The following is a 56,006-nucleotide window of genomic DNA, read 5'->3' as shown; positions in this document are numbered from 1 at the left end:
GGTCGTTTATCGACAAGGCCGTCGCAATGCAAAAGGATGTCGAGCGAGCGGCTGGCGATGTGACTCATTTCGCGTCCACCGAAACCGAGTACGGCATTGTCGCAAAGATGAACGACGGACTGACGAGATATTTGGGCCAGTTGCGCGAGCTGGCGCAAGATGTTTCCGCCGCTTCCGCACCGCCACCGCCGAAGGTCGACGCGCAAGTCTTAGAGCCTATCCGAGAACCGCGGGGCAATGGGGACAGCCCCCGTTTTGCTCCGCGGACTTCGCAAAAGGGGGACAGTCCCCGGCGGTTCTCGGATAGGCTCTTAGTGGAAGACGTTCTGCCATACGTCAAGCAATACCTCGATTTCAACGAAGCGGAGCTGGCTGATCGCAGTCACGACAACGAAGCAATGGCCTCGTGGATCGTGTTCGCACTGGTCTCGTTGGGAATCGGCGGTGCGGCGGCGGGCGCGGCGGCAGGCTTCGGCCTGGCCCGGGGCATTCGCCGAACCGTCTATCAACTTACGATTCCGCTGCGCGACGTGGCCGGGCGCCTGAATCAAGTCGTTGGCCCCATCGAGATCGACGAGGATCCTGCCATCGAGGACCTCGCGGGAGTGCTTCAAAAGATCGCGGCGGAGGTCAACTCGGTGATCGAAAAGTTCCACGCCACGCACCGGCAAGTGATTCGAGCCGACCAGCTTGCCGCGCTCGGCCAACTCGCGGCAGGTCTTGCGCACGAGCTGCACAACCCGCTGATGAGCATCAAGATACTTGTTCAGTCGGCGCGATCCGACGGGGCCGCCGCCCTCGATAGCTATGACCTTCAAGTGCTGGATGAGGAGATCACTCGGCTGCAAGAACTACTGCAGAGCTTTCTCGATTTCGCCCGGCCGGCGAAGTTGGAGCGAAGGGAAATCGATTTGCGCCCCGTGGTATCGCAAACCGCGGCGATCCTCGCCGCGCGGGCTGCGCGCCGAAACGTCGTGATCCATAGGTGCTTTCCGGACCGGCCTGTTCTGATAGACGCGGATGAAACGCAGGTCCGTCAGGTCGCGCTGAATCTGTTGTTGAACGCGTTGGACGCCGTGGCCGACCACGGTACGATTTGGATTGAAGTCGGTTCGGGAAGGCGGGCGTCGTTCGATGAACTGGGAACGCTGATCCCGGTTCCCGCGGTTTTTCTCACGGTCGCCGATGACGGTCGCGGCCTGCCGGCCGCGAATGCGGAGCGGATCTTCGAGCCGTTTTTCAGCACGAAGGAGACGGGGCTGGGGCTCGGCCTGGCCATCTGCCGGCGAATTGCCGAATCGCATGGCGGATCAATCGTCGCTTCAATCCGGACGGGAGGTGGGACGGTTTTCACCGTCAGTCTGCCGGCGAGGCCCGCCCTGTCGGCAGATCAGCCGCCGCCGGCCGCGATTGAATCCAGTCCGTTGCTGCAAGCGGAAGGAGCGAGCAGTGCCTAAGCTCTTGATCGTCGATGACGAACCGAACCTTCTCTATTCGCTCAAGAAGGCGTTGCGGAGCGATTCACTGGAGGTCGTCACCGCTGAAACGGCGCGCGACGGCATCGATAAGGTCCGTGAGCTGAATCCGGACGTTGTCATTCTCGACGTGCGCCTGCCGGACATGTCGGGGTTGGACGCGTTCTCCGAGATAGCGACGATCGATTCTCGATTGCCCGTGATTATGATCACGGCCTATTCGACGATGGAAACCGCGATCGAGGCCACCAAGCGCGGCGCCTATGAATACTTGCTCAAGCCGGTTCCTTTCGATCAGCTTCGCGGCGCCGTCCAGAGGGCGCTGGAAATCCGCCGGGGCGAGTCGCCAACGGGCCGGAGCGAAGCGAACGACGGCGTTGCAAGCGAAGGACTCATGGTCGGCCAATCGCCCGCCATGCAAGAGGTCTACAAGGCGATCGGCCGCATCGCCCCGCAAGATGTGACCGTGCTCATCGAGGGAGAGAGCGGCGTCGGCAAGGAATTGCTCGCTCAGGTGATCTATCATTACAGTCGCCGCAGCCAGGGACCGTTTCTGGCCATCAACTGTGCCGCGATTCCCGAACCGCTGTTGGAAAGCGAACTCTTCGGCCACGAACGCGGGGCGTTCACCGGGGCCGCGGACCTGCGCGTCGGCAAGTTTCAGCAGGTTGATGGCGGCACGTTGTTGCTCGATGAAATCGGCGACATGCCGCTAGCCGCTCAGGCGAAAGTGCTCCGCGTGCTGCAGGATGGCAGCTTCGAGCGCGTGGGGAGCAACAAGACACTCCGGGCCAACGTCCGCGTGATCGCCGCCACCAATCAGAACCTGGAGGAACTCGTCGAAGAAGGTTTGTTCCGCCGCGATTTGTATTATCGGCTCAAGGTGTTTGCGATCCGGCTCCCGCCGCTCCGCGAGCGGCTGGATGATCTTGCCTTGCTTTTGGATTATTTCATTCGACAGTTTAACCAAGAGCTGGGGAAGAACGTCCGGTCGGTCTCGCCGGAAGCAATGGCCTTGCTCCGGCAGCATCCTTGGCCGGGCAACGTCCGCGAACTGCAGAGCGCCGTGAAATACGCGCTGGTGCATGCCGTGAGCGACACGATCGTCCCCGAGTGTCTGCCGCCAAGTTGCCAGGTATCTCCTGACGCCGGTGTGCCGACCGCGCTTCCCGATGGCAGCTTTCATGTGGCGGAGTACGCGCGAAATCTGCTCGACGCGGGCGAGGACGATATCTATCGCCGCGTGCATTGCGAAGTCGACCGCATCCTACTTCCCGAGATCATCGAGCGGGTCGGGGGAAATCAAGTGCTGGCCAGTCAATTGCTCGGTATCGCCCGCAGCACGCTCCGCGGGCGGATCAGCGATCTGGGGATGACGATCGCCAAGCGCGTTTTACCGGATTCCGGGCGAGGCGACTAAGTGGATTGGTCCCTTCTCCGTGAGCGGTTCTTTGGACCGGCCCTGAATCGAGTTGGCCTCGATTTATCCGCAGAGATTATCGCATCGCGATTCACTTGTCGTAATCGCGGCACGTTTCTTGCTCCCATTCGCGTTTGCTCGCGCGGTGCTCTTATAATCACAATGTTTGTCGGTCGCGCCCCAAGTGCGCCGAGTGAATTATGTGGAGGGCAAAATGCAATACTGGATTGATCGAGGCCGGCGCGGTTATCTGGCTTTCGTCTGGGGCCTGTCTTATCTTCAAGATTTATTTCTGTTGATCGTGCGGCTCTACTGGGGCTCGATGCTTGTCAGGAGCGGTTGGAACAAGTTTGCCGATCTCGATGGAACTACGAAGTTCTTCGAAAGTCTGGGGATCTTTTGGCCAAAGGCTAACGCCGTGCTTTCCGGCGCGACCGAGTTGGGATGCGGCGCGCTCCTGGTGGTTGGCTTGGCCGCGCGGCTGGCCGCCGTGCCGCTCGCGTTCAATATGCTGGTGGCATTTGCCACCAATAGCGGCGACCGGTTTCGCGCCCTATTCACCAACCCGAATGATTTCGTCACGGCACCGGAGTTTCTATATCTCCTCGCCTGCCTGCTCGTCTTGTTGTTCGGCTCCGGCACGATTTCGCTCGACGGCCTGTTGGGATTATTCCTCGGGCGATTGCCGGCCGAAGGAGGCGCGGCGCGCGCAGCGCTTTCCACAAACGCGGTCGAATCGATGAGTCCCGGCCGGCGCGAATTCGCGAAGTTGATGGTGGCGGCCCTCGCCGGTTTGACCGCCGGAGTCTTGATCCGCCGCGCGGCTACCCCGCCGGCGGAGATTGGCAACGCGAAGGAGAAAACCGATTCGGCAAAATCGCCGCAGGACGATAAGGCCGTGGAAAGCACCGCCTCAAGCACAATTAGCATGGAGGCGAAAGCGCCCTCGGGCACCGATCCCGATCTCATGCTGGCCGGCGATCTTCACGTTTGCCGCGGATTGAACACCTGCAAGGGGAAAGGCAAAGACCACAAGAATTCCTGCGCCGGCCAAGGCGACTGCGCCACGGTCGCCAGCCACGCTTGTAATGGCCTGAACGATTGCAAAGGGCATGGAGGCTGCGACGGCACGGCCGGCATCAATCGCTGCAACGGCAAAGGGGCCTGCGCCGTGCCGCTCAAAGACGAGACCTGGAAACTCGCCCGCGCTAGATTCGAGCGGCTCGCCAAAGCCAAGGACCTGAAGATCGGCGCCGCCCCGGCGAAAAGCTAGGCCGAGCTACTGGCCTGACGATAAACCGCCAAGACGGCAAGAGCGCCAAGTTAGGGCGGGATCGTTGATTGCCTCTTGGCGTCCTTGGCGTCTTGGCGGCGAAGATTTCTCTTGTGAGGCGCGGCCATCTGGCAAAAATTTCGCGGCCCTTTGCTTGACAAGATATCTATACAAATGTACACAATTACAGCGGAGGAGCGATGCTAGCATGACCCGAGAGTCTGAAACGACCCGCGACATTGTCCGTTCGCTTCAGGAGCGGCTCCGCAGTTGGGAGCGCGATCGTCGTGGGCCGGCTGAGATCGTCTCCAGCGGTTGCCCGGCCCTCGACCGGCTGTTGGCCGATCGGGGGTTTTGCCGGGGAACGCTGGTCGAATGGCTGGCCGCCGGTAGCGGCAGTGAGGCGAGGGCCGCAAGACGCGACAGCGATACGTCAGAAAAAGGGGACGCGGCTCGTTTTAGAAACGAGTCGCGTCCCCTTTTTCACCCAGGGCGCGGCAGCGATGGATTGGCCACGGGACGCGGCAGTGATGTGAAGGCCGCGGGGCGCGGGAGCGGCGCGGCGACTTTGGCTTTGGCGATCGCCGCTCGGGCCTGTCGCGAGGCGGGAGCGCTGGTGGTGGTGGATCGGCCGCGAATGTTTTATCCCCCTGCCGCGGCCGGCTTGGGGATCGATTGGAACTGGTTCGTCGTCGTGCGGCCACAGAGTGATCGGGACGAGGCCTGGACGCTCGATCAAGTGTTGCGGTCGGCCGGAGTGGGAAGCGTTCTCTGCTGGCCACGAAAGCTGGGGGAGCGGCGGTTCCGGCAGATGCAGTTGGCGGCCGAAGCGGGAGGCACGCTCGGCTTGATTGTGCGCCCCGAGCAAGCCCGCGACGAACCCTCGTGGGCTGAACTGCGGCTCTTGGTCACGCCGGCGAAGCAGGGAGCACAAGTACGAAGTACGAAGTGCGAAGTACGAAAGACGGCCGCTGCGCGGCGGCTTCGTGTCGAGGTGATCCGTTCGCGCGGCGGGGCGCAAGGGACGGTCGAGTTGGAATTGGACGAACAGACAGGCGCCTTGTATGAATCGAGTGCTGTGGATTTGGCTTCCCGATTGGCCGCTCCAGCGGCTGGCGGCCGCTCGACCGGAGCTTAGCGCGATCGAAGCACACGATCTGGCGGCGGATCGGGCGGCGCTGGTGGAACTGGCTCAGTGGTGTGAGCGATTCAGCCCGGCGGTGGCGATCGAATCGGCCGAGTGTCCCGACGGCTTGGCACTGGATGTGACTGGGCTGGGGCCGCTATTCGGCGGCGAAGCGGCCTTGGCCGAGCGCGTCGTGCGCGAGTTTCGCGAGCGAGGCTTGTCGGTTTGCGTGGCGATCGCCGACACGCTGGGCGCCGCCTGGGCGGCGGCGAAGTGGCGAGTGACGAGTGACAAGTGGCAGGTGGCAAGTGGCAAGCAGATGTCCGTATCGCCTTCCGCGTCGTCTCCGCTTGCGCCCAATTTGCCACCTGCCACTTGTCACTTGCCACTTCCTTGCATCATCCCGCCCGGCGGATCGCTTTCCGTCTTAGCGCCGCTGCCCGTCGCGGCCTTGCGATTGCCGGAGGAAACGGTCGATCTGCTGGCGGCGGTGGGTATCCGCACGATCGAGCAGGTTGCCGCGTTGCCCCGGGCCAGCCTCTCGACGCGCTTCGGCCCACAGCTTCTCAAACATCTCGATTGGGCGACCGGCGCGACGAGCGAATTGCTCGTGCCGCATCGCGCGGCCCCGCAACTGGCCGCCGAGTGGGCGTTCGAATCGCCCGTCGATTCTGCCGAGGCCATCGAGCAAGTGCTGGAGGAATTGATCCGCCGCGTCAGCAAGCCGCTCGCTGCGCGCGACGAGGGGGCGCTCAGCTTCGTTTGCCGGATCGATTGCGCGGATCGCGAGCGGATCGCTTTGCCGGTCGGCTTGTTTCGTCCCAGCGCCTCGCCCAAGCATCTTTGGGAGCTGCTTCGTCTGCGATTGGAAACGATCCGTCTGGCGGCGCCGGTGGCGGCGCTCGGCATCGAGGTGACGGTCGCCGATCGGATTGCGCACGAACAGCAAGACCTGTTTGCCCCGGACCGTAGCCGCGATGTGCCGCGGCATTTGGCGGCGCTCGTGGAACGGCTGAGCAGCCGGCTCGGTCGGGAAGCGGTGGTGCGCCCCTGTTTACTTCCCGATGCTCAGCCGGAATACGCCAGCGTCGATCTGCCGTGGACCGGAGTGCGAGGAAGTGGCAAGTGGCAAGTGGCAGACGCCAAGACTTCGTTGACCGCGAAGAAGAACCGCCTATGGAAAGGGGGACAGTCCCCTTTTTCTCCGCGACACCCTCACCCCGGCCCTCTCCCATCAAGGGAGAGGGAGAAGTCGAAGACAGCCTCCGGCGGTTCTTGCGTCCAACTAGGCGTTCGCCCGTTGTGGTTGGCCGATCGTCCCGTGCCGATTTCCGTGATCTCGGTGGTTCCGGCCGGCCCGCCTGCTCAATTCCACTTCGACGGCGTCGATTATCGGATCGCGCGAAGTTGGGGGCCGGAGCGGATCGAAACCGGCTGGTGGCGCGCGGGCAATCGGGGCTCGGCTAGCGGAACGCCGGCGCGTCCAAGTCCCGAGTCCCGAGTCCCGAATCCCGCTTTTGGCATCCGCCGCGATTACTATCGGATCGAAACTACTAGCGGCCATCGCTTCTGGCTCTTCCGCCGCCTCGCCGACACCCGCTGGTTTTTACACGGCGAATTCGGATGAGAAGTACGAAGTACAAAGTACGAAGTACATGCCTGACCAACCTCCCTCCAGCAAACGTCCGCCGATTGTTGCCGCGCCGACGCCGCGGGGGGGCGCGGTGCGCTATGCGGAGCTGCATTGCAAAACGAATTTCTCATTTCTTGAAGGGGCTTCGCATCCGGATGAATTGGTGTTGCGGGCCGCGGAACTCGGCTATACAGCGCTAGCCATCACCGATCGGCACAGCTTGGCCGGCGTGGTCCGCGCGCATGAGGCCGCTAAACAAGCGGGACTGAAACTGCTCATCGGCGCCGAGATCGCTCCCACCGATGCACCGGCTGTCGTGCTCTGGGCGACCGATCGGGCCAGTTATGGGCGACTAGCTCAATTGATCACCCGCGGTTGCCGGCGGTCGGAGAAGGGAAAATGTCAAGTCACGCTGGCCGACGTGGCCGACCATGCCGCGGGGCTGTTGGCAGGGGTATTATTAACTTCGATGGCGCAATCACTCCCTCTCCCTCTGGGAGAGGGCCGGGGTGAGGGGGAAGCAATATCCATCGCCGCTTCCCCTCACCCTAAACCTCTCCCTCTGGGAGAGGGAACGACGGATGCCGCCGGCCTCACCAATGCCGACGGCATAGCCGGCCTGGAGCGCTATCGCGAATTGTTCGGCGATCGGTGTTATGCACTGGCCGAATTGCATTGCGGGCCCCGCGACGAGCAGCTCTTAGACGAATGGCTCGCGCTCTGTCGGCGGGCGCGGGTGCCGTTGGTTGCCGCGGGAGACGTGTATTACTATCGCCGCAGCCGGTTGCCGCTGGCCGACGTGCTCACCGCCACGCGCCTCGGTTGCACGGTGGCCGAGGCGGGCGATGCGCTCTTTCCCAACGCCGAACGCTATCTCAAAGACCCGGAGGAGATGGCCCTGCGATTCGCCCCTGCGCGCGGGACCGTCGAGCGAAGCTGCGAGATCGCCGCTCGAGCGACATTTTCGCTCGATGAGCTGCGCTACGAGTATCCAGAAGAACTTGCCCCCGCCGGAGAAACGCCGCTCGACTATCTCGCTCGGCTCACGTGGTCTGGAGCAGCCGAGCGCTATCCCGGCGGAGTGCCCGAAAAAGTTCGCCGCCTGGTGGAGCACGAATTGGAGTTGATCGCCCAATTGCGCTACGAGGCCTATTTTCTCACGGTCTACGATCTGGTGCGGTTCGCGCGCAGCCGCGGCATTCTTTGCCAGGGGCGCGGCTCGGCCGCCAACTCGGCCGTCTGCTTTTGTCTCGGCGTGACGCCCGTCGATCCCGAGCGGCTGGACGTGCTCTTCGAGCGGTTTATCAGCCGCGAGCGTGCCGAAGCGCCGGACATCGACATCGACTTCGAGCACGAGCGGCGCGAGGAGGTGCTGCAATACATCTATGAGAAATACGGCCGCGATCGGGCCGGCATCACCGCCGAGGTGATCAGCTACCGCTCGCGATCGGCCGTGCGCGACGTGGGAAAAGCGCTCGGCCTGTCGCTCGACCGGATCGACAAGCTGACCAAGAGCCTCGACGGCCATCACGACAGTCGGCTCGAGGAGCGCTGCCAGGACGTGGGACTCGATCCCGATTCGGACGTCGGAAGGCAGCTCGTCACGCTCGTCGGCGAACTCGGCGGCTTTCCGCGGCATCTCGGCCAACACGTCGGCGGGATGGTGATCACGCGCGGGCCGCTGGCCGATTTGGTGCCGATCGAAAACGCCGCGATGCCCGGCCGCACAGTGATCCAGTGGAACAAAGACGATCTCGATGCGCTGGGGATCCTGAAAGTCGATTGCCTATCGCTCGGCATGCTCACGGCGATTCGCAAATGCCTGGAGTTGGTTAACCGGACTTCCGACGTCCGACTTCCGACCTCCGACCTCCGGCCGATCTCCTCGCCGGAGCTGACGCTGGCCACCATCCCGGCTGAGGATCCCGCGGTTTACGACATGATCTGCCGGGCCGACACGATGGGTGTGTTTCAGATCGAAAGCCGGGCGCAGATGAGCATGCTGCCGCGATTGAAGCCGCGCGAGTATTACGATCTGGTGATCGAGGTGGCGATCGTGCGACCGGGCCCGATTCAAGGAGACATGGTGCACCCGTATCTTCGCCGCCGCGCCGGCGAGGAGCCGGTCAACTATCCCAGCGAAGCGATTCGCGAGGTGCTGCACAAAACGCTCGGCGTGCCGCTATTTCAGGAGCAGGCGATGCGGTTGGCCGTCGTGGCGGCCGGGTTCACGCCGGGCGAGGCCGACCAGCTTCGCCGCGCGATGGGGGCCTGGCGGCGCACCGGCGTGATCGAGCAGTTCCGCAAAAAGTTGATCGACGGGATGCTTGCCCGCGGGCTGTCGGCTGAATTTGCCGAGCAAGTATTCCATCAGATTCGCGGCTTCGGCGAATATGGATTTCCCGAATCCCATGCGGCGAGCTTCGCGCTGTTGGTTTATGCCTCGGCCTGGCTCAAGTGTTATCATCCGGCCGCGTTCTGCTGCGCGCTCATCAATAGCCAGCCGATGGGTTTTTACGCCCCCGCCCAACTCGTGCGCAATCTCCGCGAGCACGGCGGCGAGGTCCGCGGCATCGACGTGAACTATAGCGATTGGGACTGCACGCTAGAGAAGTACGAAGGACAAAGTGCGAAGGACGAAACGAAGGCGGACGATGCCCGTTTTCGTACGTCGCACTTCGCACTTTGTACTTGCCTCCGGCTTGGCCTGCGGATGCTGCTGGGGTTGCGCGAGGCGGATGCGCGGCGGATCGAGGAGGTTCGACAGGCGGGGCCATTCCAATCGCTCGACGATTTTGTTCGCCGCACCAAGTTGAGCCGCTCCGTGGTCGCGCTGCTGTCCGAGGCGGATGCATTCGGCTCGCTCGCGATGAACCGGCGGGACGCGATGTGGCAAGCGCTCGCGCTCGATCATCGGCCGGATCGGACGCCGCTGCTGGATAGCCTCTCCAATTTCGAGGAGCCGCCGGCTCTGCCGCCGCTCTCGCCAAGAGAAGAAGTGGTGGTCGACTATCAGACGGCCGGCCTTTCGCTGCGGGCGCATCCGCTTCAGTTCCACCGCGAGCAACTCGCGGCGCTTGAGATCGTGCCCGCTTCCAAGCTGGCGGAGCTAGTGAACAGCTCGTTCGTGCGCGTGGCCGGATTGGTGCTGGTGCGGCAGCGTCCCGGCACGGCCAAGGGGATCACGTTCGTCACGCTCGAAGACGAAACGGGCGTGGCCAATCTCATCATCCGCCAAGACGTTTGGCAGCGGTTCCACCGCGCCGCCCGCACCGCCGCCGCTCTCATCGCCCATGGCCGCCTGCAAAGCCAAGACGGGATCATTCACGTACTCGTCACGCGGCTGGTCGATCTCTCCGAGCAACTCAAAGGACTAAACTCACAATCGCGAGATTTTCGTTGAGCGTAGTTTCAGCCTAGGTTCGGCCGCTTTTGCAACTCCCACCTTCGTTCGCGGCACATCGTTTGCATCTCCAAAACATGGTACAAACACGCCGCAAACTGCCCGTTCGAAGATGACGCCGATCATGCCATTACCGATTGAAGATTACGCACTCATTGGCGATTTGGAAACGGCCGCTCTAGTCGGCAAGGATGGCTCGATCGATTGGCTTTGCGTTCCCCGCTTCGATTCGGGGGCCTGTTTTGCGGCGCTCTTGGGAACGCCTGAGCAGGGGCGGTGGCTGATCGGGCCGGCTGGTGAAGTGCGCCGCGTTCGGAGACGGTATCGCCCGGGCACGCTTATCTTGGAGACTGAATTCGAGACCGACGAAGGGACCGCGACGCTCATCGATTTCATGCCCCCGCGACGCGAGGAGCCGGATTTAGTGCGCATCGTCGAGGGGAAACGTGGCCAGGTTAAGATGCGCGTCGATATCACCATCCGATTCGATTACGGCTCGGTGATCCCTTGGGTGCGAAAGGCGTCCAAAGGATTGCGAGCGATCGCCGGAGCGAACAGCTTGCGTCTGAGAACACCGGTGCCGCTGCACGGCGAGGGTTTTCACACGGTAGGCGAGTTCACCGTCGGCAAGGGAGAGCAAGTGCCGTTCACGCTCGCCTGGCGCCCTTCGCATCGCCATCTCGGGCGTCTACCACCCGCCGAAAAGGAACTTGAAGCGACCGAGAAATGGTGGAAAGAATGGTCGAATCACTGCACCTATCGCGGCCGCTGGCGCGAGGCGGTTGTCCGATCGCTGATCACGCTGAAGGCCCTGATCTACGAGCCGACGGGCGGGGTCGTCGCCGCGCCAACGACTTCGCTGCCGGAAAAACTCGGCGGATTTCGCAATTGGGATTATCGCTTCTGCTGGCTGCGCGACGCGACGTTCACGCTCTACGCCCTCATAACCGGCGGATACCACGAAGAGGCCTGCCGTTGGCGCGATTGGTTGCTTCGGGCCGTTGCCGGCGAACCTGCCAAACTGCAGATTCTGTACGGCCTCTCCGGCGAGCGCCTGATTCCCGAGTGGGAGGTCGATTGGCTCTCCGGCTATGAAGGATCGAAGCCCGTTCGGATTGGGAATGCCGCATCGTCGCAGCTTCAACTCGACGTTTACGGAGAAGTAATGGATTCGTTCGAATCCGCGCGGCGCCGCGCGGACAAGACGGACGAAATTGGCCGCAGATTTCAGGCGGCGTTGCTCGATTTCCTCGAAGGGGCCTGGCAGCGGCCCGATCGCGGAATCTGGGAATCGCGCGGCGAGCCGCAGCACTACGTGCATTCGAAGGTGATGGCCTGGGTCGCCTTCGACCGAGCCGTAAAGGCCGTGGATTGCAGCCACATCGAGGGTCCCGTCGAACGTTGGCGGCAACTGCGATCCGACATTCGCGAAGAAATCTGCACGAAAGGTTTCGACGCGAAGCGAAACTCGTTCGTGCACTATTACGGCGCCGATAAGCTCGACGCCGCGCTGCTCTTGATTCCGTTGGTCGGATTCTTGCCCGCGAAAGACCCGATGATGCTCGGCACGGTCCATGCGATCGAGCAAGAACTATTGCGCGACGGTTTGGTATGGCGATACGTACGAGTCGCGGAATCCGGCGGCCTAGCTGACGCGGAAGGGGCATTCTTGGCCTGCTGCTTTTGGTACGTTGACAACCTGGCTCTACAGGGAAAACGCGCTGAGGCAGTGCGGCATTTCGAGCGCCTCATCGGCTTGGCCAACGACGTCGGCCTGCTGTCGGAAGAATATGATCCCACCGCCGGGCGTCTTGTCGGCAATTTCCCGCAAGCATTTTCCCACGTCGCGCTTATCAACTCGGCACGAAATCTGTCGGGCGGTGGAGGCCCGGCAGAAGAGCGGCAAACTGAATAATCGACGCGGCTTGAACGACTAAACCCGAAACCGGAAGACAGTCACGAGGTCTTCCTAGGTTGCCGAGTATGCCCAAGATTGTTTTCTGACAAGGGACTCGATGCTATCAACGTCGGTTGGCGGCAGACTTGGCAAAGTTTGCGGGCAAATCTGCCGATTATTCCGACTGCTCCGGTTAGGGTGAGTTTGACGGGGCATATTGTATTGAAACGGCACGACCATCCCATTGCCTATCGGGCATATTCTCGACTGCGATCGACCCAATGGCTGCGGTAACGCCTCAAAAAGCTGTGCCTATGCAGAATCGCTCGCTGCGCATCCGCTTGATGCTGATAGCCTTTCTAGCCGGCGGGCTGGCGAACGGTTGCCGATTCATCGGTGATCGTCCAGCCGAGGCGCCTCTCCCGTCCGCTCCAGCAGGCCCTCCTTTGGCCCCGATCGCCTCGGAGCAAAATAAAGTTTCGTTGCCGCCGTATATCATCGAACCCCCGGATATTCTGGAGGTCGATGCGATCAAGGTCGTACCGAAGGCGCCGTATAAGATCGAAGCGCTCGACTATTTGGGAATCAACGTCAACGGCACCCTGCGCGACGAACCGATCACGGGGACGTATGCCGTCGAACCGGGAGGAACCGTCAATCTCGGGCCAGCGTATGGCCGGGCGAAAGTCGAGGGCCTGACGCTCGAGGAGGCGGCCGAGGCGATTTACAGGGTGTTGAGCCGCGTGCTCAAACAACCGGAAGTTTCAGTCACTTTGGCGGCTTCGTCGGGCCAGCAGCAAATTGCCGGCGAGCATCGCGTTGGTCCCGACGGGACTGTCAATCTGGGAACTTATGGAACGGTTTACGTGACTGGCATGACGGTCGAGGAGGCCAAGAAGGCGATCGAGACACATCTGGCCGAATTCCTCGACACACCCGAGGTGTCGGTCGACGTCTTCAATTATGCCAGCAAGGTCTATTACATCGTGGGCCAAGGGGCCGGCTTCGGCGACAGCCTGGTGCGGGTGCAGATCACCGGCAATGAAACGGTGCTGGATGCCATCTCGCAGACCGGCGGTCTAACTCGACTGGCGAGCAAGAAGATTTGGATTGCTCGGCCTGCCCCCGGCGGCGCCGGATGCGACCAGATTCTGCCGGTGCATTGGGACGAAATCACCCGCGGGGCCTCGACGGCGACGAACTACCAGATTCTGCCCGGCGATCGGATCTACATCTCAGAAGACAAGCTGATCGCCCTCGATTCAATGATGGGCAAGATCATTTCGCCCTTTGAGCGACTCTTCGGTTTCACGACGTTGGGAGTGCAGACGGTCGAGGAAGTCAAGCATCCGGGGCTCAGCAACAACGGCGGCGTGTTTTAACATGACGGCGTGCGACCGACCGGTTGCCGTTTTTCCAATGGGAGCGTACGATTGTTTGAAGGGTTTTTCGCCCTTACGATCGTCTGATTCGGCGGGTTTGAGCATTGGAGGACTTATGAAGGCTTTGACGTGGATGGCTGGGCCGGCGGTGTTATCGGTTGCCCTCGCGGTGCATGGTTCCGTGGCGCTCGCACAAGGTGGCCCGTCGAATATACAGTTTACCCCCAAGCCCACCGTCAGCCCCTATTTGAACTTGTTCAATGACCCCAACGGGGTCGGCGTCTATCAAACTTTGGTTCGCCCGTTTCTCAGTCAGAACGATATCAACTCCAGCCAGTCGGCGACGAATCTTCAACTGCAACAGCAATTGAATCAGATCCGATCGAATTCCGGATTGGGCGTCACTGGCACTGGGGGCCGGATTCGCCCGACTGGGCATGCCGCCACCTACATGGATTTATCGCACTACTATTCCGGCGGACGAGTGCGGTAGGCAACTTGGCTCTCAACGCGGGATGAACTCAGCGCCGGCCTCGAAGGCCGGCGTTTTTTGTTTTCCGGTCCGATTTTGGAACGCTATTCCGGGCCGATTTGACATCGGCCGGTTTTCGACCTAGATATTCAATGGCACTCGCCACACACAACGGACGCCACGTGTTGACTCATCTGCAATTCGCGTCATCCGGATGCTTATCGCGGCCGCTTGAGTAGGCATCGGAAACCTGATTGAAGCTATCCCCGCATGCAAATCGGCAGGCGTGCCGCGCCGCCGCATTGCGCCGCCGCCATTCTAATTTCGTCCAGCCAGTAAGAGAGAACTCAATGCAAGCGGCTTCCGGCTATCGCGGATTGGATCGCATCGCGCCCAAACCCGGCGTGGATCCTGAGATTCGCAGCGGCATCCAAAGCCTTCTGGCGTCGTATTATCCAGACGGTCTGGTGGTTGAGCGCCGCCGCGAGCGGCGATTTCCCTACCCGCATCTCGTCTACCTGACTCCTGTCGGGGAAGACGGCGCCACTCCCACCAGTGAGCCGATCGTCGTCATCGGCAAGCATCTTTCCGAAGGAGGTCTCGGCTTTTTTCATCAGCAACCGCTGGCCTGCCGGCAGGCCGTGGTCTCGTTGGAAATGGCGAATGGCCATTGGTTCGGCCTGCTAATTGATTTGACTTGGTGCCGATTCACGCGTCACGGCTGGTACGAGAGCGGCGGCCGATTTCTGAGAACCGTTCCGACCGGCGCTCCGCTCAACCGCTCTCGGCCACTGGCAACGACTCCGGCCTGATCGCGATCTGGCCGTCGCCCAATTCGCGCGAGAATTGATAGCGCAGTCGCTCGTTGCGATCGGCGGTCCAAAACTGGAAAAATGCCGTGAGACGATCGTCGCGCATTTGCGCCTCGGCTTCAGCCAGCCGCACTAAGAGTGCTTGCTCGTCGTCGCAATCGGATTTCGGCAGCCACTCTTGGAAATGGGCTAGCGCCGAGACGTGGTCGTTGATTTCGCCCAACTTCTCTTGCAGCTCCGCGACCTGCGGATAGAGCTGCTCGACGAAGCTCGACGGGAAGGCGCCGGCGAAGATCTCCATGGCGTAACGCAACTCCTTGCCGGAAATGCGAAACAGGTGCAGCTTCGCGGTATCGGCCAGGTTCGCGTGCGAGGCCGCGAAGAACGCGTCTACCGTCTGCCGCATCGCATCGCGCGCCACCTGGCTGAAGTCCGGTTCGGCGCGGGCATCGCCACGGCTCGCGCGGGTCTTGTCCAAGAGTTTTGCGACGCGGCGTTTGTAGTCCCGATCGCGCAGGCGCTGATGGATCTTGCGGATTGCTGGCTGCGCATCGCGGCGGCATTTAGCTATCCAATCCAGCAGATGCCGAGCCGCGCTGTCGGCGTCGTCCTTGAGAGTCTTTCCGAGGCGCACCGCCAGCACGTCAAAGTCGCGGGCTTCCCCCGCGGCTTGACGAACCTTCTTGAGTTGATTCTTGAACCACGCCGTCCGCCGCTGGGGCAAATACGGCTCGAACATTTCGACCGCCGCCACGGCGCGCCGGCTAGACACTCGCAATTGATGCACGTACTCCGGGTCTTCGTCGGCGCATTTTGCAGCGCGCGGCAGGTAATCCCAAACGGAAATGAGCCGGTTCTCGAGAGCCCGGCATGCGACCCGGGTGACCGGCTCGTGCGGCGAGTCGACGGCGATCCACTTGCGTTTGCGACTCATTGACCTGACGATTGAAGTGGGGAACCAAACCAGAAGGGCATCCAGCACGCCGATGAGCAATCGCCGCGGAGCTTGCCGCCGGGAGCGTCATTATCTTCAGAAACGAATGGCCGGAGCAAGAGGCGCGGCCCGATTTCCCACGAGACTTCGGGGAGCGGACCAGCCGGCACAATGGCTACGACACCGACGCCGGCTCGTGGGCGTGCAGAAACCAACGATCCAGCACGACCTTGCGCGCGAACCAACTCGACGCCATGAGTCGAGCGGCGAAAAAATGAAGCCATCCGGCGGGAAGCCAATCCGTCGGCCCCTGGCCGCGCGGTTCGCCATACCGAGCAAGAACCCGCTGCCGGTAGGGCTCGAGCTTGGACGCGGAAAAATCTCCAGCGGCCGCGGCGATGACCTCCGCTGCCATCGAGCCCGACTCCACGGCCGGGCGAATTCCCTCGCCGCTGTGCGGATAAGCAAGTCCGGCCGCGTCGCCGACGAGCATCGCTCCATCGTCGATCAGCTTCGGCGGGGTGCGCTCATAGAGCTGGTACGCGTGGCCACGAAAGCGCGACGGAATCTCGCAGCGGAACTTGCGGCGATCTTGCAATAAGCGACAGAATTCTCCCATTTGCCGCGACAGTTCCCGCGAATCGACTCGACCTAGGCCGATGTTCAGGAAATTGCCTTTGCGAAAACACCAACCGTAGCCCTTGAGATCGTCACAGAAGAAGAGTTCGGGAATCTCCGGATCGATGCGCCCCTGGGCGAGATCGCTGGCCGAGGCTTCGAATTCCACCTCTTGTGCGGCGACGACCGAGGCCGCTCGATCGTGCCGTGCGCCGAGGCGCTGCGCGATGGGGCAAAAGTGCCCGCCGGCGCCGACGACGAGCGCCGCGTCGAGATGACCGTTGACAATCCAGCGATCGCCGGCGCGCTCGAGTTTCGCGAGCGCTTCGCCGAGCCGGCACTCCGCCCCCGAGCGCTCGAGCAGATAGCGATCGAATTCATACCGGCGAATGCCGAAGCTCACGGCCTTTCCATAATGCGTCTCGACCTCGCGGCCACTCATCAGTCCGGTTCGGAAACCAGTCAGCGGCTGAAACACGTGATCCCGACGATAGGCCTCAACGTCCAACTTGAGCGTTTCGATCACGTGCGGCGTGATCCAACCGGCACACGGCTTCTCGCGAGGAAAGACTTTCTTGTCGATGACCACGACGTCGGCCCCGACCGCGCGGAGCTTCTCCGCGCAGGTCGATCCCGCCGGTCCACCGCCAACGATCAAGACGTCACATCGCTGCATGGGATGCTCTCTTGCCGGTTGGGCGGATCGAATCGTTCGGGCGCGAGTTCCCGTCGCGCGTAGATATGGGCTCGCGTCCGCGGACTCTGCCGGCTCGAACCGGTCGCAAATGTGAGTTGGAAAAGCTGCAAGCAACCCGCCTCGAAGGCGGCCATCGATCCGGCCAGATACAGCCGCCACATGCGGGCGAAGCGCTCGTCGAACATCCGCACGATTCGATGATATGCGGCCTCGAATCTCGCCAACCAGTGGCGTAGCGTCTCGGCATAGTGTGGTCGAAGGTTTTCGACGTCGAGGACGGAAAAGCCGTGCGGCTCGAATATGGACGTCATTTCGCTGAGCGCCGGCGGGTAAGCCCCTGGGAAAATCCGCCGCTCGATCCACGGATCGGTCGGGTGGGGCCGATTTCGGCCGATGGAATGGATCAGACCGCGACCTTCGCGTTTGAGACAACGATGCATCACGTCGCCCAATTCGCCGTAATTCGCCGGCCCGACGTGTTCCAACATCCCGACCGAAACGAACGCGTCGCACTCGCCGGCGATATTTCGCCAATCGTCCTCGATGAATTCGACGCGGTCTTGAAGGCCTTCGTCGCGAGCCCGCTCGCGGGCAAACAGGATTTGCTCGCGCGATGTGTTGAAGGCTCGGACTTTCGCGCCGTAGCAGCGCGCCATGTGCAGCGCCAGGGCCCCCCAGCCGCAACCGGCCTCGATCACCGATTCCCCGGCTTGCAGCCAAATCTTTCGGCAGACGTGATCGAGCTTGGCTACTTGGGCCTGTTCCAGCGACATTGTCGGCTCGGCAAAATAGGCGCAGGTGTAGAGCAATTGCTCATCGAGCCAGAGCTTGTAGAAATCGTTTCCGAGGTCGTAGTGATGATGGACATTTTCACGGGCCTGCACGAGCGTCGTGCGGCGCGGCTTGTGCAGCCAGCGTGAGATCCCCTTGACGCCGAAGTCGATTTTTCCCGATTGGACTAGCGCGCAGTCGACGGCGACGAGAAGGTCGACAAGCTTCCCCTCGACCTCAAGTCGTCCGTCGGAGTACGCCTCGCCGAATTGAAACCGCGGATCGCCCAGCAGCTTCCAGAGAGTTCGCCGGTCGCGAATGCGCATCGTGGCAACCGGCGGCGAGGAACAGGTGGCGACCGCCTCGCCGGTCCAAAGCGCGATCTCGATCGGGGGATTCCCGAGTCCCTGCAGTATTCGCCGCAGCAGCCAGCGCTCAAGATTCGTGACGCCGGAGGTCTGCTCGCTGCATTGCGTCGTTCGCGATTCGTGGCCTACCGTACACACGCGATCGGGCTCGACGGCCGTCGAGCCGCTACCGTCGACCGTCTCAGCCGACGGATTCCGCGCGACCTGAGTCATGGCACGCTCTCCTTGAGACCTAGGCCATTAACCGCACCACCGCTATTCTCGATCGTTCACGCCATATTCTCGGACATCTTGCCTTCGTCACCAAATTGAAGGTCGAAAATCGGCGATCCCATGATGAATAAACGATGCGCTATCGCGGCGTCAAGTACGCCAGCAAATTTCGCGCCCGAAGGGTGCTGTCGTAAGGGTTTGGCGAAGTTCATTCGCTGATGCCCGAGTTGTGCCACGCGGCAGGGACGGGAGCGGTGAATTCAATGCGATCTTTCGATATCGGATGGTCGAACGCCAGGCGCCGCGCATGCAAGGCAATCCCGGACGTGAAAGGCTCCTGGCTACCGTATTTCTGATCGCCAAGGATCGGGAATCCGCGCGAAGAGAATTGAACGCGGATCTGATGTTTTCGCCCGGTCTCAGGCCGAACTTCGATCAGCGAACCATTAGGCACTTCGCGCAAAAGTCGATAGGCGAGTCGCGCCTCTTGCGCCCCTGGCACGTTGGAGCCAACGCGAATCATCCGCCGCAGGCTTTCATTTTTGGCGATAAAATCGACCCACTCGTCGCTCGGCGGACTGATTTTTCCGTCGATAATCGCCCAATAGACCTTCTCGACCGCGCGGTTGTGAAACTGCCGGCTAAGCCGAGCGGCCGCCTTGGACGTCCGCGCGAATACCACGACCCCCGAAACTGGCTCGTCTATGCGGCTGACCACTCCGAGATAGACGTTCCCCGGCTTGCGGTAACGCGCTTTGATATATTGCTTCGCGAGGGTCAAGAGGCTCATCTTGCCGGCGCCGACGCCCATCGTCGCCAGACCGGCCGGCTTGACGACGGCCAGCAAATGATTGTCTTCAAACAGGATTTGCAGGCGGGAACGGTTCACGAGAAGAGTTGCAAGTGACAGGTGGCAAGGGAGCGGATTTGTCTTCCTTCCAGTGCATCGCTCTTCATAGGATAGAGTCGGCTCGAACAGATATCTACCTCGTCGGGGTACCGTCATGCCTCCTCATCAATTGCCACTTGCCACGTGTCACCTGTCACTCATCTTGGCCAGCCGTTCACCGCGGCGGCGCGAGCTGTTGGCCGAAGCCGGCTATCAATTCGAAGTGGTGCCGCCGAGTTGCGCTGAGGAAAACATGCCGGATCATGCAGAAAGCCCCGCCGACTATGTCGCCCGGCTGGCGAGAGCGAAGGCGGCCGACGTCGTTCGGCAAATGGGCCGGGGAGTGGTGCTGGGCTGCGACACGGTGGCCGTGTGCAAAGGGCAGATCCTCGGCAAGCCCGAGTCGGCCGAAGCGGCACGACGGATGCTTGAACTCTTGAGCGGCCGAGAACACCGCGTGCTGACGGGGATTTGTGTTTGGAGCGCGCCGGCTGGCGAGCCGCTGACTCGAGTTGCCTTGACCACGCTGCGAATGGATCGGCTCAGCACCGAACAACTCGCCGAATATGTTTCCAGCCGGCAGTGGGAAGGGAAGGCCGGCGGCTTCGGCTATCAAGACCGTCTCGGCTGGGTCCACATTGTAGAAGGCAGCCCGTCGAACGTAGTCGGACTGCCTCTCGAATTATTGGCCGAAATGCTCAAGCAGGTTTGTGCCGGCTAACGGAGACGGTGTTACTGCACTGCGCTTGACGCATCACCAGATTTCGATTTCGGTTTCGAGTTCGACGCCTAGCCGTTCGGCGACGCGGCTACGGACCACCTCGATGAGCCGCAGCACGTCGGCCGAGGTGGCATCGCTGTCGGTGACGATGAAATTGGCATGTCGATCGCTGACCTCGGCGCCGCCGATGCGCGTGCCCTTGAGTCCGGCCTGATCGACCAACATGCCGGCGCTGATGCCGCGCGGGTTCTTGAAGATGCAACCGGCGCTTTGGTGGCCGAGCGGCTGGCTCGCTTTCTTGACGATCCAGAGCTTCTGCATCCGTTTGGTCAATTCTTGAGGGTCTTCTTTCTCAAGCTGGAATTGGCAACCGAGAATCACCAGCTCATCCAAGCTGCTTTGGCGATACGAAAAAACGAGATCCTCGCGTTCGCGCTGAAGGATCTCAGAGCTGCGCGTCATGACCGTGGCCCGGCACGTCCATTGGCCGATGTCGCCGCCGCGACTGCCGGCATTGCCGTGCAGGGCGCCTCCGAGCGTGCCGGGGATTCCGACGAGCGGTTCGAGCCCGGCCAATCCTTCGCGAACCACGGTCGAGATGATGTGTCCGAGCCGCGCGCCGCCGCCGGCCGTCACGATCTGCCCTTGTAGGCTGATTCCGCTGAACGGCGCCGCGGAGAGCCGCACGACGACGCCGCTCACGCCGTCGTCGCGCACGAGCAGATTCGAGCCGCCGCCGAGAATGCGGATCGGAATTTCGTCGTCGTGGCAGCGCCGCACGAGCGCCGCCAACTCCTCGAACGTGTGCGGCTCGGCGAAGTATTCGGCCGGGCCGCCAAGTTGGAACCAAGTGTGCGGCGCGAGCGGCTCAGCTTCGCGCACGATCTTTTCGAAGCCGTTGATAAAAGGTTTGACGGATTTTCCCAATGTCGCCAGCTCCCATGGTAATCAAAACGTCGCCGGGGCGAATATCCGCTGCCACGCGCCCGACGATCCCGTCCCAATCGTATTCATTCAGCACATCATGGCTCGCCGCCGCCACGGCCGCGGCCAGGTCCGCGGCCGTCACGTCCCCCGGCCGAGCGCTCGGCTCGCGAGCCCGGAAGATCTCCGCCACGGCGATCTTGTCCGCATTGTGCAAACTTGCGGCCAGTTCGTCCAGCAGGGAGGCCGTGCGCGAGACTTGATGCGGTTGGAATACGCACCAAACACGCCGGCCCGGATACATCTGCCGGACGGTTGCCAGCGTTGCGCGAATCTCCGTTGGATGATGGGCGTAGTCGTCGATGAAGGTGATGCCGCCGCGCCGGCCGATCACCTCGAGCCGACGTCGCAGCCCTCGAAACGAGGACAGCGCCGCGGCAATCGTATCCGCACTGGTACCGGCCGCCGTCGCCAAAGCGGCCGCCGCCAACGCGTTCAAGACATTATGCTTCCCGGGCACTTGCAAGGCCACCTCGGCGACCGGACGCCCGCGCTCGACGAGCCAGAAGCGATAGCGCCCTCGATAGGTTTGAAGGCGTTTGGCAGTCCAATCGGCGCGGCGGTCGAACCCGAAGGTCCTCGTCCAGCATTTCACGTCGCGGGTCAGGCGCCGGCTCGTGCGGCAATCGTGATTGACGAGCAACAAGCCATCCGGCCGGACTTGGCCGGCGAATCGCCGAAAGGCGTCAAACAAATGCCGTCGCGAGCGGAAGCAATCGAAATGATCCGGCTCAATGCCTAGGATCACCGCCACATCGGGCCGCAGCCGCAAGAAGTTGGCCCGATATTCACATGCCTCGACCAACAACAGCGGAGCGGCGCCGGCCCGGCCGCCCGTTAGGCAACCGATTGGAGCCGCGCCGCAAATCACGGTCGGATCGAGCCCCGCACGGACGATCGCGGCGGCGGCCATCGCGGTTGTCGTCGATTTGCCATGAGTGCCGGCAACGGCGAACGTCGCCGAGTCGCACGCGAATTCCGCGAGCATCTCGGGATAGCTCCGGGCCGGAATCGCTAAATCGAAGGCCCGGCGGCGTTCGATGTTATCCGCAGGAATCGCGTCGCTGTGGATCACGAGCTGGGCGTCGGTCGGAACATTTCCCGCCGCGTGGCCCTCGTAGATCGTCGCGCCGATGTGAGTCAGCCCGTGCGACGCGTTCCGATCGACGTCGGAGCCGCTGACGCGCCATCCCCGACGGATTAGCACCGCCGCGAGCGATCGCATTCCTGAACCGGCGATGCCGATTAAATGGGCAATGCGCGGCGCCGGGCGATGGTCAATCGTCGCCAACTCGACGTCCGAATTGACACAGATTTGCGAACGAGCGCCGTCCATGCGCGAGAGCCGTTAAACTTCCGTGAAAGGTTAACTATGTCAACGCACCATGAGCCGGGGCATGATACGGCCGGACGGACGGAAGTGTCAACAGAGGCCAATGCAATTCGTACGACCTGCAACACGCCGGTCAACCAAGGATGGCAGTGGCGAGCGCTTGGTTGCCGTCAAGCGACCGCAGCTTGGCCGGGCACCGCGGCTCCAAGCATTTGACCAATCATGGTGGCCACATGCCATGCAGCATTCGGTCGAGCCAGTCGGAGCATCGCGTTGGCCATTTGTTGCCGGCCCGCAGAATCACTCAATAGAGATGCCAACGACTCGGCGATCGTATTGTCGAGCCGGCCGCTGACCTCCCGGGCGTCGATGATGCGGCCCGCCCCGGCGGCGGCGTAAACGTCGGCGTTTTTGCGCTGATGATTGTTGGCGGCGTTGGGATAGGGAAGTAGCAACGCGGGCACGCCGGTGGCCGAGAGTTCGGCAAGCGTCGTCCCGCCGGACCGACAAATGGCCAGATCGGCGGCAGGCAAGATAGACTGAATCCGCTCGATGAACGGAACGACCTGGGCCTCAAGGCCCAGTTTACGGTACAAGGTTTTCGTCGCCTCCCAATCGCGCGGACCGGTTTGGTGCAGAATCCGCCAGCCGATTAGTTCCCGCGGCACCTTGTAGAGCGCTCGCGGGACCTGCTCATTCAACGTCCGCGAGCCGCCGCTGCCGCCGAGAATCACGAGCTGCCGATTTGGAGAGAGGCGACGAGCATGTCCAGCCGCTTTAGACAGAAAACCGGCGCGAATCGGATTGCCGGTGACGCGAATCGGCCCTCCGGCCTTCAACAGAGGCCGCGCCTCGTCGAAGGCTGCGCAGACGAGCGACGCCCGCGGCGCCAGCCACCGCGTCACGCGGCCTGGAAACGCGTTCTGTTCCAGAAGCACAAGCGGGACTCGGGCCGACGCGGCCGCCCAGGCCATTGGAACGCTGGCATAACCTCCCAACCCGACGACGAGCGACACCTTCGTGCGCTGCAAGAACCGCCGTGCGCGCCGACAGCCGGAGATATTGTCCTTGACGAAGCGCCACGCGCCGGCGGCGGAAGTCAGCGGGTGCGAAGGCAGGCGGACGTAATTGAAGCCGGCGGCAGCAACTTGGGAATGCTCCAGCGGCTTGCCGCCAGTCGCCATCGTGATCCGCACGGATGGAGCAAGCACTTCCAACTGCCGGGCCACGGCCAGACCAGGAAACAAGTGGCCGCCCGTCCCGCCGCCAGCGAACACAACGTGAAGATTATCGGTAGTCATTTGAGATGAGCGCAGCTCGGCCCCGTTGTTCCATCCATCTGACGCATCGATGGGCCGAAAGGTTCGCTTAAAATTACCGGGCCGGAAGTGACGCTCGCGCCGTCAGGCGATTCGGACCGGCCGGATTGTGGTCGCTGGAATTCGCTTTGAGCGTGAATAGCCCCAACACGGCGCAAAGTATCGACGCGATCCAAAATCGCACGACGATCTTGCTCTCCGGCCAACCGCGCAGTTGGAAATGGTGGTGCAAGGGCGCGCATCGCAAGATCCGCCGCCGCGTCCAGCGATGAACTCCAACTTGTAGGATCACGCTCAGTGTCTCGATCACGAACACCCCGCCGACAATCACTAGCAGCAGCTCTTGCCGCACGATGACGGCCATCAGGCCCAGCACTCCGCCGAGCGCGAGCGATCCGGTGTTCCCCATGAACACTTGCGCCGGATGGCAATTGAACCACAGAAAGCCGAGGATCCCACCCACGAGCCCGCCCGCGACGACGACCAATTCTCCCGCGCCGGACAAATGCGGCAAATTGAGATACGCCGCCCATTCGGCATGACCGCTCGCATAAGCGATCGCTCCCATCGCGCAGGTCGCGGAAAGCAAGCAGCCGCCGGCCAAACCGTCGAGACCATCGGTGAGGTTCACGGCATTGGACGAGCCGATGACGACCAACATCGCCAGCGGCACGAACAGCCAACCCAACTCGCCCACGCGACCGACGAGCGGCACGACGAAGTCCAAGCCTCCCGGCTGTTGCCGCTGCACTCCGTAGAGTAAGAGCGCTGCGACGAGCGCCACCAGTGTTTGCCCGGCCAATTTCTGGCGCGCGCTTAGCCCGTCGCCGCGGTGGGAGAGCTTGATGAGATCATCGGCTGCTCCCAGCGCGGCCAATCCCATCAGAGTCACCAGTATGATCGGCAGATAATGATTGCTCAGATCTCCGAGAAGGACCGTCGCGCCGAGCAACCCGGCGACGAGAAACAGTCCCCCCATCGTGGGCGTCCATTGCTTGTGCTGGTGCAGCTCGCGTAACTCCGGCGAGTCCGTCACAATCGGTTCGCGAAATCGGCGGTTGAGCCAGGCGATTACGCGCGAACCCAACACGAGCGCCGCGGCAAAGCTGACGCCCGCCGCCAGCGCCGCACGGAACGTGATCTTGCCCAGCGGACCGAGATCGGCGCCGTAGGCCTCGTTCGGCGAATACCCTTGCAGCCAACTGAGCAGCCAAACGAGCATGAGAATGTTCTGTACTTCGTACTTTGTACTTCGTACTTACCCTTGTTTCCCTGAGACACCGGAGCGGCGCAAGCGCCGCCCCGGTGCTCAGTCATAGGCTCCATCGCGAAGCACTCGCCGCAGCGGTTGACCCAGAAACCGCGGCGCGGCGAGTTTTATGCTCCAACCCAGGAGGGAGGGCAGCGCCAGGTTCCCGCAAACCCGACGCCAACGATGGAGCCTCAAATGTATTGGTTATGTGTTCGTGAGAGTCCTCATGCGGCTGCGGCGACTGTGTGACGCGCCTTGATCGCTTCGACGAGCCGTTCCATCCCCATCACTCGCGCTCCCTTGACCAGCACCACGTCTCCACGGCGCATCGCTTCAGCCAGCACTGGCAGCGCTTGCTCCCAATCGCGGCAGGCCAGCGCGCAATCGCGCGGCATGCCGGCCGCCGCCGCCGCGGTCGCCATCTCGGCGGCATGGTCCCCGCAAGCGATCAGCAAATCTGCGCCGCACAAGCTGACGACTTCTTCTCCCAGCCGACGATGCCAGAGCGGCGCCGCGGCGCCCAAATCTCCCATATCGCCGGCCACGACGATCCGCCTGCCAGCCGAATCGATTTCGCGAATCAACCCTAGCGCCGCCCGCATCGCGGTCGGACTCGAATTGTAAGAATCGTCGACGATCGTTGCCCCGGCGGCTTCCGTCACCTCGCATCGCCTTGGCGATCCTTCAAAACCGGCGAGCGCCGCGGCGATCTCTTCCGGATCGAAGTCAAATAGCCGGCCGACGGCAATCGCAGCCAGCGCGGCGGTCAAGTGATGTCGTCCCCAGACGGGCACGTCAAACGAGTGACCGTCGACGCGGAATCGCAGCCGTCCGTTCCGGCTTTGAACCAGCTTAGCCTGCACGTCGTTATCGGCGCCGCGCCCGACCCACACGATTCGCGTGGGACAGTTTCCGGCCATTCGACGGAGAAGAGGGTCATCGCCATCGAGGACAGCGCAGCCGTCCGCCGGCAATTCAGGCAAAAGTTCAGCTTTCGCTTGAGCGATCGCCTGGTGGCTGCCAAAGCTTCCCAGGTGGGCATCGGCGATGTGGGTGATGACACCGATCCGCGGTCGAGCGAGCATCGCTAACTGGCGAATTTCGCCGCGAGCGGTCGCGGCAAGCTCTAGAACGGCATACTGATGCCAGCGTTCGAGTCGCATCAAGCTAAGCGGCACGCCCACGTGGTTATTGAAATTCTTGGGGCTGGTTGTGCCGGCCAAGCGCGAGCCGAGCACCGTGTCGATCATTCGCCGCGTGGTCGTCTTTCCAACGCTTCCAGTCACTGCGACAAGCGGAGCTGTGAACTGCCGGCGGCTCCAGTCGGCGAGTTCCCACAGGGCTCGATGGGAATCGTCGACCTCGAGCGACCAGCGACCGGCCCACGGCTCGACCCGGCGACCGGAAGTGACGACTCCCGACGCCCCGCGGACAAACGCCTCTTCACCGAAATGTGCTCCATTGAACCGCGGACCGACCAGCCCCCAGAAGACCTCCTCCGGCTCGACGGTGCGGCTGTCGGTGACGACGCGGCCGACGAGAGCGGCGTCACCGTCGCGCGGCGGCATGGCCCCGAAGCGGAGCGCGCCGCCAAGCAATTCGTGAAGATCGCCGATCGTAAGCTGCATGATGTCGGAGATAGGTGGTTTGGCGGTCAGACTGTTGGAGTTCAGCCTTTAGGCTGCGGTCGGCAGGCTAAAGCCTGAACTCCAACAAACTGTGCCACGATTACGCCGCGCGAGCGCGCTGCCAGGGTTTGACGAGCATTTCAGTGGAAAAGGAATTGTCGTAGAGCCATTGCCGAGCCACGTGGCGATCGTCGAACCAATGCCGCTGGTTGCGGACGATTTGATGTTCTTCGTGTCCCTTGCCGGCAATCAGCACGCAATCTCCCGAATCGGCTTGCGATAGCGCATAAGCGATCGCCTCGGCCCGATCGGGGATGATCCGTGCGCCGCTCGGCCACTTGAATCCGCGCACGATGTCGCGGCGAATGCGAGCTGGGTCTTCGTGCCGAGGGTTGTCGTCGGTGACGATCGGCAAGTCGGCGTCGGTTTCGACGACGCGCCCCATCTGCGGCCGCTTCTCGCGGTCTCGATCCCCGCCGGCGCCGAAGACGCAAATCAGCCGTCCCTCGGTCACCTCGCGCAGCGTTTTCAGGCAAATCTCGAGCGCATCTGGCGTATGAGCATAATCGACAAACGCGCCGAACGGCTGGCCGCATTCCAGCCGTTCCATCCGGCCAGGGACTTGCTCGACCTGCTCCAAGCCGCGCGCCACGTCAGCCAGTTCGATTCCATAAACCAGCCCAACTGCGGCGGCGACCAGGCAATTGGCTACATGATGATCGCCGATCATCCGCGTGCGAACCGGCACCGTGTCGCTGCCGGCGGAAAGCAGAAACGTCTGCTCGCTGCGGCAGCGATCGATTACTTGAGCGGTCACCTCGGCGGGAGATTGCAATCCGACGGTCAGCGTTGGCCCGGAAACCAGTTCAGCGAAGCCCGCGGCGATCGGATCGTCGGCATTCAGCACGGCGAATCCGTCGGCGGCCAAATGCTTGAAAATCCGCGCCTTCGCTCGACGGTAATTGGCCAACGTATTGTGAAAGTCGAGATGATCGCGGCGAACGTTGGTGACGCAAGCGGCGTTGAATTCGATTCCCTCGACGCGGGCTTGGGCTAGCGCATGGCTGGAAACTTCCATCACCGCGTGCGAGCAGCCGGCCACCTCCATCCGGCGGAGCCAATGAGCCAGCACGGGGGCCGGCGGGGTCGTCAAGTCCGCGGCTTCGGCCGTCTCGCCGTCGCTGTACTCCAAGGTCCCCAACAGGCCCGCGCGATAACCGGCCGCGTCGAGAATTCCGCGAATCAGCCAGCTTGTGGTCGTCTTGCCGTTGGTGCCGGTCACGCCGATCACCTTCAACCGCCCGCTCGGATTGTCGGCCAGCGCCTGGCAAACTCGGGCGAACGCGACGCGACTATCCGGCACGACGCAAAGCGGCCGCCCGTCGGTTGGCACGAACCGCTCCGCAAGCACGGCTGACGCGCCGCCGGCGAAGGCCTCGGCCAGGTGATCGTGGCCGTCGGTATTATTTCCCACCAGTGCTGCGAATAGGTCGCCCGGATCGACGGCGCGAGAATCGGCGCAGACCGAGGTGACGATGACATCCGACGCTCCATAGAATCGAGCGCCGGGACAGAGCCGTTTCAGGCTCACGCTGCAAGTGCGCGGGGTCGATGCTGGCATATCGCAAGGCCTCCTTGCCCTGCGCCGCCGATAGGAATCGGCGTCGCCCTCACGAATCAATCCAGCCGGCCATTGCGACTTCCTGTGCGCCGGCCGACGGACATGGACTGGTTTCAGCCACAACGGGCGTTGCGGGACGCCCGAACATCCCGCGGCAGCGAAGCATCAGTGCCATGCCGCCTCAAAATGTCGCCGCGGATTGTGGCGATTTCGGCCATCGTGTCAAGGGATGTTTGAACCGTCGCTAGCTGCCCGAATTACAGAACGGTTTCGCTGGCCGGTTCGCGTGCGACCTGTTGATTTACTTCCGCCCTCCGGGTGATTGCAGGAGTTTCCCCCGGGCCCCAGGGAAGCCGCCAGCAAGAGCCGACGGGTTCGGCTCAGAGCATGGTCGGGTTGTCTGGAAGGGAAAGTTATATGGAACAAGTGCCTATCCGCGGCTCGGGGCCCGGACGCCCTCGGTGACCGGCCAGCAGCGTCATCAAGCGACAGAGATTGAATGCCGTGACCGCCCACCGCCATTCCACCCGCACACGGTCCAAGCCGCGCACCAAAAACTGACGCAACCCAAACCGCTGTTTGATCCAAGCGAAGGGAGTCTCGCCCGCATGGCTCGCTAGCCGAATTCCTTGGGGTGCCGGTTGAAGAAGAGACGCCCGACCACTCCAGCCTGTCGCGGATTCGTGGCCGCCTGCCGCTGGAAGTTCACGAGGCGATGTTCGTCTTTGTCTTGAAGCTCGCGGCGGAACACCAGTTGCTGGCCGGCGGCTGGCCGCGGCGCGTGGTCGCCGCCATCGGCAAACGCGAACTCCGGCGGCGCGGGCGGCAGATAGTTCGTCTCCGTCCCAAAGCGATTCGACCACGGCCGGCCGGCCTATCGGTCCCTGCGGAACTCAGCCATGCGGCCCCTCACTTGAAACTGACAACACAGCGATTTCGCCGGCGGTAATCCCACAACCAGCCGACGACGACCATGCTCGCGAGGCCCAACAGCAGGGCAACGACCCGAGATGGCTCCGGAACTGGATCGGGGGAATCGGAAGCGGTCACCGGGGAGAATTGGAATCTGAGCCCCGCCGACTCGTTGGCGCTGCCGGTGCCATCCCAAGCCAAGAGGTCAACGGTATCGCCGGCAGTGACTCGGATCGTGGTTGAGTAAGGCACGAACGCGCTCTCAGATCCCAGAGTAAAGCCCCCTGGGCTGTCGAGCGGCGCGGCCAATCCCGCGGACGTGACGGTGTCCGGCTGACCCGTCTCGAAGGACGCGCTGACCACGTACTGTCCCGCGGATTGAGCGGTCCAAGTGACGAACGACGGCATGAAACCGGCCCCCAACGTGAGTTCGTTCGATTTCCAGGTGAGCATCGAGTAAACCGGGTTGGGTGAGTCGGGATTGGAGGTCAGCATGGACATCTGACCGGAGCCGGTCAAGTTGAACAGCTCGTTTTTCCCCGGCTGACTTCATTGTTGCCAAGCAACGTCACGACCCCGGTGCTGATAGACAAGCTCGAAAGCACCACGTTGTCGGAACTCGTGGGGGTCGTGTAACGCCCGTAGGTCCAAACTTCGTTCTCTGTCCAATCGGTGATGCTAACTACCGGAATACCCCCGCGGCAGTGTTGGGTATCAAGTTGTCGTTTCTTCGCTTCGTTGCACGGCCCCACGGCCTAATCCGCGCCGACAATGCCCACTCTTGCGGAATACTCGGATTCGATTCACAGCAGGATATCATGATAATGCTATCAGAGTAGGTAATCGCCGCCACCGCGCGTATTGCGATAGTCCCTCCCCAGTTAGTTCTCGGTTTGACCGTGGTGATGTTTGACGACGAGCTGCGTATAGCGTGAAATCTGGCTGGTAATCCGCAGGTAGAGATTCATGCCGCGACGCACGTGCGCCAGTCGCTCGATAGAATCGGGGCGACGCTCGAGGACCGCTGCGAGTTCCTCCTTCATCCGCAGGGCCAACTCCAATAATTCGGCGTTCGCGACCCTGAGGTTGGCCTGCAACGGAGGTTCGCTCAGCGATACTTGGCCGTACTGCGAAATGCGCTCCAACCGGGCATCCACTTCGTCCGGACCGATATCGTCGCCCATTTGGCTCGCTTCGTCGTTTGTTCTAATTCCCTTTGGACCTTTCATCGTGGCATTCCTTTATAGTCGGAGTTGGACTTAACTAAAGTTGCGGGCTATTGAGAATTCAGGCGAAGGTGCTCGCGGCCGCCGAATTGCGCGGCCGTGAAACCGCAGGCCAGCCCGCTGCACCCACGGCTCAAGCCGTAGTTTGCTGTCCCGCAAAAGCTGCGCTGCGGAGCGGCTCAGCCGGCCAAGCGCGAGATCCGCCCGCCGCCCTCCCTGAAGTTCGTTCAATTCATTTTGAATCCTCTCTGCTTCGTCCGCGTCGGTCCCCAGGTAACGAACGCGTTGCCGACCGCCGAACCGGAATCGCAATTTGAAGACGCTGGTCCGCTTACCGCGAATTTCCCGTGCGACAAAGCCCTGGCGCCTGAGGGCGGCCAATTCGGCGGCATTGAATTCGAGTCGGGCAAGCGCCGATCGATTCACCGTCTCCGGTGCGGAAGCATCTTGAGCGTGGTTGTTCATATTCACGGGCAAGGTTTTTGGTCGTGCGTCGGCAGTCGGATCGGCTTAACCGGGAGGTGGAGTTTTCAAATGTTTCGCGCGCGGCAATCCGACCGGCACCGCTGGCTGCGCGGAATGAGATCTGGGTGGGATACGATCCGCCACCAGGGATGCCGCCCAGCGACCGGGCGCGGACGAATAGCTGCCCGAAGATCGATGGCGTTCGTCAGGAACGTGATTGCCATCCGTGGCATGTTGCCCGCTCCCGCGGCCATTTATCTGCCGCCGCAAGGCTGAGGAGGCCGACGCCGAGTCGCATCCGTGCGGCTCTCGATTCTCATCAGCCCATACCTTCCATTCTGGAATCTTGCAAACCACCTTGTCAATATCGATTTGATGACAGTTTTCGCATTTCACAAGTTTCATTTCAGTGGGTACTCATCCTTTCGCGATCGTCAACTAAGTTTCTTGATCGCCAGCAGCGCCTCCAGATTTAACCCATGCCCGGCGGCGCCGTTGGCTGGGCCAGCGGCCGACGAGGCGGCTGCTTTCTTTCCCCGACGACGGCGGAAACCAGCAGAACGCAAGGTGGTGCTGACCTGGGCCAACGACACGTCGACGCCTTGTTCCTTCGAATCTGCGATGATGTCCCGCGACAGGACGGTTTTGGGCATTGACCGGGCCGTTTTTCGAATCTATTCGGCTTTGCTCATGGCCCCGGAATCGGCTGGGGACGATGCGGTGGCCGCTTCCGCGCCGCGACGATTCCGACAGAAGCCACTGGATGTCAACGCCTTTCGGACTTGGCCACACGTTACCACGACGCGCCAGTCCTTCAAGGCGGCGACAATATCCCGCGGGCGAAACGACGTGCCGCTCGCTTTCGCGGCTTGGCGGATGAATTCGGCATTAGCACTTTTTCCACCGGCGGAGCGCGGAGCAGTTCTCGGCGATTTCTCTTTGGAACCCGGCATCGAGATTCTCCGGGTGGCCGAGTTTTCAAACTGCCTGATTTTGATCCCGGCGGGAGCGTTGTCCAATCGCTCGCGACTGCCGGAGGTGGTATAGGCGCGGATTTGTCAAGGACACGGCGGCTAGCGCCGCTGGCGCGGTCGGATTATCAGCCAGACGACCACGCCGACGAATGCCCAAACCGGAAACAGAATCAGCAGATCAGTCGCACCGATCGCGACCATCGCCGCATTCTACCAGTGGATGAATAACCGGACCGGGTCGCGGTCGCGTCGTCGTCGGCTATAATCTTGGCATGAAGGGGCATTGTTCCCGCCGCCTCTTCCAATTGAGCATGAGAGGTGGATCGCATTCCTGAGTGCAACTCGTGCGGCAAGGAAATCGACGATATTCAGGCCGCAGCCTCAATCTTTGATCTCAGCTTCTTGCCGGGACCCGATGGCAAGGTTAGTCGTGCGCACGCGAGGTGCCGCGCGGCCAGGATAGGGCCCCTCTGTCCTAAATGCCAAAAGACGCCGACAACGCTGCCGCGGCCCAATCGCAAAAAACGATCCAGGGTGTCCCATGGGATCTCCTGACACCGGGGGCATCGAGCAGCGCGCCCCGCCGTCGGCACGCCAACCGATCCGCATCCTTGAACTACTTCAATCGAGCGGCTATCCTGCCCACGAGCGCTGCTACCAAACGGTCGTTCGTCCCCCAGAGTCTGCCGCAGCGGGTCCGACTCTCCCAACGAGCCGGCGCGATAGCGTCGCCGCTGCGGCCATATCGGCTGCATTTGACAAATGATCTGGTATGTCGCCCGTTGACGCCACTCCGAGACCGCCGGCAATCCCTCGCCATCGCTGGCGTCGGCCGACCGTGTTTGCGATCGCGGTGGTCGCGGCGCTGTGGCTGTTGCATGCCCCATTGCTCCGCGGTGTTGGTCGGTTTCTTGTTGCCGATCAGCCGCTGGCCGACGCCGACTTTATCGTCATTCTCCCCTCGATGGCCAGCGACCGCGTGGCGATCGACAGCGCGATCAAGAGAGTTCGACGCGGTGACGCGACTCGATTGATCTTATTTCAAATGCCGCCGACCCGCAGCGAGCGCTGTGGCGCATGGCCTGAATACGGGACCGCGATCCGCGAATACCTAAAGAGCCGCGGCATTGCGGCCGGCTCGATCGTCTTCCTACCGGGGCCGAGTCGCGACAGTTGGGAGGCGGCTCGGGCACTGGGCCAATGGCTCGACCAACGGCCGACACCGCGACTGGAGGTGCTCTGCCAACAATTCCGCGGTCGATACGAACGGCGCGTTTTCAATTCGGTGCTACCGAGTGACGTTTCCAATCGGCTTCACTTTGCCGCCGTGAGCGGCCGTTTCGATGAGACCAACTGGTGGCATGACCGCGAAGGGATCCAAATGGTGTTCCAGGATTACGTCCAGCTGGCGTTCATCGAACTCCACGGCGAGACCAAATCGAGCGTAGGCGAATGGACCCTCGAGCAATACGAACAGAGCCTGCCGCCGGCTCAGCCGGCCAAATAAGTCGGCGGCGCCGGCGCTGGCCGCGGCGCTGGCTGGCAATCGCCGTGCTCGGGTTCGCAATTTACTTGAGCAGCGGTTGGTGGCTCCCCGCGGCGGGCCGCTGGCTTGATGTCAGTGAGCCGCCGCGGGTGGTCGACTACTGCCTGGTCCTGTCCGGCGATTTCGAGTCGCGGCCGTTCGGCGCCGCGGCGCTATATCGGAAGGGATTCATCCGCCACGACATTTGGCTTACGCACGTTGTCTCCGCGGATCGCTTTTCTCCCACGGGGCTAGATTCAGATGCCGCAGCGCGCCGAATTCTCACGGCCGTTGGCGTTCCCGTTGATCGCATCGCCGTGCTGGATGGCGTGTGTGCTTCGACGTTCGACGAAGCCGAATCGCTCGAGCGGATGTTGATTGCCCATCCGGAGGCAACCGTGGCGGTGGTCACGTCCGATTATCATACGCGCCGTAGCCGCTGGGTTTTTCGACACGTACTCGGTGAGCGGGCTGACCGCTTGCAATTCATCTCGGTGCCGACCGACGGTTTCAATGCCGAGAATTGGTGGACAGTTGAAGAGGGATTCGCGATCTATTCGAAGGAGTTTCTCAAGCTGCCGTTTTATTACGTCCGCTACGGCTGGGGATTCGTTTGGATCCTGCTCGCTGCGGCGGCCGTTGCCGGCCTGTGGGCTGTTCGCCGAGTCCTCCGCGGCGGACGGGATTGCGGGGCTGACAAGACGGCCGCCGAACGGTGCAACCGTGGTCAAGCTTGAAGCGATCTCCAATGCCAAATTCGTCACAAAACTATCGCCCGCTCCCCACAACCGCTAACCGGCATCGCGCCGGTCGGGATCCTCAGATACCGCGCTAAAGCCGTCTAACCTAGCTCCCGTTGGCCGAGGCTGAGAGCGCCTATCGAATCCGCGGAGACCGATCTCATTCTCCGTCGCGGTTGGGTCCCGACCTTCCAGCGCGGGTCTCTCGATCGAATCGGTCGCCTCAAATCTCGGGAACGTACATTGCTTGGACGTTTTACGTCTATCGGTGTCGCGTGGCGGAATCTCCGCTGCAGGCCCTGTCGGATGCGAAATGGTCTGCGAATTCTGCTTTGGCAAGGATACGACTTTACCCGATGAAACGTGGGGACCGTCGGGTGGAAAGCGACCGGCCTAATCGCCTCAAGCCGCAATAGCTAAAAAAACAAACATGCGACTACCGATCCGCGCGACGGCTTGACCGGCGCCTTCCCGCGCGGAGCGGGAGGGCGCCGGCGAGACGACACATCCGATGTAGCGACAGTGCTGGCGATCTCAATCGGACCCCGAACGAGTTCATTATCACTCAGCGGATGGATAGGCATTTGATCTCGGGTGGCGCAGGTTTCCGTTCGATGACGATTACGATCGCCGCGGCGACCATTTCAGCCATCCCATGAGGGGCACAACGTGTCGCGGAAGTCGCACATCGAGCAGCCGAGCCCGGGCCGAAACACAAACCGCCCCCGGTCGAGATCGTCGAGATAGGCGCGCACCACGGCGAAGAGCCGCCGGTAATGGTGGTCGTTTCGAGCACCGTAGCGATATGTCTCGATTTTCGGCGTTTTCGTTTTGATCAAGTTTCTGATCTCCAGCGCCGATTCGGGCCGGGGCGACGTGTGACGATACAGATAGCTGTAGGAACTGAGCTGGATCTCGTGGGCCGTCTCGAGCGGCTCGCCGCCGCGGGAGGTGGTCTTGAAATCCGCGATCACCCCGCCGTCCGGCTCGTCGAGCACGAGGTCGATCACGCCCACGAGCGGCACGCCCAAATCTTCGCCCGTGCCCGGGTCGACCAGGGGCGCCTTCATCGCCGTCTCGATCGCCAGCGGCGGCGCTTCGTCCGCAGGGAGCTGAGCCAGATACGCCAGGACCAGATCGACGGACTGCTTCCGGCTTGTTTCCTCCTCGGCGCACGATTCGAACGCGATCCGCTCGCACGCCAAACTCGAGCCCCAGGATTCGACGAGTCGGCGGGCCACGTCATCCGGCTCGAGCCGGATCCCGAACTGCCGATGACGGTACCAATTCTCCAGCGCCGAATGCACCACGCGGCCGACAAACATTCCCGGGCTCATCGGGGTTTCGACTCCGTCGACGTAGCGGAATTTGAAGGCCAGCGGACACTTGAGCCAGAGGGCCAGCCGACTCGGCGAGACGTAGTCCCACAGGCCGCCTCGCTGCTCCGCGAGCAAGTCGCGGGTGATGGGTTCGTTTTTCATGCGGCGGCTCCATTCAGGATGTGGCCGAGAGAGATTTTTCCGGCCTTGATGTCTTTCAGGGCGTCGATCAGCGTCGACGCTTCGAGGCTCGACAAATCCGCCAGCGGCCGGTGGTGTAAGCGGTTGGCGAGCGTCTCCAGGCGTCGGATGCCCAAACCGCGAATCTGTCCGGCCAGTTGCCGCGCGTAATCGACCTGCTTCTCGGAGGCCCGATAGACATTGCCATTGCAGTGGGAGCCGTTGTCGCTCAAGACGCCATTGGCGGAGCCGCGGCCGCGGGCATCGGCCGACGTATCGCCGGTCGCGGCGCCGTCGAACCGGGAAAGCTCATCCTGCACCGCTTGCCGGCAGGCGACGAACGTGTTGCGGACGCGCTCGTGGAAACCGTCGAGGTCGCTGAAGATCAGGGATTGGTCCAATTCGATTTCGACGTGGCACGACGCACCGAGGCTGCCGTAATTCGGCTGGCCGACCTTCTTGCTCAGTCCGACATTAAGTTTTAGTGGCATCGAATCCTCCCTTGTCTGTAAGAATTTGTTGGCCGCCGGCGCGACGCTATAACTGCCCAGACTATCTGGGCCAAGATTTTCGGATCGGCGGTGGCAAACACGGCAAACGGCGGTGCAACCTGGGTGTCCCATAGAGCCCAGTGCAACCGCGGACTAACTGCGCGACCCAGTCCACTCGCGCCACCACTTTGCTTGGTGCGAGTTTCGTCGACTCACTGAATGCCCGGGCAGTTGATCTCAACAGTACGCTCTTGCATACGACCGACGGCGGCGACAACTGGGACCCACAAGATCGCGGGACGGCCGATCCGTTCAACCCGAAGTCATACTTCAGCAACCGTCAATCTCCGAGCAGAACGCGCTACTGCTCGCGGGCCTGGGGGCTGTCAGCGTCCGGACAGGGTTGCGAGCGCGGTCGTCCCGGCGGCTATGAACTGAAGTAGCCCAAGAAATTCCCGCCGATCATGGCAATATTTCGCGCATGAAAAACCCCGCCTGGATCGGCGGGGCGCGATTTCGAATCCGCGAACTTCATCTCTTGGGAATTCGCTTGGGCAATCGCAGCGGCGTCGCAGAGAGAAGAACCTTGATCTCGTCGAACGGCAGAACGGACGCGCCCAGCGTAAGGTTTGTGGCATTCGGCTGCGGCGTCGTGCCGCTTTTGATGACGAACGAGGGTTCGGGGATCGTAGTCGTATTACCTGAATGGTGATTCATTGCGGCACGTATTGAGCTTTCACGACGATAAAACTGCGTTCGATGATGAACTCGTTATCGACGAACGCTTGACGTCGGTATTCACCGGCGGACGGGAATGAGACCCCATCATGACTGCGTCGATCGACACAACAGTCCGCACATCGGGGAACTCATTCTCGCCTGCCATTTCGGCCAGTGGCTCTCGCTCCTCATCGACATCGACGACGACCTTGAATGGGACTTTCCCGCGACTATTCGTCAAAAGAATATAAGCACTCAAGAGCGGCTGAATCGCCGGGAACTCGCGAGCACGAATCGCCGTGAAACACCTAAGAATGAACTTCTTGCCGGTCGCTCCGTCCGTCCAAATTCCCTCGCATAGGACGAGGCCCAATGCGGATGGCGGCGGAACAATTCCTTCCGGCGGGACCATAATATCGTACCTTTCGCTGAAAAACTGGCAATTCCGCTAATCGGGCGGCCGAAGCGCACTTCAGGCGGCAACCCGGGGACGGTACTGCCGGAATGTTTGCAGATCCATGTCGGCATTGCCAAGAATATTGCCAAGAATGCGGCACGCACGGCCTGCGCTTGCATTAAGTCTTTGATTGCAAGACGCTTGCCATCATGATTCGATATTCCGGCCAACAAGAGCGCGGCTGGCCGGGGGCGGTCATGCTTGGAAGGAACACAACCGCCCCGTGGTCGGCGAAGCTACCGACGAGACACTCGCATTCATTTTCACTGGTGGCCGAGCGAAGCGGGTCGCCAGTACCTTACGGATCGTCGACGACGAGGAACGGAACCGGCGCGGACGCAAGACCCAAAGCCCGTGTGGCCGGCGCGAACTACCCGGCCGCATGAAGCTGCTTGAGGGAGACGAGCGTTGAGCGAAGCAGACTTGCCTCACGGCGCTGCCGCTTCATCGCCCGGACCAGGTCGCCCGCTTGGCTGGCCGGCCGGCGCAGCGAATCGCGCAGCGCGATCGCTTGGTCAAGCGTCGTGGCGCTGCTCGAACGGCTGGATTTGCGAATCGTTGTATTCCGGACCTTGGTGGCCGCACCACGGGCGTCGCTGCCGGCGGGATTGCCAGTGGCCACCAGCTCGGCGCTGATCGCAGCCGCGCCGTCGGCACTGAGTGCCGTCGTAATGCTTTCGGACATCGTAAACTGTCTCCTGATGGGTGTTGTTGAGGAAGCAGAACGCGCGGCGCCTTCAGATGGCGATGCGATCTTGATCGCGTTGTCAGCGGTGCCGACGGCGCCGGCGGGGCTCAACGGCGCCCAGATGTATTCTCTCCGCCCGTCGGCCGCAAGGACCGGAACCTCCGGAGTCGTCAAACGAAATTCTCTGAAGCCGAGTTTGAGAGCCCGCACCAGGTACCGCCGGTCCATCGCGACGCGGATCGGCTCGCCCGCGACTGTGCTATTCGCAAGCTCCAATTCGGTCACCGGCACATTCGACGCGCACTCCGCTCGGACAAATGCTCGGCCGTTCAGATCGGCCGTCACGCCACAGCAAGTGGGATCCTCTCGCGGGAGTCTCGGCAGCGCGGTGGCGAGGAACTCGGCGTCCCCGGGCGTCAATCGCAGCACCGAATTGCCGGACTCGGCCCGCGCGATGATCTCCTCCATATTCGGAAATCGTCCTTCGCGGTCGATCGTCAGGGCCAAGGTCCATTTGCCGATCCGCAACGCCAGCGACCGCTCGGTTTTGCCGATCTCCACGCCACCGTCGTCAGCCAGCTCGGTCGAGCCGAGCACCGCCGGCGCCGGGATCAGCACGTCTTCGGACCAAGGGAATTGGAACCCCCCGTGCCGGAAGATCTGCCGACCGTCGGTGGCAATGACCAGGCCGCTCTCGCCGCACAACTGAATGTCGTTGAGCGCGAAGCGAGTCGGATTCGGGTCCGTGCTTTCCGCCGCATCCCGCAGCGTTTGCCAGAAGGCGGAATCGACGGCCACGAGCTCGCGGGCAATTCCGGGAACGGTTTCTTGATTGACTCCGCGTCGTATTCGGCCCGTTGCGGAATTCCGGCGTCGAGCCAACTGGCGACGATTTTCTGTTTCGTCCGCGCTTCCAGCATCACGGGATCGTCCCGCTTCCCGTGGCACTCGTCGAGCAAATCCACCGGTACGGCGAATTCTTCAGGCGGATGTTCGCCTGGCTGAAGGTACTGGACCGCAACGTCGGCGGTCAGTGAATGGATCCGCAATCCGTCGGGTCCGGCTTGCAACGAAACCCGAGGACGATAGCCGCCCAGCGGTTTGATTCCCGCGCGGCGAAACACGGCCCGAAGTCGGCGGGCCAAAGATCGCGAGATTGTTATCATCGGAGAACTCCCTGGAGGATAGTTTCGGGGAAACTGCGCTCATCCCGCACGCCACGAATCACGTCCGGCGCCTCGGCTACCAAGGAACTCCGGACCGGCCGCACGGCGAGACGACCGACCATTCGCCGCTCAACAGATTGAGCGTGTTATCTAGATCGGTAGGCAGCCCGCGAAGCCAGCGCGTGAACTGGTGGACCATCAGACCCGCGGCGATGGCGGCCGCGTAGATCGTGCTGCGGGCCGTGCAGCGGCCGGGCTCGGCCTCGGCCTGCGCAAAGAGCGTCGTGGGATAATGGGCCCGGCCGCGGGGATCGGCCGCCACGAGCACACGGATGATTTCTCCGAGCATCCGGCCGTCACACCAGAACCGACAGCCGCGGCCGGCCGAGCGCCAAATGGCGTCGCGGGCCGAGATCGAATCGACACAACAAAACTGCGCTTCACCGATGTCCGGGTATGGACGATAACGGTCGAGTATCGCTTCGACTTGGATGGCCGGATCAAGCGAGCGAATCGCTTCCGCCGTGGCCAAGACCTTGGCTTGGCCGATGTCGGCGGCCAAATAGCCTTGCGTGGTAACGTTCGTTTGATCCACCGCATCAAAATCCACGAGCTGCAATCGGGGCGCGCCAATGGCCGCTAGCTGTAGGGCGACTTGACGGCCAATCGCACCGACGCCAATCACAGTCGCCCGCACCGTGGCCAGGCGCTCCGGCGGCACCAAATCCTTCTGTCGTTCAAATCGGGTTACTTCACGAGTCATACAAGGTTCCTTCCAAAAACAGTTCGTGATCATCAAGACGATCGTCCCGAAAGGGATCGAAGAACGAGTCGGAAATCTCCCGCGGATTCTGCAACCCGTTCGCTTCCATTTCAACTGCCGTAACCGGCGAACCGAGCCAATCGCGGCGGGACGCTGGCTCGTGATTCAAGTTGGTTGCGTACTCGCGCTCCCAACTGGCCAAGTCGCTGCCGGCAAATGGGCGGGTGTAATCGACGTTGACCGGGATCGTGATCGCGCCGCCCGGCCCAACGCTGAATCGTAGCCGGGCGTAGGATTGGCCCTCCTCGGCCAGGATGAACATCACGGCCCACTCGAACTGGCCGAACACGCGGTCGAACGTGTCTTCGTCCGTGTTGCTCGGCAACGGGCAATTCCCTGGATGCGTGTGGACCCAGATCCGGTTGAAGCGGTCCATCGCAAGCCCGGCGTCGATCTGCCGATCGAAGAAATCGGCCACGGCCGTGTCGTCGAACTTGACTGAGACCGGCGTGCACCGCTGGCGGACCATCTGCACGTCTTCAACGAACAACCCGTCATCGGCGGCCGCGATCGCGAATCCGCCCACCTCGGTCGGTCCCCGGTCGCGCAAATAAATCAACTTGGCCCAGGCAGTCGGGCTAAACCGCAGCGCGGGCGCGGCGGGTTTTACGCTTCGGTGGCCGCTTCGCAAGCGCAGCGGCCTTTTCGGCATCGGCGGTTTCTCGTTCATGGCATTTCTTGCACAGGGTTTCAGTTTCACGGCAGCCGCTACATACGGCCGCCTTGCACTTAGCGCAGATCGACAGACAGGACTGACAGCAGTTCTCGTCGCACCGCGGGCAATTCGAGATGCAGTCCGAGCAGAAGTCGTAGCCGCAGCCGCAGAAATTGGTGCAATCCGCGCAGAGCGTGCAATTGCAGCCGTGGCAATCGTAACGGCTGTCCTCGTCGACGGAGCAATCGCAACTCCGGCAGGCCGCGCCGTGCCAGTCGGCCAGCTCGACGTGGGCGCTGCCCAGAGAATAGGTGAGCAAGATCCGATTGACGATCAGGAAGAAGTCGTAAAGTCGCCAATCCCGCAGTGCTTGTTCGATCGCCGTCCGCCCACCACCTTCGCAAAGGTGCTCGTGACGGACATGCGGATGGGTCGTGTTGTCGTCGCTGGCGGCCGGGTTGGGATCGAGTGCCACGACTCGGTAGGGCGTACTCGCGCCGATCGCCAACCAGTTGAGCCGAATCTGAAATCGTCCCAAACGGATCCCTTCCAGCTCGATCGGCTCGGTGGTCACCCAGAGTTCCTGGCCCCCTTCATACTTCACCTCGCCGAACTCCTCTTGGAGCGCCGCGAGGTCTCGAAACAGGTCTGATGCGTTGGGCAGCGGTCTGGAAACTGGACGGCTCCGCCGACACTCCATCCAGGTGGCCAGTTCGCTCTGAACGCAGGTGGCCAAGAACGTCTGATCTCCGGCCAGTTGCGCGGCGGCCAGATGCCAACCCTTCCGCTCCGCGCGTTCGATTCGCCGCGTAATCTGAACCAGATCGTCCCACGCATCCGCCGGCAGCCTGGTGGCACGGTCATCGGGCCGTTGCCGCCGAGCCAGATCGGCCCGAATGGCGTTGACCATTGCCAGCAGTGCGCGCTGTTTCTGCTTCATAGTTCGGGCCTCTGTTTGTGATGGACGAAGATAAGGATGTCGGAGGTAGAAAAGTGACCTGCCGGCAATAATGCCGGCAGGCCACTCAGCGGATCGGCATTTCAGCCGGCGCCTTCAATTTTGGTCGGAGTGAACGAAACCCGCTGCCCTTCCTTGAGGACTTCGCCGGCCGCGGCCGGCTGACGATCGACGCGGATCAAATAGTCCTCCGGCTTGCCGCCGGGGACCCGCTCGTGGAAGAGCTGTTCGACGGTGGTTCCGCGCCGAACCTCGATATGGTTGGCGAAGCCGGCCCCCTGGGCATTGATGAAAAAGATCTTCATGTACTGATCTCCAAGAGCGAATAGGAGTGGACGAAGGAAAAAGACGGACGACCACGGACTACGAAAGCTCGTCGCCGAGGATCAACGACAAAAGCCGGTTCAGGCGGCCAACAGACGCCGCGAGTGAGCCGCGGGAAACAGCCCGACGCGGGCGGCCTCGAGTTCGTCCCAGTCGATGGTGAGCGGCTCCAATTCCGGAGGCTCGATCAGACTGAAGCCCAGGTTGCGGATCGTGGTGACGGATTCTCCGGTGGCGCGGGAGATCTCGCGTTCGAGTTGCGCTTGGGTCATGGAATGGGTCCTTTCCAAAACGGGTGACATGAAATCGCGAACAAGAAAACAAGCCGCGGCGCAACGCGCACTGCGGCCTGATGAAACACGCGTAGAGACGTGGTCGCCGGAAGAGCGCCGCGGAGCGAGGACGCCGTCAGTCTTGGCCCGTTAACCAGTTAGTCTCGAGCCAAGCCCGCTCGGCTTCGAGGGCCACGCTACGGCAAACGAACGGACCGAGGCACGGACCAGCTACCGGCGAGAGATCTGTCAGCCACCGGCCTTGCATATCTGGCTCGACGGATGGGGCGCGGCGGATTGCGAGCTGGCCGAGAGTTGCCAGTTCAATGGCCTCGTCGTAGATCGCCTTAGCCTGGCCTTGAGGAGAAATGACGATCTCCATGGCGATGGCCCTCGAGTTACTTGGGTTGGCGGAGAATGTTCCGCCGCGGCCGGTCGATCATCAGCCCGTCCAGAACCGATTGAACGCCCAACAACTGAGTGGCCACCTGCTGTCGGAGCGGCTGTAGGTCGCGGAGCTGCTGTGGCTCGACACCTCGGACGATGTTCTGCACCTGACTAACGAGCTGATCCAGTTGCTCGTCAGAGCCGACGTTGAGCGCGCGGAACCGCTGGAAGAAGTCGTTCAAGTTCTCGACGGCCGAATCGCGGAAGATTTTTGGCTTACCATCTTCCTGACCGGAGAGCCGTTCTGTGAGGTGCGAGATGAGCTTGGCCAGTTCGGCGGTGAACGCCTCTTCCGCCAGGCGAATCGCCTCGTCGAACCGGGCGGCGACCCGCTGGCTCTCCTGGCGATACAGTTCGGGGCTGAGCTGCCGGAGATAATCCGGCGGCTCGACGCTGGGAAAATCCCATTCGACCTCGAACAGCCCGTCGAGCGATTCGGGATAGTCCGCCGAATTGAACAGCCTCCCCAGTCGCTCGCGGGCCGCGGACTTGAGTTCTGCCGGCATGAGCGGACTTGCGAGAGAGCAAGCCCCAGAAAGACGCGTTGAGCGCCGCACGCTTCGCGAATTGGACGGCTGCCGTACTGCGCGATCGAAGCCGCAGCAAAGGAAGAGTGGCCCAGGACGGCGACGAAGAATGCCGGTGACCGCGCCGATCGTTCAGCCGACGATCTCGAATGGTTCGAGCGGAGGCACGACGACCGGCAGCGCCTCATGCAGGAGTTGCTGGACGTTGCGGAGTCGGCGCAGGAGTTCGAGCGCCGTTTGTCCCTGGGCCGTGTTCGCCGCCTCGTCGATCGTCGCCGCGATTTGCATCATGGTCGCTAGCGGCACGAATGGCTGGCCGCTGCTGTCGGACGGATAGCGCACCTGCCCGACCTGCGGCCGGTGCTCGACGACCTCGGCGTCGAATTCGTACTTCGCGTCGGACTTGCGACGGTACGTGATTCTCTCGCGAACTAGAAACTCTTCCAGCAGCTTGAACTCACCATAGTTGGCCTGGTCGTCGCAAAGACACAACAATCGCACGCCATCTTTGTCCTGGCAGGCGGTCTCGAGTTCCTCGCCCGTCTCGGGCGCGAAGTACGCATCGCCCCATTCGAGCGCCACGCCAGCGTCCTCGATCGCCTTGCAGAGCTGCGGCACTTGCTCACGACGAGTCTTGCCGCCGATCCAGATTTCCGCAGGAATGGGTTCCGACATGGGTATCTCCTTTTCGTGTGGCGGCGGTTCGGCAATGCGGCGCCTCAATTCATAACTTACCCCTGCCAACATAAGTCGAGCACAGGCTGCAGTCACGGCGACGGGATCGCGAATCGTAGTTTGAATCTGGACGATGTGTGACATCGACTTCGTCTCTCCCGCTTGGTTCAAAGGGACGATAAAAACGCTGAGGCAAACAGCCTTTAATTGTGTGTGGCAGGATTGGACGTACGACCCGGGCGAACCGATACATTGCTGGAGGCGCATTGTGAGCGCCGCGACTTCTCGATGGCATAGGCCTGCATTAAACGATCGAGATGTTTTTGTTCGCCCCAGCGGCCATTGAAATTGTCGTAGCGAGCCTCGCCGCGGGTTGTGTCGAAGACGACCGGATAGTTCCAGTCGGGAAGCCGGACCGCCCAGCCGGTCGCCTTGCCGCTAAAGAGCTGCACGGTCTCGTGAACCAGTTCAGCCAGTCCCAGCCGCCGGCAAGCGGCCCGCAATGCGTCCGGATCGCGGACTTCGGTTTTGATCTCGACGATGTGGGACAACCGGTGTCCTCCTTTCTTGGGATAGGAATGAAATGGGAATTGATCCACGCGGTGTGCGAACTATCTTCGGCTTCAAAGATCCTTGGTGGGCAGGGAATTGGTCTCGAGTTGATTGGATTGCTCCTCGAGCGCCGGCAGGGTCGGCCGGGGAAGCAAGAGCGGTTTGTCCGCCACGAGTTCATGCACCAGAAGTTCGCTGAGCGCGGCATCGTCCGGGTCGGACTTGTGGGAGCCGCGCAGAACGAAGAACGCGAGCATCAGGGGCAATGCGCAAGCGGCCAGGACGACGGCTCCCGTCAGGGCGTTGGCGATGATCGGGTCCCGGACCCGCTCGGCGGCGATCGCCCGCCGCTCGTCTTCCAGCACCGTGCGCTGCTCGTCGAGATGGCCGCGCTGGGCGTCGATGCCTTGTTGCATGCCCTGCTGGGACTCGACTAGGCGGGCCATCTCCCGGTTCTGGTCCGCTTGGCGAGCAGCGGCTTCTTGTGAAAGTCTCGCCACACGCGAGTCATCCGAATCGCAGCCGCCGGACAGCGTGCCGAGCAGACAGAAAAACACGAGCTGCAGTAAACAAGAGTTCTTCATGGTTCCTTTCCTCTCCAATGGGCCAATAGTCGGGCCAGCAGCCGCTGCAAGGCTCTGCGGAGACGCACTTCGCGCACCAGCGCGATCGTGACGACTAGCAGGGCGAGCGAGCTACTCACCAAAACAACAACAGGGGTTTCAATGGGCGGGTCTCCTTCAGAAAGATTTGAGGGTTGAGACGGCGCCGCAACGAATGCGGAGCCGCTAGAAAGTTCCAGCCGTGAAGAGTGCGAGCAGGCGACGAGAAGGACGAGAGGCCGGCCGAGAATTCAACTGCAAAGGGCTAATTCCGGTCTCACGTCTTATGGCGCAGTTTTGGAGTCGATTAATCGCCTTGGCCAAGCCCGACTCGACGACGCAACTCTTCGTCTCGAACGCTTGCGACGGTGGAACCAGAACGAGCGTGCCGAGTACCGCGCCGCGGCGCTCAGCGAGGACTTCCGCGGGTCACGGACCGCAGCGGTCCGCGATTGTTGCGGTTTTCGGCCTGCTTTGGCAGCACAAGGATCGGCAGATCAACTGAGACCGAAGTCCCCTTCCCTGGTCGGCTTTCGATGGCGACCTTACCCTCCAACAACCTGACGCGTTCACGAATCCCTCGCAGTCCGAAACGACCTTTACGGCCACGAGAGGGCTTGAAACCTTTGCCCCAGTCCCGCACTTCGAGATGGATCCAATCGCGATCATGGTCGAGCTTGATTTCAACCTTCCGACTGCCGCTGTGTTTTCTGGCGTTGGTCAACGCTTCCTGAGTGATGCGAAAGATGGCGGTCTCCAACGCGGGTGCCAGGCGCGGAATCTCGGATTTGAGTTCCAAGGTGACCTTCGGTCCGGCAGCGGTCTGCTCTTCGACCAGATACTCGATCGCGGCGACGATCCCTTGTTCGTCGAGAATGGGAGGCCTGAATCCGTTAATCAGACGGCGACTCTCTTCCAACGTCTTTCGCACGAGATGGTCGACCAACTGAAGTTCCGGCGGTGACGACTGACCACCCAGTGCTCGCTGATAGCTTTCCAGGTGCATGATCGCGCCGGCCGCGTATTGGGTGATGCCATCATGAATCTCGTAAGCCGCGAGCTTTCGTTCGTACTCCTGGGATTCATAAAGATCGAGCAGCCGCCGCCGCTCGGCCTGGAGAGATTCTTCCGCCAGTTTCCGCTCGATGGCCAAGGCCGCCAGATGGGTCCAAGTCTCGATTAGCTGCAATTCACGCTCGCTCGGCCGCCGCGGAGTTCGATAGTACAAAGCGAACGTCCCGAGCACTTTGCTCGTGCTGCTGAAGATGGGAGTCGACCAACACGCGCGCAGCCCGTGACGCAGCGCCAGGTCTCGATAGTTGGCCCACAGCGGGTCCGTCGCGATGTTGGAGACGATCACTTGCTTTTTGCGGAATGCCGCCGTGCCGCAGGAACCTACCGAGCGACCAATCTTGACGCCGTCCACCGCGTGGCAGTATTCGGCGGGGAGACTCGGCGCCGCGCGATGGTGCAGCGTCATTCCGTCCAAGAGAAGAATCGAGCACAGCATGTCGTCGGACTGGCGTTCGATCGTTGTAGCGAACGATTCCAGCATCTCCGTGAGCGGGGACTCTTTGGAGATCGACTCCAGAACTTGCGATTGGGCCAGGAGCAGGGCCTTGATCTGATCGTTCGTCCTCGACGCGTCCTCGTCGCCAGCGAGTTTGCGACGACGAGATCCCGGCTCCTGATCCACCGGGCTACGGCTCGCAACCGCCGTCGGCCGACGACGGGTCCGAGTGTCAGCTGGCTCAATCATGTGACGCCCGCGTGATCAAAGTGCCTGAGAATCTCCCGAAGTTCTCGTCCGGTGGCCGGTCGCACCGCGGACAATCCGCCGGAAACGGCGACCCCCATTCTACTTCACGAAACCGCATTGTCACTCAGGATGGCCCCAGAACTAGCTCAAAAAAGACGAGATCCGTCACGAATGGATTTCAGCGGCCCGGCATTCCGGCCACCTGTCGCCGCGCCTTCAAAAATGCGTTACGGCGCGAAGCGCGAGGCCCCTGCCGAGTCGTCCGCGTCATTTCCAGAAAAATCTTGGGCCGAACGGTTGCACTTTCAACCCCCTCTGGCCCGGAGTGCCGGCCGCGGCGCATTTCCAAGTTTGGTCAGCCAGTTCGTCGCCGAGGGCACGTGGCCAGCATCAGCTTGAAGACGGGATCTAACGCAACTGGTCGTGGTCGTTCTGATCGGCGTCGCCGGGCCGGATGCGGTAGCTCCCCGCCCGAGTAATCTCGGCAAAGCTGAATTCGACCGATTGAACCTACCGTGTCGTGCAAGGCAGACGCGAACTCAGCCGTCAATCCGAGCTGTTCGTTGAATTGACGGATCGGCAGCAGTCAGGCATCGCCGGAGAGAAGCTCATCGACCGGCTCGCCGTGAATGAACTTCCGCCCCAAAAAATCGAACGACGACTGCCACGCGGATGTATTCTAGTGAATGGACGCCGCGTCGGGCTGAATATGAGCGTGTTGCAACAACTCAATCTCGGCCGACGGCCTTCAGCTTCATTCGTCCTCGATGACCCGGGTTAGCTGCATTTGAAGTTTGCTGAGTTGCGCGGCCTGCTTCGACAAGCCAATCACCTGGCCGATTGACGCAGACCGCTGTTCTACATCCTCTACCGAAGAGTCGACGCGCAGGTCCCTCCGCAAGACCCGCGCGACAAGCATTTCGAGTTCCAACAAATCTGCAGTGACATAGGCCAGCCCGGCGGCCAGATGATTCGGGTTGTTGAGTGCCTGCCTCCGGTATTCCCGAAGTTGCCGGCGCTGGCGACGAAATATCGAATCGCCGCGACTCTTGGGGGGCCGACCCGCCGATAGGCTTTCAGCGGCGGCGATGGGTGATTGCTGTTCAGGGGGATTCTCTCGATCATCCATGATCCTTTTTCTCCTTTTGTCGATAGGTTAGATGCCACAATTGCCATACCCCACAAGCGACGCTCGCGGATGGTTTGGCCAGAGTTTTTACTCCAAGATGTGTTGACGCCAGCACCAGCCGTGCTGTGCCGTCACGAAATCATTTTTGTCCCAAACACGTCGCGCCAGACCTCGACTCGCCTTTTTCGCTGCTGGCGGAGAAGCGAGTTTCCGTCGCCCATCGTGCCTGATCGACTCGAGCGCCATCGTGGCCCAGGTAAACGGTTCGTCGCCGCCCCGAAATAGAAAGCGCGGCCGCCGGCCGTGGCCGCTGATCTGGAGGTCACGCTAGTTCGATCCTTAGTCTCCCTGCGGCGCTAACGCTTTGCGGCAACGCCAAGTTGCCCGCGGGCTTGGCGGTGATCGTCAAGGGAGCGCGATTCTTCTTGATCGATGGATTTCGCTTACATTTTTGTAATTGTTGTCCCAGGGCAATCATTTGTTTGCCGGTCGCCAGCAGCGCGGCCAGTGGCGAATCCTTTCCGAATCCGACGGCGAGACCCTTCGAGTTGGCCGGCAGCTCGGCCTCCATCGCAGACGGCCACGCTGCGAGAAACACATTCGTGAGTTGGGCGAACTGCGCCTGTTGCGCGGCTTTCAGAGGATCGGACATGGCTTCGGCGTCGCGCAACAGCGGCTTGATGAGCTTCTCATAGGTCAATCGCCGGTAGCTGGCCATCGCCTCTTTACGCCCGCGGCGGCTGCCGCTCCCGTCGTCGGCAGCGAGCGCTTCGACCAGCTGTTCTGTCGCCGACGCCAGGTTGACGGGTTCCGCGGCTGCGATATCGTGTCTCTGCAAGTCTTCCAAACAACAGAATTGACTATCCAGGCTCTCGAGGATGGCATCTCTGACCCAGTCGGCTTCATGCTGCTCGATGCCAAAACGAATTGAAGCCAGACTCTCTGTGGTTGGCGTCCAAACGCTGATTCTTAAAAGGTCGAGTCCTCGAAACCTGTGGAAGTCCTTAAGACGATCGATCGCTGCCTGAAGGCCTTCCAGGAAATTCGTCTGAAGCGCTTGCAGCGACCAACCGACGAGCACGATTTCGATCGGCTTCGAGACCGCCCGCGGTTCAGATTCGGTAACGGCAGGGGCGCTTTGGTCCAGACTGCCGGCCTGCTGCTGGGGCGTCGCGGCTGGCTGTGCGGCGGCCTCTACTGCCTCTTCGTCATCGTCGTCGCACATTTCATCTAGGCAGGCGTCCTGATCCGGCTCGCCGGTCTGCTGCTGCAGTGGCGCGGCGGGTTGAGCGATCTCGTCTTCATCGTCGTCGCACGCTTCATCCGTGCAGGCGTCCTGATCCAGCTCGCTGGCCCACTGCTGGTCCGGCGCGGCCGGCTGAGCGGCCTCGTCGTCGTACAATTCGGAGGATGAACATTTTACTCCGAACAAAGTGCTCAGCCACTCAAGACCTCGTCGATCGAGTTTCTCAAGCCCGCTGACCGGCACCGCCGCCAACCCCAACGCTCGCAGCAAAATCGCGCCGTTTAGGTCGCTGGTCACTAATAACATGTGACCATAGGCGATCAGCGCATTGACGGTGGGCGCGTCGCGCAACACCGCCAGGTAAGGCAGACCCTCAACGCCGATGCTGCCGGCGGAAGTCATCAAGTCCGTGACGCCGGCGCAATGGGGAGCGCGGAGGGCGACCAGCAGCACGTCGGGATCCGCCAACAACGGACAGATCGCGAGGCCGCCATCGGCGCCGACTTGGGCCAGGCCACTGCCAACCAAGGCCTGCCGGCCATGGCGCTCGACGAGTCTCTCAAGTGTCGCCGCCGGGTTCGACGGCCCGACAAACGCTCTTGGATCGGCCGGCAAGACGTCCCAAGGCGGCGCCGCTTTGAAGGGGCGGCAGAATTCTAGGTAACTATTGTAAATATCGTCCATGACAAGCTTCTCCAACAAGGGATAAGAAAACTAAACTCCTCACGCAGCGTTCTGACTAGAAAGCGGTATGACGCCGGACGTTTCCGGCACGCCCGCGGCGTCACGGCCACGCTCGGCCCGATTCGCCTGCTGTGCCAGTTCCTCGCGCCTCAGCTCGATTCTTGCCCGCGCCAGATCGCGTAGCTCCTTCCAGCGCTGCACGGCGAACGCGAACTTTTCGCGTTCCAAGTCGAGGCGACGCGTCTCGAGGTGGAAATTCGAATACAGCTCCAAAAACTCGCGTGCCCGTTCCGGTCCCAGGTGAATTTCAAGACACTGGCGGGATTTCGCCTCGAGAAGCAGCATGTCGGCGGCGATCCGTTCGGAGTGATCCAGGGGCAGGCCGTCCTCGGCGTCGAGCAGCGCTCGCACCGCGATCTGGCGGCCGAACAATGCCATTCGCAGCCTCGCGGCATGATCGTCGTGCCCCTTGTCCGCCTCCCGGCGGATGACATGGGCCAGGACCCAGATCGGTGAATTGATCATCGGACGAACGTCGAAAAAGAGACCCTCGATCATCTCCACGACAGTGGGCGACAGCTCGAGCCGTGCGGCGATCTCCGCCGGCTCGCAGCCGCCCAAGAGCATCAGCTGCAATTGCTCGCGGAGCGAGGGATTGCTCCAGGCCGCCTCAGCGGCGGCGATTTCCGGGTAGCGGTCCGCCGCGGTCCGAGCATTTGATGAGCCCTGTTGGCGCAGCCAATAGAAGTCCGCCGCACGGCGAATCACCTCGTCCAGGCGAATTCCGCGTCGACGGCCGCCGCGCTCGGCCGCGGCGATAGCCAGTTGACGCCGCCAATCCGGTCCGTGAAAATAGCGCTCCGCGTGAACGAGCTGCTTTGGACGGCTGATCATGTTTGCACCTCCGTGTGCGTTAGAATCGTTGCTTTCAATACAATACCCGATGCTAGTACCCTGATCGTGAAGTTTCAACAGCGGTTTTCGATTTTTTTTGGAATTGGTCTCGCTCTCGTTCTGGAGTCCCGCCATGTCGAGTGACGATGGAGTGTCCGACGACTTCCTGCCGCAGGTACGTTTCGGCAAGTTTCTCGACGAGCTGGCGGCCGACGGAATCACACAGCAGCGTGTCGCGCACCGGCTCGGGGTCAGCCCGCAATATATATGCGACTGCCGTGCCGGACGACGACGTATCAGCGAACTCTTTGCTCGCCGGTTGGAAGCAGGATTCGGTCGGCGGCACAGATGGTTCATTGATTCGGGAGCCGAACCGTGCCACGGAGATCTGGGAGGAGCTGCGCCCGGCGAATGGCGATCTTTTTGGATCCGTTTGCCACTTTTTGCGGACCCGATCAAAGGCGACCCATTCGTCCATTCTCTTTGGAATGGCAGCGTTATCGAGGTCAGCGGACCGGCCGCAAAGCAAGTACGTGGGGCCCAGCAGCCGTATTTATTACAGCTGGGACTTGATGATCGACGCGGCCGTTTGCGAAAGAGCGATCTGATCTTGATTTCGCAGTCCGTCGCGCCCGCTGCGGAAATACAAGTGCTGGAGTCTTCCAAGGGAGTATTCCTAGCCCGTCCAAAGCGACACCGCGGATGGGAGGCCCTGTCGGCCCGCCGCATCGTCCGTGGCGACCCGACGGTGATTGGTCACTGTGTCGGCATGGTCTGGGCTGCTCTTTAGTCCGCGCGCCGCGCGACTCATTGCAACCTTGATGCTCCGCATGGACTTGACTACAGCGCAACATCCGATCCATAGATTGATGATCTCGGCGACTTTGAAGCGAACCTCGATGACCGGCGAGTCCTCGCGGTCGTTTTCGTGGAATTCGGGTTGGCCAAGTTGCCGGTGGAAGCCTGACGAGAATCGGGCGGCTCGCCGGTCGCGGCTTGCCCCACGCGGCCGCTCCACTTACGATCCGACTGACAGCGGACTTAGTTCCACCGGGCGGGAATCGAGCGTCCCACGCATAAAAGAGTTCAGTCGCATTGCCGACATCCCTGACAACTGCCTGGTGGCTCCCACCGCCTATTTCGCTCCCCGCCCCGGTGCGAAGCCGGTCGGCCGCTATCGGCAGATGCGTTTCTATCGGCGAGCCGACGTTTCGGAGTTACGGCCGGAGGCGGAATGGCGGGCGCTGTGACGGAAGATCAAGGCTCGCGAGCAGCCATCGGCGCATCGGGGATTCTCGGAGCCGACCGCCGTATACGCTGAGTGGCAGACCGTTGGGCAATAGGTCCAGCGACGATTTGAGTGCACGTGCAATTCAAGCGGCCGGAGAAAAGCGCATGACGCGGCAGCTGATGACGGGCGCGGAAGTAACGTCATCGCTAAACGCCGCCAGCCGCATCTTCACGCGAGGGGGTCTTGCCCTTGAATTGCTTCGGTTCCGCTATGAACCTTTCCCGCGATTTCCCAAAGAGGCCAGACTTGTCGCCGGCGACTCACTTCCAAGACGATCTGTTGCGAATTGTGCTGGTTCAACCGGTGAAATCGGACCAACAAGAACCGATCCAGAATCACTGCATCGTGCAGGAATGAAATGCCGCTAGCCGACACGTCCTTCGTAACGGCCGTGAATGGCTGGTTGGCCCTATGGCCGTGGCTATCATACGGGATCGCCTCCATCGAAATGCAAACCGGGCAGCGTGGTTCGGCGCGTCGCTCCACGATGTAGTCCGCTTGAATGTCATTCATCAGTTGCTGAACGAAGGCGACGACCTCCTCCTTAGTATTGAATCACCTCAACGGCGGTGGCTTCTCCAGTCCCTGCCTGTGCGGCAAACATGTGTTGCTCCCTTTTCGCTTGAACCTCTTGGAATGCCAAATGCGCCGCGGGTCTGCTCCCGTCGGCTAACGCCGGCACACAAAGCCGCCGGGGACTGGCGCCATTTTGCGCAGTCCGCGGAGAAAAATGGGGTCTGTCCGTCTGTCCCCTTCTCCGAGGCGGTTTTGAGCTAACTTTCAACGCCGGCGCCAATCCGAAGAAGGTTTTCCCGAGTGGCCAAGGGGACGCGAGCGCGTGTTGCATTCGTCCCGCTGACGCGTGTCGTCACAACTATTACTCTTTCGACCCAAAGGGGGATAATATGTACCGTAGCATCGTCGAACTTAAATCTCGTTCTGTCGCGTCGGCGCTGGCGATCTGTTGCGCGATCGCCGGCGGTTCGGTCGCACGGGCCGCCGACCCGGCCAAAACCGACGCCGAAGTCGAGCAATTGGCGCAGGCCCGGCAAATGGTCCGGGGGGTGCTGAATCACTGGGACTTCAAAACCTGGAATCAACTGCTGGCCGACGACGTGGTGTTCAACGTCCGGCTCGGCACGGCGACCAAGGACTCCGCCGGTGATCCCGCGCTCGTGGGGATGAATGCGGAATACCAAGGCCGCGAGGCTGCCAAGAAAGCTCTGCGCGATATCTATGGCGATCTTCACAAGGACTTCCGGATCACGACCGAAATCACCCGCGGATCTGAAGTCGTGTTGATGGGGGAATTGGTCGTCGAGTCGAAGGCCAAGGATCCGGCCACTCTGCCAATCGCCGTGTATATGGCGTTCAATCCGGCGGGCAAAATCAAACTCATCGGAATCTTCTCGGTCGATGTTCGTGCGCTGGTTGCGGCGCTGCAACCCGCCACTTCCGGATAAGTCACCGGACGAACAGAGTCGTTTCCGCTGCAAGCATGGCCGCCGGCGTTCAATTGAGCGCCGGCGGCCAATTGTATAAGGTTGTCGTGCGACGAAGTCATCAGTCTGGAGACCTCGATCCGACTGGCTGCCTCGCAATGAGGCTAAAGGCTAACCTTCACGAACTCCCGGCATTCATCGACGACGGCGTATCTCGGCTAACGGCGACTTTAGCTTGCCTGCGGCGGTTGGCTCGACCGCCGCTGCAAACTACGTCGGTCGGGCGGACGACGCTCGCAAGAAATGGCTAAAAACAACAACAAGTTCTGCGGACGAACCTTTTTTAATATCCCGCACCCGTTGGCATCGAGCGTGCTGGTCTTCGGGGGATCAGCCCGTGGGCCGAGCCAAGGTCGATGGAGTCGGTGCCGTTCGTCCTGCGGCGGCAGGACCTTACAGATTGTCAACTACCTGCGGTAAGTCGAGTGGTCGGCACCTAAATACCGTTGACTCTCCCGACAGGCGACATCCTATTCGCGAATTAGAGCCGGCGAGCGGCCAACCCCATCCGGCGGCTTCGGCAGGCTATACTGAGGGACCGTCCAGCTTACGGCGAGGAAGTCTATGGCCGTCGCCCTCGAACAGTTCGTCCGGCAGATCGCCGATTCGGGGATCATTACGCCCGGCAAGCTTGATAACTTCATCCCGCCAAAGGCCACCCCGAAGGACGCCCAGGAACTCGCTATGCAGCTCGTCAAGAGCCATCATCTGACCAAGTTCCAGGCTCAGGAAATCTACCACGGTCGAGCCAAGTCCCTGAACATCGGCAACTACACTATCCTCGACAAGATCGGGGCTGGCGGCATGGGGTTGGTCTTCAAGGCTCAGCACCGACCGATGGACCGCATCGTGGCGATCAAGATGCTCCCCAAGAACGTCAGGCAGGACGCGGCGACCGTCGCTCGCTTCGAGCGAGAAGTTAGGGCGGCGGCGAAGCTGAGCCATCCCAACATCGTAGCCGCCTACGACGCCGATGAGGCGAATGGCAGCCGCTTCTTGGCGATGGAGTTCGTGGCGGGGAGCGACCTCTCTGCGTTGGTCAGGAGAAATGGCCCGCTTTCCGTCGCCAAGGCCATGAACTACATTATGCAAGCGGCCCGTGGCCTTGAATACGCCCACATGCACGGCGTCATTCACCGGGACATCAAGCCCGCTAATCTGCTGCTCAATTCCGAAGGCACGGTCAAGATTCTGGACATGGGCTTGGCCTGGATCAACGCCGATGGCGATGCTGCAACTCAGGCCGAATTGACAGGCAGTGGAGCAGTTCTGGGAACTGCGGATTACATCGCCCCGGAACAAGCCCTCAGCTCCAAGCACGCCGATGCACGGGCCGACATTTATAGCCTCGGCTGCTCGCTTTACTACCTGCTAACCGGCAAAGCCGCCTACGACGGCGATACCATGATGGAAAAGCTGCTGGCCCATCGCGAGACCCCTATTCCTTCCCTGGGAAACAACGTGCCCGCACAACTCCAGACCGTATTCAACAAGATGCTCGCCAAGAAGGTCGAAAATCGCTATCAGAACATGAGCGAGGTTATCGCAGCTTTGAAGAATTGCAATTCCGATCAGCCGACATCACTTAGCCTCCAGCCATCGGTCGGCAGGAATTCCAGCAGCGGCATCATGACCTTTCTCAGAAACGTCACGCTGGACACGCTTCGCAAGCCCACGCTCGACAAGAAATCGGTTTCGGTGAAGACCGGCAAGTCCAATAAGAAGTTTGTGGGCATCGTCGGCGGTGCGGTCCTTGGCGTGGCGATCCTGGCTGGCGTTGTCTTCAACTTGCAGACCAAAGATGGCACGCTAGTCGTCGAGGTCAATCAGCCCGATGCCACAGTGCAAGTCTTGAATGAGGAGGGCAGAATTGAGATCACCCGTCCCAGCGAGAAGGGCTCGATCTCGATCTCCGTCGATCCGGGCAAGCATCGACTCAAGGTCGAGAAGGATGGGTTCAAGTTCTTTGCTAGAGATTTCGAGATGGATTCGGGCGGAACAGCGTCGATCAAGGCGACGTTGGAGCGACAGGAGAGCAAGATTACCACGTTTAAAGACCCCGCCTTCCAGCAATGGGTGAAGGAGGTCGCAGCCTTGCCCGCGGAGAATCAGGTGGATGCCGTCGCCAAGAAGCTGATGGAACTGAATCCCGGCTTCGATGGGAGAGTTACGGGCGCCGACGGAATAGGGACGCCGAAGATCGTGAACGGTGTGGTGACCGAACTTGGATTTGTGTCAGACAACTTGACCGATATTTCACCAGTGCGGGCGCTGCAAGGATTGAAGGATTTGAATTGTCGCGGCAGCAGTTGGCAGCGAGTGAGTAACTTAATTGATCTGTCGCCGCTCGAAGGGATGGCCCTAACGAAGCTGGATTGCGGAGCCTCGCAGGTGTCCGACCTGTCGCCTCTCAAAGGGATGCGCCTGACGGAGCTGAATGGCAGCTTCACGAATATCTCCGATTTATCGCCGCTCAGAGGGATGCCATTGACCAAGTTAGATTTGCGGGTCTCTCATGTACGGGAACTCTCTCCGCTCAAAGGAATGGCTCTCGAGTCGTTA

At 61.6% G+C, this 56,006-nt stretch carries 50 protein-coding genes; 17 read left to right on the top strand and 33 right to left on the bottom strand.

Features of this window, described 5'->3' with window-relative positions; translation table 11 throughout:
- The first annotated feature begins 314 nt into the window (after positions 1–314).
- From VGY55_00670 to VGY55_00625, 10 genes are all read left to right on the top strand, one after another.
- Positions 315–1,457, top strand: a complete 1,143-nt coding sequence (locus VGY55_00670; GenBank protein ID HEV2968467.1) for an ATP-binding protein — start codon at positions 315–317, stop codon at positions 1,455–1,457.
- Positions 1,450–2,895 (top strand): sigma-54 dependent transcriptional regulator, encoded by a 1,446-nt coding sequence (locus tag VGY55_00665; GenBank protein HEV2968466.1) that lies wholly within the window; start codon positions 1,450–1,452, stop codon positions 2,893–2,895. The genes VGY55_00670 and VGY55_00665 overlap by 8 nt, the downstream gene beginning before the upstream one ends.
- A gap of 214 nt (positions 2,896–3,109) precedes the next feature.
- Positions 3,110–4,168, top strand: a complete 1,059-nt coding sequence (locus VGY55_00660) for a DoxX family protein (GenBank protein ID HEV2968465.1) — start codon at positions 3,110–3,112, stop codon at positions 4,166–4,168.
- A 208-nt stretch (positions 4,169–4,376) separates the two neighbouring features.
- The gene (locus VGY55_00655; protein HEV2968464.1) at positions 4,377–5,306 is read left to right on the top strand and encodes a hypothetical protein; all 930 of its coding nucleotides are present in this window, start codon (positions 4,377–4,379) and stop codon (positions 5,304–5,306) included.
- On the top strand, positions 5,233–6,921 hold the full coding sequence (locus VGY55_00650; GenBank protein HEV2968463.1) for a DNA polymerase Y family protein: 1,689 nt from the start codon (positions 5,233–5,235) through the stop codon (positions 6,919–6,921). Before VGY55_00655 ends, VGY55_00650 begins: the two co-directional genes overlap by 74 nt.
- Positions 6,922–6,949: 28 nt before the next feature.
- On the top strand, positions 6,950–10,330 hold the full coding sequence (locus tag VGY55_00645; protein ID HEV2968462.1) for an error-prone DNA polymerase: 3,381 nt from the start codon (positions 6,950–6,952) through the stop codon (positions 10,328–10,330).
- A gap of 124 nt (positions 10,331–10,454) precedes the next feature.
- Positions 10,455–12,245 carry a glycoside hydrolase family 15 protein gene (locus tag VGY55_00640; protein ID HEV2968461.1) on the top strand — a complete coding sequence of 597 codons (1,791 nt, stop codon included), beginning with the start codon at positions 10,455–10,457 and terminating at the stop codon, positions 12,243–12,245.
- 296 nt (positions 12,246–12,541) lie between these two features.
- Positions 12,542–13,609 (top strand): polysaccharide biosynthesis/export family protein, encoded by a 1,068-nt coding sequence (locus VGY55_00635; GenBank protein ID HEV2968460.1) that lies wholly within the window; start codon positions 12,542–12,544, stop codon positions 13,607–13,609.
- 115 nt (positions 13,610–13,724) lie between these two features.
- Positions 13,725–14,102, top strand: coding sequence for a hypothetical protein (locus VGY55_00630; GenBank protein HEV2968459.1), 378 nt, complete (start codon positions 13,725–13,727; stop codon positions 14,100–14,102).
- A gap of 329 nt (positions 14,103–14,431) precedes the next feature.
- Positions 14,432–14,893 (top strand): hypothetical protein, encoded by a 462-nt coding sequence (locus VGY55_00625; GenBank protein ID HEV2968458.1) that lies wholly within the window; start codon positions 14,432–14,434, stop codon positions 14,891–14,893.
- Here the strand turns inward: VGY55_00625 and VGY55_00620 are convergent.
- The 5 genes from VGY55_00620 to VGY55_00600 all read right to left on the bottom strand — a co-directional run bounded on the left by VGY55_00620 (position 14,856) and on the right by VGY55_00600 (position 19,383).
- On the bottom strand, positions 14,856–15,827 hold the full coding sequence (locus VGY55_00620) for a CHAD domain-containing protein (protein ID HEV2968457.1): 972 nt from the start codon (positions 15,825–15,827) through the stop codon (positions 14,856–14,858). The two genes, VGY55_00625 and VGY55_00620, sit on opposite strands and share 38 nt — an antisense overlap.
- A gap of 175 nt (positions 15,828–16,002) precedes the next feature.
- On the bottom strand, positions 16,003–17,121 hold the full coding sequence (locus VGY55_00615; GenBank protein ID HEV2968456.1) for an NAD(P)/FAD-dependent oxidoreductase: 1,119 nt from the start codon (positions 17,119–17,121) through the stop codon (positions 16,003–16,005).
- On the bottom strand, positions 17,100–18,494 hold the full coding sequence (locus VGY55_00610; GenBank protein ID HEV2968455.1) for a cyclopropane-fatty-acyl-phospholipid synthase family protein: 1,395 nt from the start codon (positions 18,492–18,494) through the stop codon (positions 17,100–17,102). The genes VGY55_00615 and VGY55_00610 overlap by 22 nt, the downstream gene beginning before the upstream one ends.
- Positions 18,495–18,550: 56 nt before the next feature.
- Complete coding sequence (locus VGY55_00605) at positions 18,551–18,706, bottom strand: hypothetical protein (protein ID HEV2968454.1); 156 nt, start codon at positions 18,704–18,706, stop codon at positions 18,551–18,553.
- A complete protein-coding gene (locus tag VGY55_00600; protein HEV2968453.1) occupies positions 18,703–19,383 on the bottom strand; it encodes an RluA family pseudouridine synthase in 681 nt (226 codons plus the stop codon). The genes VGY55_00605 and VGY55_00600 overlap by 4 nt, the downstream gene beginning before the upstream one ends.
- Positions 19,384–19,498: 115 nt before the next feature.
- Between VGY55_00600 and VGY55_00595 the strand changes: the two genes are divergently transcribed.
- Positions 19,499–20,104, top strand: a complete 606-nt coding sequence (locus VGY55_00595; GenBank protein ID HEV2968452.1) for a nucleoside triphosphate pyrophosphatase — start codon at positions 19,499–19,501, stop codon at positions 20,102–20,104.
- Between the two features lie 33 nt (positions 20,105–20,137).
- Here VGY55_00595 and murB read toward each other — a convergent pair whose 3' ends face one another.
- The 6 genes from murB to VGY55_00565 form a co-directional block, all read right to left on the bottom strand.
- A complete protein-coding gene (murB, locus tag VGY55_00590) occupies positions 20,138–21,031 on the bottom strand; it encodes a UDP-N-acetylmuramate dehydrogenase (protein ID HEV2968451.1) in 894 nt (297 codons plus the stop codon).
- The gene (gene murC, locus VGY55_00585; GenBank protein HEV2968450.1) at positions 20,973–22,424 is read right to left on the bottom strand and encodes a UDP-N-acetylmuramate--L-alanine ligase; all 1,452 of its coding nucleotides are present in this window, start codon (positions 22,422–22,424) and stop codon (positions 20,973–20,975) included. The genes murB and murC overlap by 59 nt, the downstream gene beginning before the upstream one ends.
- A gap of 167 nt (positions 22,425–22,591) precedes the next feature.
- The gene (locus VGY55_00580; protein ID HEV2968449.1) at positions 22,592–23,722 is read right to left on the bottom strand and encodes a UDP-N-acetylglucosamine--N-acetylmuramyl-(pentapeptide) pyrophosphoryl-undecaprenol N-acetylglucosamine transferase; all 1,131 of its coding nucleotides are present in this window, start codon (positions 23,720–23,722) and stop codon (positions 22,592–22,594) included.
- Positions 23,723–23,795: 73 nt separating this feature from the next.
- Entirely contained in the window at positions 23,796–24,962 is a 1,167-nt protein-coding gene (mraY, locus tag VGY55_00575; protein ID HEV2968448.1) for a phospho-N-acetylmuramoyl-pentapeptide-transferase, read from the bottom strand.
- A gap of 254 nt (positions 24,963–25,216) precedes the next feature.
- Positions 25,217–26,620 carry a UDP-N-acetylmuramoyl-tripeptide--D-alanyl-D-alanine ligase gene (gene murF / locus VGY55_00570; protein HEV2968447.1) on the bottom strand — a complete coding sequence of 468 codons (1,404 nt, stop codon included), beginning with the start codon at positions 26,618–26,620 and terminating at the stop codon, positions 25,217–25,219.
- 100 nt (positions 26,621–26,720) lie between these two features.
- Positions 26,721–28,241, bottom strand: coding sequence for a UDP-N-acetylmuramoyl-L-alanyl-D-glutamate--2,6-diaminopimelate ligase (locus VGY55_00565; GenBank protein HEV2968446.1), 1,521 nt, complete (start codon positions 28,239–28,241; stop codon positions 26,721–26,723).
- A 634-nt stretch (positions 28,242–28,875) separates the two neighbouring features.
- Between VGY55_00565 and VGY55_00560 the strand changes: the two genes are divergently transcribed.
- Entirely contained in the window at positions 28,876–29,190 is a 315-nt protein-coding gene (locus tag VGY55_00560; protein ID HEV2968445.1) for a hypothetical protein, read from the top strand.
- On the opposite strand, the gene VGY55_00555 is transcribed toward VGY55_00560, so the two are convergent.
- The 3 genes from VGY55_00555 to VGY55_00545 all read right to left on the bottom strand — a co-directional run bounded on the left by VGY55_00555 (position 29,151) and on the right by VGY55_00545 (position 31,497).
- Complete coding sequence (locus VGY55_00555; GenBank protein HEV2968444.1) at positions 29,151–29,654, bottom strand: PEP-CTERM sorting domain-containing protein; 504 nt, start codon at positions 29,652–29,654, stop codon at positions 29,151–29,153. The genes VGY55_00560 and VGY55_00555 overlap by 40 nt on opposite strands.
- A 380-nt stretch (positions 29,655–30,034) precedes the next feature.
- Entirely contained in the window at positions 30,035–30,337 is a 303-nt protein-coding gene (locus VGY55_00550; protein HEV2968443.1) for a hypothetical protein, read from the bottom strand.
- A 941-nt stretch (positions 30,338–31,278) separates the two neighbouring features.
- A complete protein-coding gene (locus VGY55_00545) occupies positions 31,279–31,497 on the bottom strand; it encodes a hypothetical protein (protein HEV2968442.1) in 219 nt (72 codons plus the stop codon).
- 1,159 nt (positions 31,498–32,656) lie between these two features.
- On the opposite strand from VGY55_00545, the gene VGY55_00540 reads away from it, so the two are divergent.
- Together VGY55_00540 and VGY55_00535 are read left to right on the top strand one after the other, a co-directional pair.
- Positions 32,657–33,325 (top strand): hypothetical protein, encoded by a 669-nt coding sequence (locus tag VGY55_00540; GenBank protein ID HEV2968441.1) that lies wholly within the window; start codon positions 32,657–32,659, stop codon positions 33,323–33,325.
- Positions 33,326–33,369: 44 nt separating this feature from the next.
- Positions 33,370–34,080: a YdcF family protein gene (locus VGY55_00535; protein HEV2968440.1), complete on the top strand. Its 711-nt coding sequence runs from the start codon at positions 33,370–33,372 to the stop codon at positions 34,078–34,080.
- A 647-nt stretch (positions 34,081–34,727) separates the two neighbouring features.
- Here the strand turns inward: VGY55_00535 and VGY55_00530 are convergent.
- The 18 genes from VGY55_00530 to VGY55_00445 form a co-directional block, all read right to left on the bottom strand.
- Positions 34,728–35,564 carry a PD-(D/E)XK nuclease family protein gene (locus VGY55_00530; GenBank protein ID HEV2968439.1) on the bottom strand — a complete coding sequence of 279 codons (837 nt, stop codon included), beginning with the start codon at positions 35,562–35,564 and terminating at the stop codon, positions 34,728–34,730.
- Entirely contained in the window at positions 35,561–36,073 is a 513-nt protein-coding gene (locus VGY55_00525; protein ID HEV2968438.1) for a hypothetical protein, read from the bottom strand. The genes VGY55_00530 and VGY55_00525 overlap by 4 nt, the downstream gene beginning before the upstream one ends.
- Positions 36,074–36,604: 531 nt before the next feature.
- Entirely contained in the window at positions 36,605–36,790 is a 186-nt protein-coding gene (locus VGY55_00520; GenBank protein HEV2968437.1) for a hypothetical protein, read from the bottom strand.
- Positions 36,791–37,620: 830 nt separating this feature from the next.
- Positions 37,621–38,736, bottom strand: coding sequence for a hypothetical protein (locus VGY55_00515; GenBank protein HEV2968436.1), 1,116 nt, complete (start codon positions 38,734–38,736; stop codon positions 37,621–37,623).
- A gap of 444 nt (positions 38,737–39,180) precedes the next feature.
- Positions 39,181–39,867, bottom strand: coding sequence for a ThiF family adenylyltransferase (locus VGY55_00510; GenBank protein ID HEV2968435.1), 687 nt, complete (start codon positions 39,865–39,867; stop codon positions 39,181–39,183).
- Positions 39,857–40,558 carry a hypothetical protein gene (locus VGY55_00505; protein HEV2968434.1) on the bottom strand — a complete coding sequence of 234 codons (702 nt, stop codon included), beginning with the start codon at positions 40,556–40,558 and terminating at the stop codon, positions 39,857–39,859. The genes VGY55_00510 and VGY55_00505 overlap by 11 nt, the downstream gene beginning before the upstream one ends.
- Positions 40,506–41,522 (bottom strand): hypothetical protein, encoded by a 1,017-nt coding sequence (locus VGY55_00500; protein HEV2968433.1) that lies wholly within the window; start codon positions 41,520–41,522, stop codon positions 40,506–40,508. The genes VGY55_00505 and VGY55_00500 overlap by 53 nt, the downstream gene beginning before the upstream one ends.
- A gap of 101 nt (positions 41,523–41,623) precedes the next feature.
- Positions 41,624–41,845 carry a molybdopterin converting factor gene (locus VGY55_00495; protein HEV2968432.1) on the bottom strand — a complete coding sequence of 74 codons (222 nt, stop codon included), beginning with the start codon at positions 41,843–41,845 and terminating at the stop codon, positions 41,624–41,626.
- 99 nt (positions 41,846–41,944) lie between these two features.
- On the bottom strand, positions 41,945–42,136 hold the full coding sequence (locus tag VGY55_00490) for a hypothetical protein (GenBank protein HEV2968431.1): 192 nt from the start codon (positions 42,134–42,136) through the stop codon (positions 41,945–41,947).
- A 136-nt stretch (positions 42,137–42,272) separates the two neighbouring features.
- Positions 42,273–42,518, bottom strand: coding sequence for a hypothetical protein (locus VGY55_00485; GenBank protein ID HEV2968430.1), 246 nt, complete (start codon positions 42,516–42,518; stop codon positions 42,273–42,275).
- Positions 42,519–42,534: 16 nt separating this feature from the next.
- Complete coding sequence (locus VGY55_00480; protein ID HEV2968429.1) at positions 42,535–43,089, bottom strand: hypothetical protein; 555 nt, start codon at positions 43,087–43,089, stop codon at positions 42,535–42,537.
- A 153-nt stretch (positions 43,090–43,242) separates the two neighbouring features.
- A complete protein-coding gene (locus VGY55_00475; protein HEV2968428.1) occupies positions 43,243–43,785 on the bottom strand; it encodes a hypothetical protein in 543 nt (180 codons plus the stop codon).
- Between the two features lie 203 nt (positions 43,786–43,988).
- A complete protein-coding gene (locus VGY55_00470) occupies positions 43,989–44,336 on the bottom strand; it encodes a DUF1257 domain-containing protein (GenBank protein HEV2968427.1) in 348 nt (115 codons plus the stop codon).
- Between the two features lie 72 nt (positions 44,337–44,408).
- Positions 44,409–44,753 (bottom strand): hypothetical protein, encoded by a 345-nt coding sequence (locus VGY55_00465; GenBank protein ID HEV2968426.1) that lies wholly within the window; start codon positions 44,751–44,753, stop codon positions 44,409–44,411.
- Between the two features lie 595 nt (positions 44,754–45,348).
- Positions 45,349–46,635, bottom strand: coding sequence for a GAF domain-containing sensor histidine kinase (locus VGY55_00460; GenBank protein ID HEV2968425.1), 1,287 nt, complete (start codon positions 46,633–46,635; stop codon positions 45,349–45,351).
- An 817-nt stretch (positions 46,636–47,452) separates the two neighbouring features.
- On the bottom strand, positions 47,453–47,827 hold the full coding sequence (locus tag VGY55_00455; GenBank protein HEV2968424.1) for a hypothetical protein: 375 nt from the start codon (positions 47,825–47,827) through the stop codon (positions 47,453–47,455).
- A 322-nt stretch (positions 47,828–48,149) separates the two neighbouring features.
- Positions 48,150–49,757, bottom strand: coding sequence for a hypothetical protein (locus VGY55_00450; protein HEV2968423.1), 1,608 nt, complete (start codon positions 49,755–49,757; stop codon positions 48,150–48,152).
- Between the two features lie 39 nt (positions 49,758–49,796).
- Entirely contained in the window at positions 49,797–50,525 is a 729-nt protein-coding gene (locus VGY55_00445; protein ID HEV2968422.1) for a hypothetical protein, read from the bottom strand.
- A 259-nt stretch (positions 50,526–50,784) separates the two neighbouring features.
- Between VGY55_00445 and VGY55_00440 the strand changes: the two genes are divergently transcribed.
- The gene (locus VGY55_00440) at positions 50,785–51,441 is read left to right on the top strand and encodes a helix-turn-helix transcriptional regulator (protein ID HEV2968421.1); all 657 of its coding nucleotides are present in this window, start codon (positions 50,785–50,787) and stop codon (positions 51,439–51,441) included.
- A gap of 669 nt (positions 51,442–52,110) precedes the next feature.
- Here VGY55_00440 and VGY55_00435 read toward each other — a convergent pair.
- Positions 52,111–52,455 carry a PilZ domain-containing protein gene (locus VGY55_00435; GenBank protein HEV2968420.1) on the bottom strand — a complete coding sequence of 115 codons (345 nt, stop codon included), beginning with the start codon at positions 52,453–52,455 and terminating at the stop codon, positions 52,111–52,113.
- A 392-nt stretch (positions 52,456–52,847) separates the two neighbouring features.
- Here VGY55_00435 and VGY55_00430 point away from each other — a divergent pair, with 392 nt between their 5' ends.
- Positions 52,848–53,405 carry a hypothetical protein gene (locus VGY55_00430; protein ID HEV2968419.1) on the top strand — a complete coding sequence of 186 codons (558 nt, stop codon included), beginning with the start codon at positions 52,848–52,850 and terminating at the stop codon, positions 53,403–53,405.
- 603 nt (positions 53,406–54,008) lie between these two features.
- On the top strand, positions 54,009–56,006 hold a 1,998-nt coding region (locus VGY55_00425), incomplete at its 3' end, for a protein kinase (GenBank protein ID HEV2968418.1).

Source organism: Pirellulales bacterium, from assembly GCA_035939775.1.
Lineage (GTDB): Bacteria > Planctomycetota > Planctomycetia > Pirellulales > DATAWG01 > DASZFO01.
This window is presented reverse-complemented; position numbering and strand designations above follow the sequence as displayed.

Excerpts from the sequence above, each read along its gene's own strand:
- VGY55_00660 (HEV2968465.1), top strand. The coding sequence starts at position 3,110 with ATGCAATACTGGATTGATCGAGGCCGGCGCGGTTATCTGGCTTTCGTC.
- murF (HEV2968447.1), bottom strand. The coding sequence starts at position 26,620 with ATGCAGCTTACGATCGGCGATCTTCACGAATTGCTTGGCGGCGCGCTC.
- VGY55_00635 (HEV2968460.1), top strand. The coding sequence starts at position 12,542 with ATGCAGAATCGCTCGCTGCGCATCCGCTTGATGCTGATAGCCTTTCTA.
- VGY55_00525 (HEV2968438.1), bottom strand. The coding sequence starts at position 36,073 with ATGCCACTAAAACTTAATGTCGGACTGAGCAAGAAGGTCGGCCAGCCG.
- VGY55_00465 (HEV2968426.1), bottom strand. The coding sequence starts at position 44,753 with ATGCAACAAGGCATCGACGCCCAGCGCGGCCATCTCGACGAGCAGCGC.
- VGY55_00430 (HEV2968419.1), top strand. The coding sequence starts at position 52,848 with ATGTACCGTAGCATCGTCGAACTTAAATCTCGTTCTGTCGCGTCGGCG.
- mraY (HEV2968448.1), bottom strand. The coding sequence starts at position 24,962 with ATGCTCGTTTGGCTGCTCAGTTGGCTGCAAGGGTATTCGCCGAACGAG.
- VGY55_00530 (HEV2968439.1), bottom strand. The coding sequence starts at position 35,564 with ATGAAAAACGAACCCATCACCCGCGACTTGCTCGCGGAGCAGCGAGGC.
- VGY55_00620 (HEV2968457.1), bottom strand. The coding sequence starts at position 15,827 with ATGAGTCGCAAACGCAAGTGGATCGCCGTCGACTCGCCGCACGAGCCG.
- VGY55_00510 (HEV2968435.1), bottom strand. The coding sequence starts at position 39,867 with ATGACTCGTGAAGTAACCCGATTTGAACGACAGAAGGATTTGGTGCCG.
- VGY55_00495 (HEV2968432.1), bottom strand. The coding sequence starts at position 41,845 with ATGAAGATCTTTTTCATCAATGCCCAGGGGGCCGGCTTCGCCAACCAT.
- VGY55_00545 (HEV2968442.1), bottom strand. The coding sequence starts at position 31,497 with ATGCCCAAAACCGTCCTGTCGCGGGACATCATCGCAGATTCGAAGGAA.
- murC (HEV2968450.1), bottom strand. The coding sequence starts at position 22,424 with ATGGACGGCGCTCGTTCGCAAATCTGTGTCAATTCGGACGTCGAGTTG.
- VGY55_00565 (HEV2968446.1), bottom strand. The coding sequence starts at position 28,241 with ATGCCAGCATCGACCCCGCGCACTTGCAGCGTGAGCCTGAAACGGCTC.
- VGY55_00650 (HEV2968463.1), top strand. The coding sequence starts at position 5,233 with ATGAATCGAGTGCTGTGGATTTGGCTTCCCGATTGGCCGCTCCAGCGG.
- VGY55_00520 (HEV2968437.1), bottom strand. The coding sequence starts at position 36,790 with ATGAATCACCATTCAGGTAATACGACTACGATCCCCGAACCCTCGTTC.
- VGY55_00490 (HEV2968431.1), bottom strand. The coding sequence starts at position 42,136 with ATGACCCAAGCGCAACTCGAACGCGAGATCTCCCGCGCCACCGGAGAA.
- VGY55_00615 (HEV2968456.1), bottom strand. The coding sequence starts at position 17,121 with ATGCAGCGATGTGACGTCTTGATCGTTGGCGGTGGACCGGCGGGATCG.
- VGY55_00625 (HEV2968458.1), top strand. The coding sequence starts at position 14,432 with ATGCAAGCGGCTTCCGGCTATCGCGGATTGGATCGCATCGCGCCCAAA.
- VGY55_00440 (HEV2968421.1), top strand. The coding sequence starts at position 50,785 with ATGTCGAGTGACGATGGAGTGTCCGACGACTTCCTGCCGCAGGTACGT.
- VGY55_00455 (HEV2968424.1), bottom strand. The coding sequence starts at position 47,827 with ATGGATGATCGAGAGAATCCCCCTGAACAGCAATCACCCATCGCCGCC.
- VGY55_00550 (HEV2968443.1), bottom strand. The coding sequence starts at position 30,337 with ATGGGCGACGATATCGGTCCGGACGAAGTGGATGCCCGGTTGGAGCGC.
- VGY55_00645 (HEV2968462.1), top strand. The coding sequence starts at position 6,950 with ATGCCTGACCAACCTCCCTCCAGCAAACGTCCGCCGATTGTTGCCGCG.
- VGY55_00555 (HEV2968444.1), bottom strand. The coding sequence starts at position 29,654 with ATGTCCATGCTGACCTCCAATCCCGACTCACCCAACCCGGTTTACTCG.
- VGY55_00480 (HEV2968429.1), bottom strand. The coding sequence starts at position 43,089 with ATGCCGGCAGAACTCAAGTCCGCGGCCCGCGAGCGACTGGGGAGGCTG.
- VGY55_00580 (HEV2968449.1), bottom strand. The coding sequence starts at position 23,722 with ATGACTACCGATAATCTTCACGTTGTGTTCGCTGGCGGCGGGACGGGC.
- VGY55_00450 (HEV2968423.1), bottom strand. The coding sequence starts at position 49,757 with ATGGACGATATTTACAATAGTTACCTAGAATTCTGCCGCCCCTTCAAA.
- VGY55_00610 (HEV2968455.1), bottom strand. The coding sequence starts at position 18,494 with ATGACTCAGGTCGCGCGGAATCCGTCGGCTGAGACGGTCGACGGTAGC.
- VGY55_00595 (HEV2968452.1), top strand. The coding sequence starts at position 19,499 with ATGCCTCCTCATCAATTGCCACTTGCCACGTGTCACCTGTCACTCATC.
- VGY55_00485 (HEV2968430.1), bottom strand. The coding sequence starts at position 42,518 with ATGGAGATCGTCATTTCTCCTCAAGGCCAGGCTAAGGCGATCTACGAC.
- VGY55_00500 (HEV2968433.1), bottom strand. The coding sequence starts at position 41,522 with ATGAAGCAGAAACAGCGCGCACTGCTGGCAATGGTCAACGCCATTCGG.
- VGY55_00655 (HEV2968464.1), top strand. The coding sequence starts at position 4,377 with ATGACCCGAGAGTCTGAAACGACCCGCGACATTGTCCGTTCGCTTCAG.
- VGY55_00605 (HEV2968454.1), bottom strand. The coding sequence starts at position 18,706 with ATGAACTTCGCCAAACCCTTACGACAGCACCCTTCGGGCGCGAAATTT.
- VGY55_00640 (HEV2968461.1), top strand. The coding sequence starts at position 10,455 with ATGCCATTACCGATTGAAGATTACGCACTCATTGGCGATTTGGAAACG.
- VGY55_00475 (HEV2968428.1), bottom strand. The coding sequence starts at position 43,785 with ATGTCGGAACCCATTCCTGCGGAAATCTGGATCGGCGGCAAGACTCGT.
- VGY55_00435 (HEV2968420.1), bottom strand. The coding sequence starts at position 52,455 with ATGAATGACATTCAAGCGGACTACATCGTGGAGCGACGCGCCGAACCA.
- VGY55_00630 (HEV2968459.1), top strand. The coding sequence starts at position 13,725 with ATGAAGGCTTTGACGTGGATGGCTGGGCCGGCGGTGTTATCGGTTGCC.